This window comes from Pseudomonadota bacterium (genome assembly GCA_023229365.1).
In the GTDB taxonomy this organism is placed as follows: Bacteria; Myxococcota_A; Polyangia; order JAAYKL01; family JAAYKL01; genus JALNZK01.
Genome location: JALNZK010000009.1, coordinates 1 through 54,173, shown reverse-complemented (window position 1 = coordinate 54,173; position 54,173 = coordinate 1). Strand labels below are relative to the sequence as shown.

Sequence of the window (54,173 nt, the reverse complement as noted above, 5' to 3'; positions counted from 1 at the left end):
TCGGCGATGCCTATGACGAGTCGTTCGTGCAGCGCCGCGACGAGGCTCTCGGCCGCCTCGCGCGACTCGGGGGACATCTCGGTGCCCGTGAGCGCATCGGCCGCGTCCTTGTACTTGCCGACGTGCAGCATGTCGGCCGTGATGCCGAGCGACGTGAGCAGATCCTTGACGAAGATCGCCTCGAGCGACAACCCCACGAGATCGACTCCGCCGCCGGGCGCCACGGTGACGCGCGGGCAGGAGCGCGCGGCGATCCAGTACGTCATGTTGTCCGCGGCCTCGAGATGGCACGTGACCGGCTTGCCGGATGCGACGAGCCGCTTCACCGCGGCGGCGATCTCCGAGGCGCGGGCCCATCCGATCTGCGGCGTGCCGAAGCGCACGACGACCTCCTGCACCATGATGTCCGCGGCCGCGCGATCGAGGAGCTCCTCGAGCCGGTGCTGGCTCGTGGCGAACGGCGTGAGCAGCCCGGGCTGGCTCGGGAAGCTCGGCAGCGGGCCGTCCACGTCGAGCAGCACAGCTGTCGGGCCCTTGGCCTCGGCCTCGGGCTCGTCGGACGTGAGCGACAGATCGCAGCCGGACGGCGCGGACGCCGCGAGACCGAGCAGGAGTGCGAGGAACGGTCGGGCGAACCGCACGTCAACCTCCCGGAGCGGGAGCCGGCGGGCTCGGCTCGGGAGTCGGCGCCGGATCGCCTCCGCCCGCGGGGGCTGGATCGGTGCCGCTCGAGGGGCCGGTGCTCTCCGCCCCGTCCGTGCCCGGGCTGCCAGAGGCGCCGCCTGTCCCGCCCGCCTCCGCGAGCGCGCGTTCGATCTCCGCGGCGTTGCGCTCGGCGAGCGTCGAGTACTTGCTCGAGGGGTGCTTCGCCAAGTAGTCCTTGTACCACTTGAGCGCCTGCTCCTTCTGCCCCTGCGCCTTGTACGTCTCGGCCAGGCCGATCATCGCCGGGCCGTACGACGGGTTGACGGCCAGCGCGCGGCGGAACGTGGCGATCGCCTGCCCCTTGGCGCCCTGGTCGAGGTAGCAGTACGCGAGGCCGGACAGGGCGTCGATGTCGTTCGGCCGCACCTCGAGCACGCTCTCGTAGAGGCTGCGCGCCCCGGCAGAGTTCCCGCTCTCCTGCAGCTTGGCCGCGCGCGCCAGCATCGAGTCGAGGTCGTCCATCCCGGCGCCTCCCCCGAAGCCCCCGCCGCCTCCGGCCGCCGCACCGCCGCCGGCGACCGAAGGCGCGGCCGGCACCTGGACGACGGGGGGCGTGGGCGGGGTGACGACCTCGGGCACCGCCGCGTCGGCGAGCCGCAGCTCTTCGGCCGCAGCGTCGGCCTCCAGGAGGGCGACGAATTGGCCGCCGTCGACCCGCGCCGAGAGGTCGCGGGCCATCTCGTGGTCCGAGTTCATCTCGAGGAGCTTCGCGAGCACCTCCTTGGCCTCGGCGGTCTTGCCCGTCGCCGCGAGGAGCCGCGCCTCCCGGTACTGGGCGCGGAGCATCGGCTCGGCGTCGGCGTGGCCGATCCGCCGCATCGATTCGGCCACCTCGGCGGGCGGGGCTCCCTTGGCGAGCGCCACCATCGCGGCGACGTACACCGCGGCGTTCTCGGTCTCCTTCGAGCGCGCCTTGGCGAGGTGATCCTCGGCCGCGCCCAGGTTCCCCTTGAGGCGGGAGACGTCGGCCAGGGCGAGGTGCGCCGCCGGCATCTCCGGGTGCACCGAGATCGCCTGCGTGCCCCACCTGTCCGCGTCGGCGATCTTGTGGTCGAGCTCGCTCTTGAGCCGCGCGATCTCCCGGAGGTGAGGCGACGCCCCTTTCGCGGCCGCCGCGTCGACGCGGACGTCGTACACCTGATCGAGCAGGTACTGCGCCCAGACGGCGTACATCTCGGCCAGGGCGGCGAGGGTCTCGGCGTGCCGCTCGTCGAGCGCGAGCACCTTGTGGTACTCGCGGTCCGCCTGCACGAAGGCGTTCTCGGTGTCGAGCAGGAAGCTCTCGCGGCCCTTGATGAAGAACGCCTGGCAGCGCTCGTCGTCCGGCGACTCGACGAAGCGACCGAGCGCCCGGCGCACGAGCCCGGGCTGGTACATGAAGACGTAGAACCCCGCTCCGACCAGGAGAAGCACGACTGCGAGGGCGATCCACCTCCCGACCTTCCGTTTGGGCGGCGGCACGTCCTCGGAGTCGTAGTCGCTCGGCGGCACGGCCGGAAAGTGCATGGGCTTCTCGGCCCACGCAGGCCCTTCGACGTGCGGTGCGCGGCCGGTCTGCCACCGCTCCTCGGTCGCGGACGGGACCTGTGACATCGAGAGATCCGGCTCGCGGCTCTGAGGGGCTCTCGCGGCGGCCGGCGCGGTCGGGACCGCGGGCAACCCGGGAGACGTCGGGATGACGGGCGCCGCGGGCGCCGGTCGGGTCGACGGCATCGCGTGCATGTCCACCGCGGTCTGGGCGAACGGCAGCGACGGCGAGTGCGCCCGGATCGTGGGGGCCTCCGCCACGGGCCTCGCAACCGGTGCGGCCGCGGGCGCCGCCGCGGGGGCCGGGGTCGTCGTCGTCACGCGCGCCATCGGCACGGAGGCCGCCGGGCGCGGCTCCTCGGCCTCCCCCCGGTACGCCTGGACCTTGAGCGTCTGCAGGTGGGACTCGGTCGTACGGCCCGGCGGGAACCCGGCGCCGACCGGCTGTACGCCGGGGCCGGACGCGGCCGCGAGGTCGGCGGCGTCGAAGAACGGCTTCATCTCGGTGATGTCGCCCAGCCGCTTCCACTCGCCGCCGCCGCGGCTCAGGAGATCGTCGCGCGTCACGCTGCCCTTCGCGATCCATTCCTGGAGCACCGCCATGCGGTCGAACGGGACGACGGCGCCGCTCACCTGGCGCAGAGTCCACGTCGACTGCGGGGCCGCTCCCGCGGGCGGCGCGGCGAAGACGCGGAACACGTGGCTGCAGCTCGTGCACCGGACCGCGGTGCCGGTCGGGCTGACCAGCGTCTCGTCGAGCGTGTACTCGGCCTGGCATTTCTCGCATCTGACGTCCATGGGGCGGGATTATACACGCGGCGGCGTGAAAACAACACGGCGCGCGTGGCTCCGGGTGGCACGACGCAGGTGACACATTCTTGCTCCCATGGCGATGGCGATTTCGCTGTATCTCGATCGGTAGTCGCATGGGATGATGCGCGAGGTGGGGTGTCGTGTTGAAATTCGTCTGGGATTCGCGAAAAGCTGCGGCAAACGATCGCAAGCACGGGGTGAGCTTCTCTGAAGCATCGACGGTCCTTGCCGATCCGTTGTCGATCACCATCGAAGATTCGGCCCATTCGGTCGAAGAGCGCAGATGCGTGACGATTGGCACCTCGGTCTCGGGTACAATAGTCGTCGTAGTGCACACCGACCGCGAGGACGAGATCCGGATCATCAGCGCGAGGCGTGCTATGCCGAAAGAGAAGAGGCAGTACATGGCGGCGGCCAAGAGCGACCGGGTTCGAGAGAAGGAAGCCGAGTACGATTTCTCCGGCGGCGAGCGCGGCCGCTACGCCGCTCGCTACGCCAAGGGCACGAACGTCGTCGTGCTCGATCCCGACGTCGCGGAGGTGTTCCGCAGCTCCGCCGAGGTGAACGACGCGCTTCGCGCCCTCGCCCGAATCGCCAAGCGGGAGCGCACAGCTGTTCCGACTACTACGAAATAGAACCGCAGGCCGCGCGGGCGCCGACGAGGAGCGAGGCGATCCGGGCCGGTGGCCACCGCATGGCGGCCCGCCGATCTACGCCTTGCCGGACCGCGTGAGGAGGCGGGCGATCAGCTGCTCGCTGTACGCCGTGAGCTTCGTGAACACGACGCCCATGCCCGGCGGATCCGCCTCGACACGCACGACCTCGCCGGCCCCCTCGATCGTCTCGAGGTCGTCCATGATCACCGTGAACTTGAGGTTCACCGGTGTGCCCACGGCCAGCGGGTTCTTCGACCGGATGAAGACGCCGCTTTTCGAAATATTCGTCACGTACTCGTGGATGAACGCGTCGAAGCTCTCGAACTCCTTGTTGATCGTGACGCGCTCCTCTTCCCTGTGCGACTCGATCATGATCCCTCCTTGCCGCCGCCGCCGCGGCGGGCGCGGACGTGGTACTCCTCGAGGTGTCCCCCGCCCTCGGGTTTGAGGCCGATCCGCTTGCCGGTCCGCTTCTCGAGCTCCTTGAGCAGCCGCGCGCCCTCGCCCTTGAACACCTCGGCGACGTGCGGGTGCAGCCGTATCTCGAGCTCCGGGCCGGCGATCTCGTCGTGGTGACGCTGGACCTCGCGCAGCACCTCGTGCGCCACCGTGACCCGCGAGAGGGTGTGGCCGGTGCCGTCGCAGTGGGCGCACTTCTCGTGCAGCTGCCGCCCGAGGCTCTCGCGGGTCCGCTCCCGCGTCATCTCGAGCAGGCCGAACCTCGAGATCGCGCTGACCGAGGTCTTCGCGTGGTCGTCCTTGAGCGCCTTCTGGAGCCGGTTCAGCACCTCGCGGCGGTTCGCCGGCCGGTCCATGTCGATCAGGTCGAGCACGATGAGCCCGCCGATGTTCCGGAACCGGACCTGGTACGCGATCTCGTCGACCGCCTCGAGGTTCGTGCGGAAGATCGTCTCCTCCTGATCCCGCGAGCCCTTGCCGACGAACTTGCCGGTGTTCACGTCGATCGCGGTGAGCGCCTCGCCCTGATCGATGACGAGCGAGCCGCCGGACGGCAGCTCGACGACCCGCTCGAGCGCGCGCTTGATCTCGGACTCGATGCCGAACGCGTCGAAGATCGGCTCCTCGCCCTCGTACCGCCGGATCGCGTCGAGCCGGTTCGGCATGAGGCGATCGACGAACGCGCGCAGGCTCTCCGCGGTCGCCGCGTCGTCCACGACCATCTCGGCCACGGAGTCGTTCAGGCTGTCGCGCGCCGCGCGCAGGGGCAGGCTGAGCTCCTCGTACAGGAGGCACGGCTTCTTGGCCGCCTTGTTGCGGGTCCGGATCTCGTTCCAGGTGTCGACGAGGTAGCACGCGTCGGCCTCGAGGGAGTCGGCGCTCGCGCCCTCGGCCACGGTGCGCGCGATGAGCGCCCCCTTCGGCGGGGCGATCCGCTTGAGCACCTTCGAGAGCCGCTTGCGCTCGGCCTCGTCCGTGATCCGCCGGCTGACGCCGCCGCGCTCGCTGTAGGGCATGTACACGAGGTGGCGCCCGGCGAGCGACACGTCGGCGGTGACGCGGCACCCCTTCGTGCCGATCGGGTCCTTCGCGATCTGGACGGCGATCGCCTCGCCCTCCTTGATGACGTCGCGGATCGGAGTGCGGCGCGTGATGCGGCGCGCCTTGTCCGGCTCCTCCCCCTCCGCGTCGGGTTCGGCGTCCGCGTCCGGGCCGGCCTCCTCGCCGCCGCCCGGATCGTCGGGCGACACGATGTCGGAGACGTGGAGGAACGCGTGGCGCTCGAGCCCGACGTCGAGGAACGCCGCCTGCATGCCGGGCAGCACGCGCACGACGCGGCCCCGGTAGACGTTGCCGACGAGGGAGCGATCGGCGTCGCGCTCGACGAGCAGCTCGACGATGATGCCGTTCTCGACGAGGGCGACGCGGGTCTCGCCCAGATCGACGTTGACGATGATGAGGTTGTCTCGGGCCATGCGCTCCGTTTCTCTTCGGATGATCGAGCTAGGCTACACCGTGGGAGCGGGGCGGATCAAGAACGAGCGCTCCGGCAAAGGAAGATAGCGGGAACCCGCCGCCGCCCGTCGGCGTCTCCGCCGGGCGTTCGAGTCGCCTGATCTCTAATGGCGGCGCCATTCCTGATTTTCCGCCATCGGCACGCAGAGTGTTTTCCGCCGCCGCGTGCGGAGCGCCCGCCCATTGTCAGCTTGCCGGGTGAGAAGCGCGTTTGTGCCGGGGGAAAAGCGCGTTTGTGCCTATGTGCTTCTCAAGCGTAGCTGTCCGAGGATCGGTCGGCTAGACCCCGTACCGCGCGGCCGCGCCGAGCTCTTCCTCGATCCGGATCAGCCGGTTGTACTTCTCGACGCGCTCGGATCGCGAGAGGGAGCCCGTCTTGATCTGGCCCGCGCCGGTCGCCACGACGAGATCGGCGATGAAGTCGTCCGAGGTCTCGCCCGAACGGTGCGAGACCACCGCGCCCCAGCCCGAGTGCAGCGACAGCTTGATCGCGTCGAGCGTCTCGCTGAGCGTGCCGATCTGGTTGAGCTTGATGAGCGACGCGTTCGCGGCCTTGAGCTCGAGCCCCTTCTTGATCCTTTTGACCTGGGTGACGAAGAGGTCGTCGCCCACGAGCTCGATCTTGCCGCCGAGCGCCTTGTTGAGCGCGACCCAGCCGTCCCAGTCGTCCTCCGCGAGCCCGTCCTCGATCAGGCGGATCGGGTACGCCTCGCACCACTTCTCATAGCGCGCGATCACGGCGCCGGAGTCGAGCGGCTTGCCGTCCTTCCGGTCGAGGAAGTACCCCTTGCCCTCCTCGTAGAAGGCGGACGCGGCGCAGTCGAGCGCGATCCCGATCTTCTCGCCGGGCTTGTACCCCGCGCCCTCGATCGCCTGGATGATGAGCTCGATCACCGCCTCGTTGCTCGGCAGGTTCGGCGCGTAGCCGCCCTCGTCGCCCTTGTTGGTCGAGAGCCCCCGCTTCTTGAGCAGCGCGCCGAGCTCGTGGAACACCTCGGCGCCCATCCGCACGGCCTCGGCGAACGTGGGCGCGCCGAACGGCATCACCATGAACTCCTGGATCTGGACGTCGGTGTCGGCGTGGGTCCCGCCGTTCAGGATGTTCATCATCGGCACCGGGAGCACGTGCGCGTCGGCGCCCCCCAGGTACCTGTAGAGCTCGAGCCCGAGCTCCGTCGCCTGGGCGCGCGCCGCGGCCATCGACACGCCGAGGATCGCGTTCGCGCCGAGCTTGCCCTTGTTCTCGGTGCCGTCGAGCTCGATCATCGCGAGGTCGAGCTCGCGCTGGTTCATCGCGTCGATCCCGAGCACGCGCGGCGCGATCTTCTCGTTCACGTTCGCGACGGCCTTCTGGACGCCCTTCCCGCGGAATCGCTTCTTGTCGCCGTCCCGGAGCTCGAGCGCCTCGTGGATCCCGGTCGAGGCGCCGGACGGCACCTTGGCGCTCGCCAGGAAGCCGGACTCCAGCTCGACGTCGACCTGACGGTCGGGTTGCCCCGCGAGTCCAGGATCTCTCTACCTTTTACGGCTACGATGCACGACATTGACGTCCCTCCTCACCCGTCGCTGCACTATTGCGCTCAGGGTCGACAGCGGTGGAGTATAGCATCGGATCTCGGCAAAGAGGAGGACAGGATGATGACAGGCCGGTGGTGGGTTGTTCTCGTGGCGGCGGTCGTCGGTCTCGCACCGGCGGCGTGCGGCGGCGGCTCGAACGGATCGGGCGACGCGGACACGGACGCGGACACGGACACGGACACGGATGCGGACACGGACGCGGATTCGGACACGGACACGGATTCGGATTCCGACACGGACACGGACACGGACGACACGCCGAACATCACGGCGGAGAGCTTCACGCGGCACGTCGTGGACGACGCGCTCGACGGCGCCGCGTGGGCGTCGGTGGGCGACGTCACGGGCGACGGCAAGGCGGATCTCGTGATCTCCTCGTTCGGCTCGCTGATCAGCTCGATGACCGGCGGCTCGCTGTCCGTCTACGAGGTCGGGGCCGACCTCGACACGTGGACCAAGATCGAGATCGCCTCCTCGGACGGCCAGCTCAAGTTCCCCAACCAGACGGAGCTCGCGGATCTGGACGGCGACGACGATCTCGACATCGTGGCGCCGGCCGGGTTCCTCGCGTGCGAGATGGGCGGCCTCTCGGACTGCGGCGCGCTCGCCTGGTTCGAGAACGGCGGCGACGGCACGGAGTGGACGCGGCACGACATCGTCGCCTACGGCGCGCAGGCGTACTACTTCCACGGCGTGCAGCTCGTCGACCTCGACGGCGACGGGATCGACGATCTCGTGACCGTCGGCGAGACGATGTTCTCGTCGACCGCGGTGGCGATGTGGTTCAAGGGCACGGCGGACGACGCCCGGTTCGAGCCCACCTCCCGCGAGATGGGGACGGGGCTCGGCATCCACCCGGATGCGCGCGACATCGACGGTGACGGCGATGTCGACTTCGCGTCGGCCGAGTTCTACCTCGAGGACGCCTCCTTCGCCTGGATGGAGCAGGCCGAGGCGCCGTCCGTCGCCGAGCCGAACGGCGTCTGGGATCGCCACGTCATCGACAACACGGTCGGGCCGTCGATCCAGTTCCGGTTCGTGGACGACCTCTTCGGCGACGGCGAGACCCGGGCGATCGGCGCGAACCACACCAACGTCGCCGACGGCGATCCGGAATCGGGCGTTTTCGCGTTCGACATTCCCGACGATCCGACCACGTCGCCGTGGCCCAAGACGATGATCTCCACCGGCGTCGTCTCGGTGCCGGGGACGATGATGGCGCCGATGGCCGCGCCCGGCGTGTTCGGCGTCGGCGACATCGACGGGGACGGTGATCTCGACGTCGCGCTGTCGGGCGACGGCGACAAGAGGGTCTTCGTCCTCGAGCAGGTCTCGTCCGGGAGCTTCGTCACGACCGTCATCGAGGATCCGTGCGGCCAGGCCGGCGGCATGAAGATCCGGGATCTGAACGGCGACGGGAACATGGAGATCGTCGTCACCGCGTACGAGCAGAACGCCGTCTACGTCTACGAGTGGATCCCCTGAACACCCGCCAGCGCCTCCTCGACGCGGCGCAGGAGCTCCTCGACGTCGAACGGCTTGGCGAGGAGACGGCCCGAGCCCGGACCGCCCGCGGCGAACAGCCGATCGTCCTCGGCGTAGCCCGACATGAGCAGCACCGCGAGCCCGGGCCGCAAGCCGCGTAGCTTTTCCGCGAGCTCGCGGCCGTTCATCCGCGGCATCACGATGTCCGTGAGCAATAGATCGATCCGGCCCTCGTGCGCGGCCGCCGCGGCGAGCGCGAGATCGGGATCCGCCGCCGCGAGCACCGCGTAGCCCTGCTCCGTGAGCGCGTCGACGACCATCTCGCGCAGCGCGTCCTGATCCTCGACCACGAGCACCGTCCACCCCCGGCCGGACGCCGCCCCCTCGACGGGCGCGATCGCGGGGCGAGACACCGCGTCGTCCGTGGCGGGCAGGAGGATGCGGAACGTCGTCCCCGCGCCGGGGTCCGACGCGACGTCGATGCGGCCGCCGCAGTGATCGACGATCCGCTTCGCGGTCGACAGCCCGAGGCCGGTGCCGAGCCCGGGCTGCTTGGTGGTGAAGAACGGATCGAAGGCCCGCGCGAGCGTGGCGGGGTCCATTCCGACGCCCGTATCCTCGACCTCGAGCCGAACCCAGTCGCCGGCCTCTCCGGTCGGCTCTGCCGCGCGCGCGGTGGAGAACGTGAGCCTGCCGCCCTCGGGCATCGCGTCCCGCCCGTTGACCGCGAGGTTCATGATCACCTGCCGAAGCTGGCCCGGATCGGCGCGCACGGTCAGCGGGCCGCGCGCGTCCTGCGCCTCGAGGCGGAGGGCGACGTCCACGCGCTCGCCGAGCAGCGTCCTGAGCGTGCCGACCGTCTCTCGCACGAGCGCGTTCAGATCCACGGGCCGAACGCTCAGCACCTGGGCCCGGCTGAAGGCGAGCAGCTGCTGCGTGAGCTGGGCGGCCTCCTCCGCGGTGCGGCGGATCTCGGCGACGTGGCGCCTGGCGGCGTCGCCCTCCGGGAGCCTGCGCTCCAAGAGCGACGCGCGGCCGATCACGACGCCCATCAGGTTGTTGAAGTCGTGCGCGATGCCCCCGGCCAGCCGCCCGATCGTCTCGAGGCGCGCCGTCTGCAGGAGCTCGCGCTCCGCCTGCTCGCGGGCCGCCATCTCGAGGCGCAAGAGCTCGTTCGTGCGCTCGAGCTCGGCCGTCCGCTCGAGGACGCGCACCTCGAGCTCGTCGCGCGCGCGGCGCAGCTCGTCCTCGACGCGCTTTCGGGAGAAGAGATCCGGGATCTGGTAGTCCCGCGGCCGCCCGAGCCGGGGATCGTCCTGCCCGCAGCGCTTGAGGTAGCCCTCGATGCGATCCGGGTGCCCCATGACGAAGCGGCACGCGTCGTCGCCGCGGGCGCGGCAGAGCACCTCGCACGCCACGAGCCGCACGCCGTAGCTCTGCTCGCACCACCCGCTCGAGTAGCCCGCGTTCATCGTGCAGACCGGGAACTCCGAGACCGCGCCCGCCGCGAGCCAGGCGTCCGCCTCGAACGAGTACGGGTGGTCGTAGAAGAGGAAGAACTCGTCGTCCGGCCGCGGCCGCGAGCCTGGCAGGATGTCGACGAGCGCCCAGCCCGTGTGCGCGAAGTGTACCGGTCCGGCCGCGAGCCGCTCATGGAGATCGACGAGGTGCATGCGCTCGTGGAAGGTGCGGGCGTCCGAACGGCCGATGGCATGCGCGAGATCGAACAGGAGGTTGCGCGCGAACAGGTCCGCCTCGGCGACGCGCTCGGGCCCGTAGATGTCCCGCACGAGCCCGAAGAACTCGACGGACAGGGAGGCCGCGCGGACGAGGACGTAGCGATCGTCGAGCACCTCTATCGTGCCGTGCGCCGGGTCATGGCGCCGCGTCCCGAAGTAGGAGGAGACCGCCGCCTCGGCCTTCTCGAACGCCGCGGCAAGGTGTGCCGGCACCTTCGTCGTCTGGATCGTTGAGGTCACGCCCCGATCATGCACCGCAGCCCGATTTCCGCAAGCCGCGGGGTCACCCGATCAGCTTGCGCGCGAGCTCGTCCATGCCGGGCTTCAGGCGCGCCGGGATCGCCTTCAGCGCCTGCACCGCGCGCTTCGCGTCGGCGCGGCGGCCGAGCTGCAGGAGCGCCGTTGCGGCGAGGATCGTCGCCTCGGGCTCGCCCGGCTTGAGCTCCAGCGCGGACTCCGCGACCTCGAGCGCGGCCTGGGCGTCGCAGCGCATCTTGAGCACGACCTCCGCCTTGCGAAGCTGCAGCTCGAAGAAGTAGTCGAGCTGGTCCGCGGAGTAGACGCTCCTGCGGTACTCGCGCCGGCGCTCGGGGTCCTTCAGCCGCTCGTACGCCCGGTCGACGCGCGCCCGAAGCGCCCGGAGCGCCGCGAGGTGCTCGGCGGCGGCGCTCGGGAACCGCGCGTCGTCGAACTCGGCGCGCCGGGACTCGTGGCGGGCGGCGATCTCGCCCGCGGTCGACGAGGGGTGCGCCGCGAGCACGTCGAAGTCGTTCTCCCGCTCGAGCCGCTCCGCGTACGGGATCAGCTCCTCGACCGGGATCGCGGACACGCCGAGCGGGTTGGTGTCGTGCAGCGAGAACGCCCCGCTCTCGACGAGGCCGACGATGAGCTTGCGCGTCGGCGAGCGGTAGAGCGTCGAGATGGAGAGCGCCTCGCGGACCTGCAGCGGCTTGCCGGCGAGGTGGCGGACGAAGCGCGCCTCTTTCTCGCCGAGGCCCATGGTGGCGAGCTGCCGGCCGGCAGACGGGTTGACGACGAGGTAGCGCGACGCGTTCCTCTCGATGAACTCCTCCTCGGCCGCGGTGAGCGGACCCTCGCGCCAGTCGGCCTTGACCTGGGCGGCTGGCGCCCCGGCGCCGATCCGGACCTTCGCGACGCGAGGTGGCACCGGGGCGCCCGGGGCGATCCCGTACGTCCCGTCCGGCCACGCCGACACCTCCTCGAGGAGCGCGCCGCCGTGCCAGGCGAGGAGAGCGGCGAGCGCCGTCTTGTCGGCGACCCCGGCCTGCCGCAGCGCAGACACCGGGTGCTCGGCCCCGCGCTCCATGGCCGCGCGGTACGCCGCGTGCGCCGCCTCGCCGATCTTGCCGGCGGCGCGCAGCATGTCGCCGAGATCGTGCCGCGGGCACTCGGAGCGGACCCCGACAGGGCGGCCCGAGGCGAAGTAGAAGGTGACGCGATCACCGCCGCGCTCGAAGCGGATCGCGCCGTCGAGCCCCGAGCTCGAGACCTCTGAGAGGAGCGCGGGCGCCGGGCGCTCGGCGAGCGCGCCGGACTCGGAGACCTCGAGCACGGCGGCTTCGGGGACGGGCTCGCTCGCGACCGCCGGCTCCGCGGCGGGGGCGGCCTCAGCGATCGTGACGAGCCCGGCGCGGCTCAGCATCTCGAGCCGAGCGCTCACCGCGGCCAAATCCGCTCCCATCGCCGCCGCGATCGCGACGACGTCCCGCTCGCCGTCGACGAGCTCGAGGAGGCGGAGCGTGCCCGCGTCGAGACGGTACCGCGTCGGATCCGCACCGGCCGGTTTGGCCGGGACGAGACGCCCCTTCCGCCCGTGATCATCCGCCATCATGTGCCGGAGTATAGCTCAATCCCAGGGGAAGGCGTGCGCCTCGAGGCCGAGCTCCGCGCGCATCGCGTCCATCTCGGCCTGCAGGCTCGGCTCGATGGGAACGCCTCGGGCCGCGCGCTCGACGGATCGCTCGTGCTCCTTCTCCCACGCCGTGTAGATCCGCTCCGCCCCCGGCGCCTTTTCGGAGCCCCGCAGCGCGCGCGTGATGCTCCCGGCGATGCCGCGAAACAGCTCGAGCGGCACGAAGTGCGCGATGTCGATCGCGAGGAAGAAGTGGCCGAGCCGGTACGGGATCGGGCGGCCGTCCTCGGTCCCGTTGAGCTGCTTCAGGCAGCGGCCGTCCTGGAGCGCCGCGCTCAGGATCTCGACGAACGTCGCGAACCCGTACCCCTTGTAGCCCGCCGTCGTCTCGCCGAGCCCGCCGAGCGGCACGAGCGCGGCCGTGCCCGCGACGAGATCCTTCAGCGTCCTGATCGAGTCCGTCGGGCTCCTGCCGTCGTGGTCGACCACCCAGCCCGAGGGCATCTCCCGCCCGGCGCGGGCGAGCAGCTCGATCTTGCCGCGCTGCGTGACCGAGGTCGCGCAGTCGAGGAGGAACGGGAACGGATCGTCCGTCGGGCAGCCGATCGTCAGCGGGTTGGTGCCGAGCATGTTCTCCACGCCGAAGGTCGGCGCGATCGACGGCCGGGCGTTGGTGCCTGTCATGCCGATCATGCCGTTCTCGATCGCCATGAGCGCGTAGTACCCGGCGATGCCGTAGTGGCTCGAGTTCCGCACCGCGGTCATGCCGAGGCCGTACGCCCGCGCCTTGTCGATCGCCATCTGCATGGCGCGCTTCGCGATCGCGTGCCCCATGCCGTTGTGGCCGTCGATCACCGCGGTCGTCTCTGTCTCCTTCACGATCTCGAGCTCGGTGACCGGGGACAGGATGCCGAGCTTGATGCGATCGTAGTAGATGGGCTTGCATCGTGAGATTCCGTGCGAGTCGATGCCGTACCGGTCGGCGGTGATGAGCACCTCGGCGCAAACCGCCGCGTCCGCCTCCGGCACGCCCAGCCCTACGAACACGTCGTGCATGAACCGCTCGAGCGGCTCGAGCCTCAAGAAGTGGGTCTTTCCCTGCACCGCTGCCATTTTCCCTCCGGGGGCTCCATTTTTTTTCACACGAGCGTCGTTTTTTTGATAGGTTGTGTTCGAACGTACAACGTTTTGTTGCCTTCACCAACCCATGAAAGGGGGCAGAAGATGCCGAGGATTCTTTGGATTGTTATGGGGATCGCGCTCGCGGGGATGATCGTGTCTTGCGGTGACGACGATGACAGCGGCGGGCCGGACGGGAGCACGGACACCGACACGGACACGGACACCGATACGGACACCGATTCGGACACGGACACGGACACCGACACGGATACCGACGCCGATTGCCAGGCCGAAGTGTCCGGCGTCCCGGCGTGGGGCGGCCCGTGCCACACGAACACGGATTGCCCGGACAACACGGAGTGCATCCAGTTCGGCTCGGTGACCGGCGCCGACGGCGGCTACTGCGCCCCCGGGTGCTGCGACTGGGAGCAGCCGGACGCGACCTACTGCACGGATCAGGGCACCGGCACCGAGTCGTGCATCGTCGGCCAGTCCACGGACGGCATCGTCTTCGAGGAGCCGTTCTACTGCGCGATCGCCTGCGATACGGTCGAGGATTGCCCGGAAGGGGCCGAGTGCTTCGAGGTCGTGACCGGCGTGAGCCTCTGCTACGGTTACGCCGAGGTGATCGACGGCGGCACGGACACGGACACCGACACGGACACCGACACGGACGCCGATGCCGGGACGGACGCCGGGTTGGACGCCGGCAACTAGCTTCCCGTCGCCAGCTCCCCCCTGCAATCTTTCCAGGCGCTAGGATATCCCGTACTGCTTGATCTTGTAGAGCAGCGCGCGGTGGCTGATCTCCAGCACCTCCGCGGCCTTCGTGCGGTTCCCTTGGGTCTTGACGAGCGCCCGCCGGATCAGCTCCTCCTCTATGATGCGCACGGTCTTCTTCACCGACAGCTCGCCGGACGCGAGCGTCGCGTGGATGACGTCGCGCGTCTCCTGGATCCGGTCCGGCAGATCCGCGGGGGTGATGCACGAGCCCTCGGTGAGCACCACGGCCCGTTCGACGACGTTCTCGAGCTCGCGGACGTTGCCGGGCCACTCGTAGGCGAGCAGCATCTTCTCGGCCTCGGGGGTCGCGCCCTCGATCGCGGTCCCGAGCCGGGCGTTCACCCGCTCGACGAAGTGGGTGACGAGCAACGGGATGTCCTCGCGCCGCTCGCGGAGCGGCGGGATGCGGATCGGCAGCACGTTGAGCCGGTAGTACAGATCCTCGCGGAAGCGGCCCGTGCGCGCGTCCTCCTCGAGGTCGCGCAGCGTGGCGGCGATGACGCGCACGTCGATCTTCTCGTCCTTGGTGTCGCCGAGGCGCCGGATCGTCCCCTCCTGCAGCGTGCGCAGCAGCTTGACCTGGAGCGACATCGGCAGCTCGCCGATCTCGTCGAGGAGCAGCGTCCCGCCGTCCGCTTCGGAGAACAGCCCGCGCTTGTCCGCGTGGGCGTCGGTGAACGCGCCGCGCCTGAACCCGTAGAGCTCGGACTCGAGCAGCGTCTCCGGGATCGCGCCGCAGTTGACGGCGACGAACGGGCCCCCGGCGCGCGCCGAGGCGTTGTGGATCGCCCGCGCGACGAGCTCCTTGCCGGTCCCGGACTCGCCCATGACGAGCACCGTGGAGCGCACCTCGGCGACCTTGGAGATCATCTTGAACACGCGCGCCATCGCCTCGGACGACGCCACCATGCCGCCCACCTTGCTGCGCACGACCGCCTCCGCCTTGAGCCGCGCGTTCTCCCGGCGCAGCCCCTCGCGCTCCTCCGCCTTGGCGAGCGTGAGGATCACCTCGTCGGTCTTGAACGGCTTGGTGACGTAGTCGTACGCGCCGGCCTTCAGCGCCTCGATGGCGTTGTTCACCGAGCCGTAGGCGGACATCACGATGATGGTCGTCCGGATGCCGCGCGCGATGATCTCCCGCGTCAGATCGATGCCGTCCATCTCCGGCATGCGGACGTCGACGAAGGCCACGTCGATATCGTCGGACGCGAGCAGCTCGAGCGCCTCCCGCGCGCCCCTGGCCGCGGCCGTGTGGTACCCGTGCCGGGCGAGCAGGGCACACAGGGAGACGCGGATGGACTCTTCGTCGTCGACGACCAGGAGGCGCTTCATGCGGGCATCTTGGCACAGGCCGGACCGCGCCACAACGACCCTGCGGCGCCCGCGCCAGGAGACGGGTCTGCGGTCAGAGCAAGGTGAAAGACAGCGTGAACGTCGTGCCGGAGACGTAGCTGACGACGACGTAGAAGAGCTGTGACGAGAACCCCGCGTTCGTGAAGGTGAGCGTCTCCGGCGGCGACTCGTCATGCGCGATGCACGACGTGGCCGAGCAGCCGCTCACGTGCCGCAGGCTGACCCCGCCCGTCGTCGTCTCCTGTACCTGCACGGTCGCGCCGCCGGGCACGAGCACGGTCGCCCAGGCGTCGTTCCCGCCCGAGCCGCACGAGTAGTCGGACGGCGTGAACGAGTTGCCGTAGTCCGACCACGTGCCGGTCCAGGTCACCGGGAAGGTCGTGGCCTCGAAGGCGTTGGCGCACGTGTCGCCGACCGTCGGCGCGGAGACGCAGTACATGTAGGTGCCGGTGAAGCCGCAGATCTCCGGGCACGGCACGGAGTGGAAGGTCGAGCTGCTCGTCCCGTCGCACCAGAGGGTCGTCGTGAGATCCTGCGTGCAGCAGCCGTAGAACTTGGGGTTCGTCGCAATCGGCGAGAACGCCCACGCGTCGTCGCTGCAATCCGTCGGCGCCGGATCCGGGCAGCACACGAAGCTCGGATCCTCTTCGGCCGCGATCTCGCAAGGGGATAGGTCCACGTCGGTGTCGGTATCGGTGTCGGTGTCGGTATCGGTATCGGTGTCCGTATCGGTATCGGTATCGGTGTCCGTATCGGTATCGGTATCGGTGTCCGTATCGGTATCGGCATCGGCATCGGTGTCGGTGTCGGTGTCGGTGTCGGTGTCGGCGTCGGTATCCGTGTCCGCTCCTGTCTCGCAGCAGACCGCTCCGTCGGTGGCGCAGGCGTACTCGTCGTGTACCGTGCCTCCCACGAGGTCGCACATGGAGCTCGTGAAGCAGTCGAACGGGCACTCTTCGGTATCGGTATCGGTATCGGTATCGGCATCGGTATCGGCATCGGTGTCGGAATCGGTGTCCGAGTCCGAATCGGAATCGACATCCGAATCCGTATCCGAATCCGTGTCCGTTCCGGCGTCGAAGCCGGTGAATGCGGCCGGACCCGTGCCGCAGGCGGCCACGCCGAGCGTGCAGAGAACGGCCAAGAGAGTCTGGTGCGTCGTTGTCATGATCGTTCCTCCGTGCGTCAGTCTAGCACGGAATTATTCAGCCCGGTTGGACTTCGGCGGTGTCGGCCGGTCGAGGAGCCAGTGCTTGCGGCAGAGCGACGTGTACGTCTCGTTCCCGCCGATGAGCAGCTGAGGCCCTTCGCGAAGAACGTGGCCGTCGCGGATCCGGGCGTTCATGATCGCCTTCTTGCCGCACCAGCAGATCGTCTTGAGCTCCTCGATGTCGTCCGCGAGCGCGAGGAGCGCGGCCGAGCCCTCGAACAGCTCGCCTCGAAAGTCGCCGCGCAGGCCGTAGCACATCACCGGGACGTCGAGGAGATCGGCCACCTCGCACAGCTGCCGGACCTGCTCCGCCGAGAGGAACTGCGCCTCGTCCGTGAGCACGCAGTCGACGCGCCGCCCCTCCCGCAGCTCCTCCTCGACGAGCGCCCGCACGTCGGTGTCCCGCCGCACGACCGCGTCGACCGGCGCCTCGAGGCCGCCGATGCGCGGACGGATCACGTCCTCGCCGTCCCGGTTGTCGAGGTGCGGCTTGAGCAGCAACGTGCGCTGGTGCCGCTCGTGGTAGTTGTGCCGGACCTGCAAGAGCTGCGTGCTCTTGCCCGCGTTCATCGCCGCGTAGCGAAAGTAGACCTTGGCCATGGCCGCACCATAACGCATAATCGGTTGGAGGAGGGGAGCCATGAAGAGATTGATCGTTGTTTGCGCGCTCCTAGGCGCGACGGCGTTCGCGGGGGCCTGCGGCGACGACGGCCTGCGGAGCGGAGATCCGGACGCGGGCGACGACTCCGGCGTGGACGGCGGCGACACGGACTCGGACACGGACTCGGACACGGATACGGACACGGACTCCGATACCGACTCCGACACGGACACGGATTCCGACACGGACTCCGATACCGACTCCGACACGGACACGGACACGGATTCCGACACGGACACCGATACCGACGCCGACACGACGTGCGTGCCGACGGAGCCGGACGAGAACGCGTGCGATCCCGCGCACGAGTGCTGCGGGTTCCCGGATCCGACGGGCGAAGTCGGGATGGGTGTCGGCATGAACTCGTGCTCCGGCCAATGGTTCAACGGGGACACGACCTACAACATCGAGTGCGAGAACCTCGGCTCCTCCGGCGCGACCTGTATCTGCTCGTCGTGGTGGTAGACGCTACGTGTCCTTGTCGGCCAGCACGCCCACGGTCATGTCGCCCGTGACGTTCAGGAACGTCGCGCAGAGGTCCGGGATCGCGTCGACCGCGATCAGGAGGCCGATCCCCTCGAGCGGCAACCCGGCGGACATCATCACGGGTGCGGTCACCACGAACAGGCCGCCGCTCGGGATGCCGGGGTTCGAGAAGCTCATCGCGACCGCGACGAGCGCCATCGCCGCGACCTGGGCCGTGGAGAGATCCGCGCCGATGAGCGCGGCGAGGAAGAGCGGGCCCACGAGATCGGAGATCGGCGTGTTCAGCTTGAAGGTGGAGACGCACAGCGGCAGCACGAAGCCGGTCACGCCGGGGCGCTCCCCGTAGCCCTTCCGGTACCCCTCGATCAGCGCCGGGAGCGAGGCGAGCGAGGAGCGCGTGCCGAGCGCGACCGTCTGCGCCGGGAGCACCGCGCGGGCGAAGCGGCCGACGGATCGGCCGGCCAGACGGACGATGGGGTAGAGCGCCAGCGCCACCGCGAGCTGCAGCCCGCAGATCACGAGCAGGTAACGCCCCACGGAGCCGGCGAGCTCGAGCCCGGGGCCGGCGCCGAGGCCGACCGACAGGCCGAACACGCCGAGCGGGGTGAGCAGGAGCACCCCGCGCATCAGGACGAGCATCGCGTCGCGCACGGCGCAGAAGAAGCCGAAGAGCGGCGCCTGCGCCTCTTTTGTGAGCCGCGTCGCGGCCCAGGCGAACAGCAGCGTGAAGACGATCAGGGGCAGCATCGCCCCGTCGACCGCCGCGCGCAAAGGCGACGTCGGGACGAGCCCGAGGAGGAAGCTCTCGGCCGTGGGCAGCTCCGCCGACGGGATCTCCTCGAGCGCGTGCGCGCCGAGGAGCTCCTTGCCGGCGTCGATCTCGATGCCCGAGAGGAACGGCGGCGCGACGATCACGGCGACGACGGCGGTCCCGACGAGCAGCGCGAGGAAGAGGCCGAGGGTGCGCGCGCCGAGCCGCCCGAGGGCCCGCAGATCGTCCATTCCGGCGACGCTCGTCATGAGCAGCGCGACGACGAGCGGCACGAGCACCATGCGCAGCGCGTTCACCCACAGCTGCCCGACGACGCCGGACCAGTCGACGAATCTGGTCGCCGCGGTCGAGGTGTTCCCGGAGAGCGCGAGCCCGACGCCGAAGCCTATCACGAGCGCGCCGAGCCCAGCCGCGATCGGGGAGCGGATCAGGTGCGAGAGTTTCGTCGTGCGCGTCATCGCATCCGCCAAGGAAGGTTTCGGTCGGTTCGACGCATCGTAGCTCCCGCCGCGCGGGCCCAGCAAGGGTTTGCCGAAGGTCGCTGCCGCTTGACAGAGGGGCGAAGTTGTCTAATAAAGGCCCTCGCCTTGCGGGAGTAACTCAGTGGTAGAGTGCAACCTTGCCAAGGTTGACGTCGCGGGTTCAAGTCCCGTCTCCCGCTCCGAGAGCCCTCGGTGAAAGCCGGGGGCTTTCGCGTATCTAGGCCATCGCGGCCTCGATGCCCTCCTCGTTATCCCGTCCATGTTCCGCTGTTGTTCCGCGCGCCGACAGCATCTTGACGATCCGGCGGTCGGGATCGGCCTCGCTCCGGTACGCCTCGGCGACGGCCTCGGGCCACGGTCTCCTGTGGTCGTTGGCGAAGTGGACGTACCGCATGGTCTCGTCGATCCGCTTGTGCCCCATCCAGTTCTGGAGCGACCACGGGTTGACGCCGAAGAGCGCCGCGTGCGTGCCGAACGTGTGGCGTAGCGCGTGCCACCCTCGCTCGGGCAGCGTGGCCCTCCGGCAGATCCGGTAGATGGCGTGCGTGGTCTGCCCGTCGCGGATCGAGAGCACCGCCAGGATGTTGTTGACGCTCTTGAGGCTGAGCTTCCCCGCGTCCACGCTCGCCATCAGCTTCGCCTTGAACTGCGCGACGTGGCTGCCCCCGGCGATCTCGTCGAGCCGCAGATCGCCGAAGTGCTGCTTGAGGTGGCACTTGAAGACGCTGCGCTTCGACTCCTGCTCGGCGGGCTTGTTGCGCTGCGCGACCACCCACTCGGTCCAGAACCTGTCGTTGAACCACTCCTCGAAAGTCGGCACCTCCTCTCTGACCGCATCGAACGTCCCGTCGGCGATGGCCTGGCGGATCTCGCGCTCCTCGCGCTCGGCTCCTTTGCGGGTCTGAATCTCTGCCCGCCTACGCACCCGCTTGGCCACGCCGTCGAGTCGGCGACGGTTGATGTTGATTTCCCAGTAGCTAAGCATCTTGCCCGTCTTTGGGGACCTCCAGCGACAGCGCGCCACCTCGGGCAGTGGGCGCATTACGATTGTTGCATCCCGACTGCTCTTGGAATCTACTATACCCGTGTGTCAACCACCCACGAGGAGATTTAGGATGAACAGACTTCACCTTGTCCTCGCCCTCACGGCACTACTCATGGCCTCTATCCCGGTGATCTCCTGCGGCGACGACTCCCCGGCAGTCGTCGATGCCGACAGCGACACCGACTCCGACAGCGATGCCGATTCCGACAGCGATGCCGATTCCGACACCGATTCCGACAGCGACACCGACGCCGACACCGATTCCGATACCGATGCCGACACCGACAGCGACACGGATGCGGACAGCGACGCCGATTCCGATACGGGAACGCCGTGCTCCGCAGAGGTCATCCAGGCGGCCTACGTGTTCTCCGGGACGTGCAAGGCGGAAGGCGAGGACTGTCCGGGGGGAACCAAAGCCTCCGAGGACTGCACGGGGGAAGGCGAGGTTTGCTGCTTCTTCACCGATCAGTGCGAGACCATGACGGATGGCGCCGCGTCGTGCAGCGACACGGAGTGCACCAGCTCGCCCAAGCCCCAGATCGGCTGTCCGGACTACGGGTGGTGCTGCCTGAACGACTAGGCACCTGCCGACGGAGGAGCTGGAAGTTGTCGCAGTTCAAGATCACCGGCTGACTGACCTGAGGCGAGGAGCGTCCGGCAGTTAGCCGGCAGATGCTGCAGTTCGCCGACGGTACCCGGGTCGCCATCAAGGGTCTGGGCGAGACGCTGGCCGAGCTGTACGCCGAAGACCGGCCGACGAATCAGGAGACCGCCGAGGAGATCCTCGCCAGGCTGGAGGCGAGAGCGAACTTCATTCCCCCTGGCGCTGCCGTCCGCAGGGAATACCGCTATCACCTGTTGAAGAAATACGAAGAGTACGTCGAGTACCGGCACTGCAAGGACCACCAGGACTGATCTCCCGCGCGTGCGCCGCGTTTCCCGCACCTTGACAACATTCGTTTACCCGGTTATACGAATGCCAACAGGGAGGTGCGCATGCGAGACGTCGCCCAGTTCTTCAAGGTCCTCTCCGACGAGGCCAGGCTGAAGATCCTCTGGCTCCTTTTCAACCACCGGGAGCTCTGCGTGTGCGACATCATGGGGGCGCTCGGGATCACCCAGTCCAAGGCGTCGCGGCACCTGATCACCATGAAGCACGCCGGGTTGGTCAACGACCGCAGGGAGGGGACCTGGTCGTACTACTCGCTCTCCGCGGACGTGGCGGGCTTCGAGCGCACCATGCTGGCCACCCTGCGCAAGAGTCTCGGCGCGCACGACGGCGCCACGGGTGCCCTCCGGAATCTCCAGACGTGGTTGCAGAAGAAGGAGTGCGCGGGAGCGTGCGCTCCCAGGGGCGGAAAGGGAGGCAAACGATGAGCGACGATCAAAACAACGGGGTCATGAAGCGGCTGTCGTTCCTCGACCGCTTCCTCACGCTCTGGATCTTCCTGGCCATGGGGATCGGCGTCGGGCTCGGCTACTTCGTGCCGGACGTCGTCCCGTTCCTCAACAGGTTCAACGTCGGCACGACATCCGTGCCCATCGCCATCGGGCTCATCCTGATGATGTACCCGCCGCTCGCCAAGGTCCGGTACGAGGAGATGGGGCCGGTCTTCCGCAACTTCAAGGTGCTCGGCCTGTCGCTCGTGCAGAACTGGATCGTCGGGCCGATCCTGATGTTCGCGCTCGCGGTGCTGTTCCTCCACGACTACCCCGAGTACATGGTCGGGCTCATCATGATCGGCCTCGCGCGCTGCATCGCGATGGTGATCGTGTGGAACGACCTCGCCAAGGGCGACGCCGAATACTGCGCGGGGCTCGTGGCGTTCAACTCGATCTTCCAGGTGCTCTTCTTCTCGATCTACGCCTACGTCTTCATCACCATCGTGCCGACCTGGTTCGGCCTCAAGGGCGTCGAGGTGGACATCACCATCGGGCAGATCGCCAAGAGCGTCTTCATCTACCTCGGCATCCCGTTCCTGGCGGGGGTGATCACGCGGTTCTCGCTCATCAAGCTCAAGAGCAAGGAGTGGTACCACACGAAGTTCGTCCCCAAGATCAGCCCGATCACGCTCGTCGCGCTCTTGTTCACCATCATCGTGATGTTCTCGCTCAAGGGGGAGACCATCGTGCAGCTGCCGCTCGACGTCGTGCGCATCGCGATCCCGCTGCTCATCTACTTCGCGGTGATGTTCTTCGTCTCGTTCTTCATGTCGTGGAAGGTCGGCGCGACGTACGGCCAGACGACGACGCTGTCGTTCACCGCGGCGTCGAACAACTTCGAGCTCGCCATCGCGGTGGCGGTGGCCACGTTCGGCATCGAGCACGGCGCGGCGTTCGCGGCGGTCATCGGCCCGCTCGTCGAGGTGCCGGTGCTCATCGCGCTCGTCAACGTGGCGCTCTGGTTCAGACGAAAACTCTTCCACATACAAGAGGTGAAGCCGTGAAAGCTCCGAATGATGTCCGTAAGACGGTCTCCCAAACGTACGCCCGCGCCGTCGAGCAGACCAAGACGACCGGCGGTTCGTGCTGCGGTGGCCCGGCCCCGCAAGGGGTCCTCGCCACCCTCGCCGGCTACGGCCGCGAGGAGCTCGCCGCGCTCCCGGCCGACGCGGTGGCGAGCTCGTTCGGCTGCGGCAACCCGGTGGCGCTCGCCGAGATCCGGGAAGGGGACACGGTGCTCGACCTCGGCTCGGGTGCGGGCATCGACCTCCTCATCGCCGCCAAGCTCACCGGGCCGAAGGGCAAGGTGATCGGGGTCGACATGACCTCCGAGATGATCGAGCGCGCACGGGCGAACGCGGCGGCGGCGGGGCTCGCGAACGTCGAGGTGCGCGAGGGGATCATCGAGGACATGCCGGTGGAGTCGGGGTCGGTCGACTTCGTGGTCTCCAACTGCGTCATCAACCTCTCGCCCGAGAAGAAGCGGGTGTTCGCGGAGCTCTACCGGGTGCTCCGGACCGACGGCCGGTTCTCCATCTCGGACATCGTCGCCGAGCCGATGCCGGGCTGGATGAAGGAAGAGAACCTGCTCTACTCGGCGTGCATCTCCGGGGCGATCCCGGAGGCTTCGTATCTGGCCGGGCTCCGGGAGGCGGGGCTCGTCGACGTCGCCGTGCGCGACCGCCTGGTGTACGACGCCGCGCAGCTCACCGGGCTGCTCGATTCCACGACCGGCGGGGGCTGCTGCTGCGGCGAAGGGGCGCTGCCGAAGGAGAAGCTCGCGAAGGTCACCGCGGCGCTCGCCGGCAAGGTGGCGAGCATCCGCGTCACGGGCCGCAAGGCCGAGGAGATAATCCCGTGAAGGGCCTCCTGTTCCTGTGCGTCGCCAACTCGGCGCGTAGCCAGATGGCCGAGGGGATCGCCCGCGCGATGGTCCCGGCCGGGACGAAGGTCTGGTCCGCGGGCTCGCGGCCGACCTCGGTGCGGCCCGAGGCCGTCGCGGTGCTCGCGGAGATCGGCATCGACATCTCCGCCCACCGCTCCAAGCTGGTCGACGAGATCCCGGCGGCCGAGGTCGACATGGTGATCACGTTGTGCGGGGAGGAGGAGTGCCCCGTGTTCCTCGGCAACGTGATGCGCCTGCATTGGGGTCTACCCGATCCCGCCGCTGTCCACGGCTTCGAGCAGGACCGGTTGAACGCATTCCGCAATACACGCGACGAGCTGCGCCGGCGCATCGAGGCGTTGCTGGCCGGCAAAGACGAAGGAGATCACGAATGAAAATCCAAGTGTTCGATCCGCCGATGTGCTGCTCCACGGGAGTCTGCGGGCCGTCGGTCGATCCCGAGCTCGTGCGCTTTGCCGCCGACCTCGATTGGCTGAAGCGCCAGGGCGTCGACGTCGAGCGGTACAACCTCTCCCAGCAGCCCGCCGCCTTCGCCGGAAATCCGGTGGTGAAGGACGCGCTCGCGAAGGAGGGCAACGACTGCCTGCCGTTGACCCTGGTCGACGGCGCGGTCGCCTGCAAGGGCAAGTACCCGACGCGCGAGGCGCTGGCCGGCTACGGCGGGCTCGAATTGCCACAGAGCATCTTCACCGACGCGGTCCGGGAGCTCGTCGCCATCGGCGCGTCCATCGGCTCGAACTGCGAGATGTGCTTCAAGTACCACTACGGCGCGGCGCGCAAGCTCGGCGTGTCGAAGGAGGACATGCGCCTGGCGGTCGAGATGGCCGAGGCGGTGAAAGCCAGCCCGGCGAAGTCGATCTCGGAGCTCGCCGAGAAGTACCTGCGCGAGCAGCCGACCAACATCACCCAGTCCTGCTGCGGTGGAGATGCTCCCGCAACCGCGGGCGGCAAGTGCTGCGGCTGAAGCGAGGCGAAAGATGAATCATTACCCACTCCTATCATCCAGGAACCTCCCCGCGTACGCGGTCGTCATGCTGCTGTGGGTGGGCTTCACCGTGGTGCTCGCGCTCATCTTGCGGGCGGTGACGACCGGCGCAGTGGGGTGGGCCGCGGCGCTCGTCTTCTGCGCGGTGGCGGTGATGCTGGGCATGTCGATTATGTTCGGCGCCAGCGCGGTCAACCTGCGCAAGCTGCGCCCCGGCTTCGAGCGCCTGGCGGAAGGGTTGAGCGAACCGGCGATCCCCCGAGTGTGGTGCCCCGTGCTGACGATGGCGACGCGCGCGGCCGTCGAGCTTCACGAGAAGGTCCGCGAGGGGAAGCTTCCGGCGGGAAACGTCTGAGACGTGATGCAACCAGGCACCAGCACCGATCTCCCCGCAACCGCAAACGACAGACCGAGCCGAAAATGGCTGCTCGTTGTGGTGATTGCACTGGCAGCCGCGGGTGCCTGGTACTCGATGCACGGACGACCTGCGGCGGTGAGCGAGCCCGTCACCGTGGGCGGCGGCCGCCCGCAGCTGTTCGACTTCGGCATGGGCGTCTGCTCGCAGTGCAAGCGCATGAAGCCGGTGATGGAACGCGCGGCCCGCGAGCTGGGCAGCTGCGTGGAGGTCCACGTCCTCGACATCCGCGTCGAGGTGAACGAGCAGCTCGCCGAGCGGTACGGGATGCATGCCATCCCGTTCATCCTCCTCGTCGACGGGGCCGGCAAGGAGCTCTGGCGGCACGAGGGGTTCGTCGACTACCCGGAGCTGTCCCTGGCGGTGTCCCGGTATCTCGGCCTTACGCCGGACCGGCAGTGCGGGGGGGACGATTGATGCGCGGTTGTGAATCAACCGACCTCTCCTCCGGGTCTTCGCGCCGGCAGGGGATCGTTGCGCCGCTCATCCTGGTCGTCTTATGCGCGCTGGGTGCGTTCGTAAGCGGGCTGTCGACACGTGACCATGTGCGGTTCCGGGTCTCCGACGGAACCCAGGCAGGAGTCTGCGCGGAGCTGGTCGAGTCGGGGTGCAAGGCAGCGCATTCGAACGAGTCCGCCGAGATCCTCGGCGTGCCGATATCCCACTTCGGGAGCGCCTTCTACATCCCTGGTGCCGGCCTGGCGATCCTCGCTCTGATCCTCCGCAAGCGGCACACCAGCCCGCAGACGGCAGCCGCAGGCGTCGCACCGGTCGTGGCGCTGATGGGCCTGGGAGCGGTCGCCTACTCGGTCTTTCTGGCGACGCTGCTGATCCGCGCCGGCGAAGTGTGCCCGTTCTGCTTCGTCCTGTACGGTGTGAACGCGGCGATGCTCGTGCTGGGCGCGATCTGGTGGTTGAGGGGTCAGAGGCGGTTCGGTTTCCGCTCTCTGCTCGCGCCCTTCGTCACGACGGTCGCGGTCGGCGGTGGGTTTTTCGCTGTCTCGACTCCGTTCCTCTTGAACGCGCTGGCCGAGATCGCGCCCTGGACCGTGACCGGCGCCGCCAATCCGGGTGGGAAGATGCTGCCGTCGTTCGCGTTGCCCGAGCGAGTTCCGTCGAAGGGGGAACCTGCCGCCGAGGACGATCTGATCGAGTTCTCGGACCTCGAGTGCCCGCACTGCGGGGCCCTGCACCGCACGGTTGCGAACCTCTTCGAAGAGCGCGGGCCGGACGGGTTGCGGGTGCGGTTCGTGAACTTCCCGCTGGACCGGGAGTGCAATCCGCATGTCGGCCGCTCGGTGCATCCGACGGCCTGTCTCTCGGCCCGCGGCGGGATCTGCGCACAGGAGCAAGGCCGCTTCTGGCCGTTCGCCGAGGCGACCCTCGGCCTGAAGGAGCTCCGCACCCGCGCAGTCGTGCTCGATACGGCCCGGAGTATCGGCCTGAACATGGAGCGGTTCGCGGCGTGCTTGGACTCCGAGCCAACAAACGAGATCTTGGCCGAGGACATCGCCCTCGCCCACGCCGCGGGAGTCCACGTCACGCCGACGGTCCTTGTAAACGGCTGGACGTTCGAGGGTGCCATCTCGCGGACGAGGCTGCTGAGCGTCCTGGATGACACGACACCATGCGGTTGTGATAGCCGCCCGACCGCCGGCACATGCGGGGGAGAAGAAGGGATGGAACCATGAACCTCACGAGCATCGAGACGCGCTATCTGTTCTTCACCGGCAAGGGCGGCGTCGGCAAGACGTCTATCTCCTGCGCCACGGCCATCGCGCTCGCGGACAAGGGACGCCGCGTCCTGCTCGTCAGCACCGATCCCGCGTCGAACCTCGATGAGGTGCTCGGCGTGAAGCTCGGCTCCGCGCCGACCGCCGTGCCGGGGGTCGGCGGGCTTTTTGCGCTGAACCTCGACCCCGAGCTCGCGGCGAGCGAGTACCGCGAGAAGATGGTCGGGCCGTATCGCGGCGTCCTCCCGGAGGCGACCGTGCGCAGCATGGAGGAGCAGCTCTCGGGATCGTGCACGATGGAGATCGCCGCGTTCGACGAGTTCTCCCGGCTGCTCGGCGATCCGGCACGGACGGCCGGCTTCGACCACGTCATCTTCGATACGGCGCCCACGGGCCACACCTTGCGGCTGCTTTCCCTGCCGCATGCCTGGTCCTCGTTCATCGAGACGAGCACGACCGGCACATCCTGCCTCGGCCCGCTCGCGGGACTGAAGGATCAGCAGAATCTGTACCTCGCGTCGGTCGAGGCGCTCGCGAATTCGGAGCGGACGACCCTCATCCTCGTCAGCCGGCCCGAGGTATCGGCGCTGCGCGAAGCGGCGCGGTCGAGCGCGGAGCTGCGCGAGCTCGGTGTTTCGAACCAGTGCCTCGTGCTGAACGGTGTTTTCCGCGCGATGCGGCAGGACGATCCCGTGGCCGTCGCGTTCGAGCGGCGCGGTCGCGATGCGCTCGCCGCCATGCCGGCTGGAATCCGCGAGCTTCCGCGCCAAGAGATCCGCTTGAGCCCGCGCGCGCTGCTCGGCGCGGATGCCCTGCGGACGATGTTCGACGACGCCCCTCATCCCGCGGCGCCGCCCCCGTCGAGCTCCCGGCCGCAGGAGCTGCCGTCGCCGCTCGTCCGGCTCGTCGACGAGATGGAGGCAGCCGGAAGGGGTGTCATCATGACCATGGGCAAGGGTGGGGTGGGCAAGACCACGGTGGCCGCCGCCATCGCGCTAGAGCTCGCCCGGCGCGGTCATCCCGTGCGCCTCAGCACGACCGATCCGGCGGCGCACGTCTCCTGGCTCATCGACGATCCGCCGGCCGGCCTCGAAGTTGGGCGCATCGACGCCGAGCGCGAGACGCAGGCGTACCGCGACGAGGTCATGGGCGCCGTCGGCGGGAATCTGGACGCGCAGGGAAAGGCCCTCCTGACCGAGGATCTGCGCTCGCCCTGCACCGAGGAGGTCGCGGTGTTCCGTACGTTCGCGCGCACGGTCGCCGAGGGAAAGGACGGGTTCGTGGTCCTCGACACGGCGCCGACCGGGCACACCATCCTCCTGCTCGACGCGGCCGAGGCGTACCACCGCGAGGTGCTGCGCCAATCGAGCGACATGCCCGAGACGGTGCGGGAGCTCCTGCCCCGCCTGCGCGACCCGGGGTTCACGCGCATCCTGCTCGTCACCCTGCCCGAGGCGACCCCGGTCCACGAGGCGGCGCGGCTGCAGAGCGACCTCGGCCGCGCGGAGATCCACCCGTTCGCCTGGGTGATCAACCAGGCGCTCACGCCGGTCGAGACCACCGACCCGATCCTCGTGAGCCGCCAGTCGAACGAGCAGGGCTACATCGCCGAGGTCGTCGACAAGCTCGCGAAGCGCGCCGCGCTGGTGCCGTGGATGAGCGAGCCGCCGACCGGAGGGGCCAGCCTCCGCGCATTTGTCGAGGGACGGGAAAGCACGAGCGCGAAGTCGGCAGATCGGCTCGGCGGCTGAATCAGAGGAGGTGGGCGTTAGGATGCTACAGCTCAACGGATATCTTCATCGAGCGCGGCTGTCCAAGATCCTCGGCCGAAGCCTGAGCTCCTCGTTCGAAGGTCCCGACGCTATTCGCGAGGACTCGCGCGCGCTGAAGCAGATCGTCAATTTCAACGCCTACTGTGGCTGCCTCATTCTGGACGCGTTCGGCCGGTCGCTGCTCACGAGCCTTCACGGCGAGCCCGTGCGGTCATCCGTCGTGCAGAGCAAGGGCGCGCTCAAGGACATCATCGTCAGCGGCGTCCGCGACCGCTCTCCTCGCCTTCAAGACCTGATCGTCCGCTACCAGCAACACCCCGAGGACTACTACCGCGAGACACCGGTCAACGGGCGGATCTACCACCAGCAGGACCGCTTCCTCGGCACAGCGCGCGTCAAGCGCTTTCGCCGGATCGCAGAGAAGGCGAGCCGCTACCTCATCGACTTCCTGTTTCGCGAGGTCAAGTCGAGGGCGGACGAGCTGGCCCAAGAGCGGGCCCGGCGTCTGGGCGTCGCTAAGAGCATGCTCTATACTCCCATCGAGGAGCAGATCGCCGAGTTCGCGCACGCGGAGCGGCGGGGACTGAAGCTGATCAGGGGCGGGCAGCTCCTTGAAACACTTCCGGCGCTGCCGCTGAACGACATCCTCGGGTTCAAGGTGCTCTGTGAAGGCCGGGAGGTTGCGGAGGTAACCGATCGCCTTGCCGACCTGAAGGAGTGCTCGATCGAGGAGCAGGAGGCTCACGCGGGCAGCTACAACGCTACACACCTTGTTGTCCGGTATCGTTGGCCCCGCGACACCGTCCTGTCTCATTCCCCGGCCGGGCGCGCGATGGAGATCCTGCTCGAGCGCGGCTGCTCGTGTGACATCCCGGAGGCGTTCACCTCGTTCGTCAACGCGGCCGAGGATGACGTGGTGATCGAGGTCATCGTGTGTTCCTGGGACGAGTTGCTCGAGTCGGAGATCGGCCGCTCGATGCACGAGGATCGCGTCCTGGCCCAGAGGAGCGATCAGCAGTACCAGGGCGGCGTGGCAAAGAACATCGAGTGGTTGATGGAGTACCTTTTCCGCTTCTGCCTCTCTCCGCTGAGCAGCCTCGACGAAATCCCCATCCACCTGTGGGCCCGGTACATGCCGGACTACATCGACCTGCTTCACGGCCAACTGGCGGGCACCTCGGCCGAGGCCGATTTCACCAAGGCGTGCCGCTGCGGCAACGTGGCATCGGATCGTGGCGTTTCGAATTTTAAATACGAACGGACAAATGAAAGTGCTTGACGACTTGGCCATATAGCCACATACCCGTCCGGGTCTTTCGGAGGCGTGCATGGTCGGCAAGGATGAAAACGTTTTTCGGCGGCAGGCGCGGGTGCGCGACACAGGTTCTGAAGGAGCGCGCATGACAAGGGCCCCCTTTTTTGAGCGCAGGATGCATATTTGGCCAAGTCGCCACTATATGAGAACGAGGAGGAAGTCATGAGTGATCAGAAACCCGCTATGTTGACCCACGAGAACGTGCTGTTTCCGTGCGGCGGCGGCTTCGCCAACACCGGGCTGGCGGTCTATCAGGCCTGCTACGAAACGGTCCGTGAGCTCGGACTGCGGAAGGTCTCGATGGGCTGCGTCGGCTCGCTGCCGCTGAAGAACGAGGGTGTGATCAAGAAGTCGATGGCCGCCAGGCGCATCATCACAGTGGACGGGTGTGCCAACCACTGCGCGCAGAAGCTCGCGGAGGCAGCCGGGCTGCCGATCGCCAAGTCGCTGGAGCTGGTGCGGGACACCGGAGCCAAGAAGGTGCCGTTGAGCCACGATCTGGAGGCCGGTCCGAAGGGTGTGGACGAGTACGTGCTGCGGTCGGACGTCGACGCGATGAAGCAGCTCATCCGTGCGGCCGTAGACCAAGTCTAGAGGGTCCCAAACCAAAGGAGAATACATGTCAATGCAAGGTAAGGCAGTGGTTGTTTGGAGCGGATCTTTGGCGAGTGGCAGTGGGCACGCCGACTTCGAAAGCGGAGCGGGCGGCAGGATCCCCGTGACCTGTGCCCTGGAAGACAAGGCGCCGGCAGGCAAGGCCAGTCCCGAGGAGTTGCTGGCCGCCGCGCACGCAAGCTGCTTCTCGATGGCTCTCGCCCAGGTGGTGACCATGGGCCACCATAAGCCCGAGCGACTCCGCGTGGCGGTCGCGACCACGCTCGATCAGGTCAATCCCAACGCTCCCTACCTGATCACGCGCGAAGAGCTGGAGGTGAGCGGCAAAGTGCCGGGGTTGGACGAGGCCGGTTTCTTGCAGGCGGTCGAAGGTGCCAAGATGATGTGCGCGGTTGGTCTGGCGATTAAGAGCAACGTCGAGATCGTGTATGCAATCCGTTTTGAGGCGTAGGAGACCCGGGGTCTATCTATCCACAGCAGCCGCTACCACCACCGCGACGGCGGGGCGTCGGGATGCCGCCGCAGCACGGGGCAGGCTCTGCCTTCTTTTCCTTCGCCGTCTCCTTCTCCTCGACCTCGACATCGGTCTCCTCTGGCACGTCCTCGGGGATCTCCTCGATGTTGATTGAGCAGCAGCCCGAGGCCTTCTTCTTCGACCCCTTGAGCCTGGCCCAGAATCCCTTCTTCTCTTCAGTCATTGCTTCTCTCCTGTTCAGATCACGTTGAAAACGAAGCCTGTGGCGACAGCGGTTATGAACACCACGGCGATGAAGACGGCAACCAGCCGAACCTTGAAGATCGCCGCGAGCATGCTCATCTCCGGGATGCTCATCCCGGCGCCGCCGATGATGAGCGCGAGGACCGCGCCCATGCTCATCCCCTTCTGGGTCAGCGCGACGGCGATCGGGATCACGGTTTCGGCGCGCACATACAAGGGAACGCCGACCACCGCTGCAACTGGAATGGCGAAGGGGTTGTCCGGTCCCGCGATGCGTACGACGAAGTCGCTCGGGAGGTATCCGTAGATGCCGGCGCCGATCGCCACGCCGATCACGAGGTAGACCAGGACACCTCGAAAGTCCCCCCAGGCGCCGGTGAAGGCGTAGCGTAGCTTCTTCCGGAACGTGGGCATGGTCTCGCGCTCCTGGCCGCCGGAGACCCGGACTCGCTTGACGTGCTTCTCGAAGCCAAGCGATTGCAGCAAGGCGCCTGCCAGCATGGAGGCCGCGAAGGTAAACGCCCCGTACACGACACAGGCCTTCCACCCGAGCAGCACCCAGAACATCGTGAGGATGATGGGGTTGAGCAGCGGCGATGCGAGGACGAAGGACATGGTGGCGCCAAAGGGGACGCCGGCCCGCAACAGCCCCACCGTCATCGGGATCGTCGAGCAGGAGCAGAACGGAGTCAGCGCACCCAGTGTGGCGCCGAGGAAGTTGCCCAGGAGCCCCTCCTTCGAGAGCCAGCGGCGAAGCGTCTTGTCGGAGACGTATTGCAGCACCAGACCTACGAGCGTGCTGATCCCGAGGAAGAGGGCGGTCAACTCGGCGAAGATCACCACGAAGAACTGAAGAGACGTCCAGAGGGAGTTCATCGCCCTTCTGCCTTTCCCGCATTCTGGCCCGCGCGTCCCGAAGCCTTGAGGGTGCGCTCCCGTCGCGCCTGCGCCTTGGCGCAAGGCGTGGGTTGCCCGGGAAAGGAGCGGTTGTGCATGAGCCACACGCTGAGTCGCTCGAGCACGGCAAGGGCATCCGGGCAGGCGGCGAGGGTCGTGCGCAACAACTCGAGGTGCGGCCGGGTCAGCTCCGACTCGAGCGCGCGCAGCGAGTAGTAGGACCACAGGCCTTCCTTGCGGTCGTTGACGACTCCTCCGTGAAGGAGGGAGCGCAGATGTCTGGAGGCCTTCGACTGTGTGATCTCGAGGGCGGCCACGAAATCACAGACACACAGCTCCTCATGGTTGAAAAGGAGCCACAGCATCTTGAGCCGCACGTCGTCGGCAAGGACTTTAAAAAACTGAGCTTGGGTCTGCATGTCGCCTCCAGTTCTTATAACCGTATACCCGGTTGTTCGGGTATTGTCAAGCCGAGGTGCTGAGGATCGACCAGAGCGCGTTCGGCGACCGAGAAACTGGGGCATTTGAGAGCCTCGGCCCCGTTCTGCGGGAGCGTGTGCCTTTGCCAGTTCCGGGTCGTCTCCAAGCTCCGTCGCAGCGCCGGGGACAAGCTGCTCTCGGCCATGCTCACCTCCCGCGTCAGCGAGATCGAGGGCGTGGATGATCCGAAGCGTCCCATCGACGAAGTCGAGGACGATCTCGGGTTCGTAGCGTGAGCGCCCGGCGATTCCGATTGACAATACCCGGTTAACCGGATATTCGAATCACCGAATTGGAGGCCGTAATGCGGACACTTGCGCAGTTCTTCAAGACTTTGGCGGACGAGAGCCGGCTGCAGATCCTCTGGCTGCTCTTCAAGCACGAGGAGCTGTGCGTCTGCGACGTCGTCGAGGCGCTGCGCATCACGCAGTCCAAGGCGTCGCGACACCTGACCACCTTGAAGCACGCCGGTCTCGTGACCGACCGCAGGGAGGGCGCGTGGTCCTACTACTCCCTCGAGCCGGTGGCGAACGCGTTGGAGCGAGCCCAGCTCGAGTCGCTCCTGACCGGGATGGAGTGCCATCCCGGCGCTGCCGATGTCCTTCGCGATCTGAACGCCTGGCTGGCCACGAGCAGCCGGGGAAAAACCTGTGCCGACAAGAGCGGGTGCAAGCCCGCCAACAAGAGAGGGCCGAAGAGGCCATAGAGAGGTGACGTGATGAGGTTGTCTTCGATGATGATCGTCGTGCTCGCGGTCGGGCTCTGGTCCGTGTCCGGGTGCTCCTCGCAGGAGCCCTCGTCCGAGGCGGCGAAGTCGGACACGGCGGGCGCGAAGGCCGCCGACGCCAAGGCCACGACGCCCGACGCGAAGGCGACCCCCGAGGCGAAGCCGGTCCCGATGATCGCGCTGGGCGACACGCGGTGCACCGACCCGAGCTGCAACACGAAGCGGCCCCTCAACTCCCTGAAGGTGATGATCCCCGGCCTCGTGATCACCGAGCTGGACTGGAGCTCCCCCGAGGGCAAGGCGGCGTACGCGGAGCACGGGCTCCAGTTTTTGCCGGCGTTCATCTTCGACCCGGCGCTGCAGGGCGAGGAGAAGGCGCTGAAGCGGCTCGCCCGGTCGCTCAAGCCCAGCGCCAAGGAGGGTTTCCAGGTCCTCCAGATGCGGGCGACCCACGATCCGACCAAGGAGATCTGCGACAACGGTACGGACGACACGGGCAACGGCAAGGCGGACTGCGACGACGACGACTGCAAGGCGGCGTTGGGGTGCCGCCCGGAGATCAAAGGCGACCTGCAGGTCTTCGTGATGTCCCAGTGCCCCTACGGCACGAAGGCGCTCGACGCGATGCAGGAGGTGCTCAAGGCGTTCGGCAAGGAGATCACGTTCGACGTCCATTTTATCGCGAGCGAGAGCGGTGACGGGTTCCAGTCGCTCCACGGCCAGCCCGAGGTGGACGAGAACATCCGCGAGCTGTGCGCCAAGAAGCTGGCGCCGAAAAACTACAAGTGGATGGAGTACGTCTGGTGCAGGGACAAGGACATCCAGTCCACGGCGTTCGAGAGCTGCGTCAAAGCCGCGGGGCTGAAGGCGGCGGCGTTCAACGCCTGCGCTACCGGCGACGAGGGGAAGCAGCTCCTGCGTGACGATCTGAAGCTCGCCCAGTCGCTCGGCATCGGCGCGAGCCCCTCGTGGATCGCGAACAACAAGATCAAGTTCGCCGGCATCGCACCCAAGGCGATTCAGGGCGGCATCTGCGGGGCGAACCCGGAGCTGGCCGGCTGCAAGGTGGCGCTCACCGGCCCCGAGCCCGGAAAGGGCGGTGGCGGTGGCTGCGGTGGCGGCGGCGGTTGCGGCGGTGGCGGGTCCTGCGGCGGCGGTGGGTCCTGCGGCGGCGGCGGCTCGTGCGGCGGTCAGTGACAGGCCTAGGCGCGGCGATGGAACCTATCGACACCAAGAAGGAGCTGGAGAAGCAGTGCGGTCCGGACTGCGATTGTGCCGCCGAAGGCGTGCCCGCGGCTCCGGCGAGCGCCGTACCCGAGGGTGATGCGGCGCAGGCGTGCTGCGGCCCCACGTGTGAATGCAACGCCCCGGCACCCCGAAGCAAGGCCAAGATCGTCGTCGCGATCCTGGTGCTCGCGGCGGCCGTGGTCGTCCTCGTGGTGAAGCTCGCCGGAAACGCGGGTAATCCCGCGCTCGACGAGGGACAATCCGAGATCAAGTCGAACGCTGCGACGGTTGTCCCGCTGGCCGCGAAGCCGCTGGGCTCGCTCTTCGAGCTCAACACGTCGGCGGCGGCGCTGGACGCCGTGCTCGTCGTCGTTCCGGCCAAGGAGGGCGGCGCGGCCGAGCAGGAGATCGCCCGGGAGGTCGACGCGGCCCGGCAGAAGCTCGTGGCCAAGGCGATGACCGTCGGCGTGTACTCCCTGCGCACCGACACTCCCGAATACGGCGCGCTTGCCGGGCGGCACAAGCTGCCCGGGGTCGTCGTCTTCGCCGGGGGAGGCGAGAAGGCGCTGGTCTCCGCGGCCAACATCGACGCTGGGATGCTCACCGGAACGATCACGGAGTCGAAGCTGCTGCAGGCGTACGTCGCCGCGTCGATGGGAGCCAGCGGCGGCGGCTGCAACTGCGCCAAGGGCGCGTCCTGCGGCGGCAACTGATCCATGGTCAACCACTTCGTCAACATCCTGCAGGACGCGGCGAACCAGCCGGTCGCGCTGCTGATCGCCCTGCTCCTCGGCGCCGTGAGCGCGGCCGGGAGCGCGTGCTGCACGCTCCCCACCCTGGGCATCCTGCTCGGCTACTCGGGCACGCGCGCCCAGAGCGACCGCCGCGCCGCCCTGCGCTTCTCGTTGACGTTCACGCTGGGCATCATCCTCTCCTTGATCATCATCGGGGTGATCGCGGGCTTCGTCGGGCAGGTCGCCCAGCAGTCCATGGGGCTGTACTGGAAGGTGTTCGCCGGGCTCATCGCCGTCGTCCTCGGGCTCGCGACCCTCAAGCTGATCCCGTTCCGCCTGCCGGCCGCGGTGCAGAACATGGTGGACCGGCCGCCCACCGTAGCCGGAACGACGGCTCTCGGCGTCGTGATGGGCGGCGGCGTGGCGGTCAGCTCGCTGCCGTGCAACCCGGGGATCTTCATCGTCCTCGGCGCCGCGATACTTCAGGGCGACGTCCTGTGGTCGCTCCTGTTGCTCGCGGCGTTCGCCATCGGGTTCAGCCTGCCCTTGGGGGCGATCCTGCTCGGCGTGTCGCTTGGCAAGACGATCCCGCTGGCGCAGAAGGCGGGCAACGGCATCAGGAAGGTCTCCGGCGTCATCCTCATCGCGGCGGGCTTCTACCTGCTCCTCTCCCTGTGAGGCGAAAGAGCGGAGCGGAGAGAGCAGGTCGGACGGAGGGGCCCTTGGAAAACAGGTTTTTCGGACACGGGTTGCTCATCAACGGGATCGTCTTCCTTTCGCCGAAGGACGCGCTCCCCTTCCTCGAAGCGGGCGCGATCCTCGTCGACCTCCGCGAGGGGCTCGAGAGGAACGGCCGCGAGTTCCAGGTGAACAACGTCATCCTGTTGCCGCACCGGCGCTTCAGGGACGAGCTCGGTTCGCTCCCTAAGGATCGCGCGCTGATCCTCGCGTGCTGCGTCGGCCTGGAGAGCAGGGACGCCGTCCGGCTCCTCATGGCCAATGGGTACACGTCGGTCGCCGCGCTCAACGGTGGGATGATCGCCTGGGAGCAGGACGGGATGCCGACCGTGATTGATCGTCGCGAGGAGCTCGCGGGAGGCTGCGCTTGCCAGCTCAAGCCGCGCAAGTACTACGGCTCGCGGGCAGGCTGTTAGCCACTTGACAATGTGGCCATTCGGCCACATACAATCCCCTGAGATCGGGAGGTGGCACATGGCGCGACGGGAAACGGACATCTTCAAGCGGCAGGCGCGGGTGCTCAAGGCGCTCGCCAACGAGTCCCGGCTCAAGATCGTCGATCGGCTGTCGCGAGGCGAGTGCTCCGTCGGCGAGCTGACCGACCTGGTGGGCACGGACCGCACCACTGTGTCCAAGCACCTCGCGGTGCTGCGCGCCCACGGCATCGTCGCAGACAGGCGGGAGGGGAACGTCGTGTACTACGAGCTGCTCACGCCGTGCGTCATGAGCTTCTTCTCGTGCGCCTCGCAGGTCCTGAAGGAGCGGGTGTGACATGAAGGAGCGCTGGAAGCTCGTCCTGATCCTGGCCGCGTTCGCGGCGTGCTGGTTCCTGCCCGCGGACAGCCCGCGGGTCGCCTCCGCCCTGCACGAGAGCCTGTCGCTCGTGAAGTGGTACGCGCGGGAGCACGTGCTCCTCTGCCTCGTCCCCGCCTTCTTCATCGCCGGCGCCATCAGCGTCTTCGTGAGCCAGGGCGCGGTGATGAAGTACCTGGGGCCGAAGGCGAACAAGCTCGTCTCCTACCCGGTCGCGGCGGTGTCGGGCACGATCCTCGCGGTGTGCTCGTGCACCGTGCTGCCGCTTTTCTCCAGCATCCACAAGCGCGGCGCCGGCCTCGGGCCCGCGATCGCGTTCCTCTACTCGGGCCCCGCGATCAACGTCCTCGCCATCATCCTCACCGCGCGCATCCTGGGGTTCGAGCTCGGCGTCGCCCGCGCGGTGGGGGCCGTCTCGTTCGCGATCATCATCGGGCTCGCCATGCACTTCATCTTCCGCAAGGAGGAGGCGGCCCGGCAGGAGGCCGGCGGCGTGGTCATCCCGGACGAGGTCAAGGGGCGCGCCCTGTGGCAGGACGGGCTCTACTTCCTCGCGATGATCGGCATCCTCGTGTTCGCCAACTGGGGCAAGCCCGCGGAGGGCGACACCGGCGCCTGGGCGGCGATCCACTCGGCCAAGTGGATCGTCACCGGCGTCTTCGGGGTGATGCTGATAGGCAGCCTCGTCGCGTGGTTCAAGAAGGACGAGCTGTCGATGTGGGTGGATTCGAGCTGGACGTTCGCCAAGCAGATCCTGCCCCTGCTCCTCGGCGGCGTGTTCGTGGCCGGCCTCCTGCTCGGCGGTCCCGGCGGCTCTGAGAAGGGGCTCATCCCGAACTCGTGGATCGCGGCCGCGGTCGGCGGGAACTCGCTGCTCGCCAACCTGTTCGCGTCGGTGGTCGGCGCGTTCATGTACTTCGCGACGCTCACCGAGGTGCCGATCCTGGAGGGGCTGCTCAAGGCGGGCATGGGCAAGGGCCCGGCGCTCGCGCTGCTCCTGGCGGGCCCGGCGCTGTCGCTGCCGAACATGCTCGTCATCCGCAGCGTGATGGGGACGAAGAAGACGGTGGTGTTCGTGGGGCTCGTGATCGTCCTCTCGACCATCGCGGGTCTCATCTACGGGGCGATCTTCTAGGAGCCATGGAGGGTGTCATGTCGGTCATCACGTCGTCAGTCGCCGCGAGCAGGATGACGGAGATCCTCGGGCTCGAGACCGAACCGGTCGCGGTCTTCTTGCTGCCGGCCGGCGCCGACAACCCCGCGTTCGAGGACTTCGCCGAGGTAACGGGCTACCGCTACTGCCAGCTCTTGATGCGAGCGCGGCACGGTGAATCGCAGCGATTGGCCCCTGAGGGCATCGCCTGCCCGGCGGCGGCGTCCGCGTTCGGCTTCAAGCCCCTGCCCGAGGGTCTCGCCACAGGCAAGGGGCTGGTCGGGTTCGGCATCGTGAGCGAGCCGGCGACCGGGAAGGCGATGTTCGAGGGGATGACGCGGCTGCCGCCAGGCAGTCTCGGTGGCATCGCCGTTTGCCCCCTCGCGGCGTCACCCGCCACGCCCGATGTCGTCGTAGTCGAGGGGCCGCCCGAGCAGCTCATGTGGCTTGCGCTCGCGGATCTCAATCGGGCGGGAGGACAGCGACGGCGCGGCGACACGGCCGTGCTCCAGGCGACCTGCGTGGACGCGACCGTCATCCCGCACGTCGAGCAGCGACTGAACTTCTCGCTCGGCTGCTACGGCTGCCGCGAGGCGACCGACATGGGCGTGAACGAGACGATCCTCGGCTTTCCCGGAGCCTCGCTCTCGGGGATCGTCGCGGCGCTGGAACAATTGAACGCGAAGGCCGTCGGCCGCTCTCGGGCCAAGGCCGTGTTTAATCACCTCAAAGAGAAACAGGAGAAACCATGAGCTGCACGACCGTTGGAACTCCGATGGACATTCTTCGCGCCGTCTCGCCCGAGGGTGCGAAGACCTACATGGACCACAGGGCGGCGACCATGGACAACCCCGCGCTCCAGGCGGTACCGGTCAAGTACAAGCTGTTGATCGGCATCGGTGTGGCGGCGTCGTTGCAGTCCTCGACCTGCACGACCATGTGGGTCAAGCAGGCGAAGCAGGCCGGCGCGACCGACGCCGAGATCGTCGAGGCCGTTCTGGTCGCGAGGCTGATGAAGATGGCCACGGTCAACGACACCGCGGCCGAGGCGCTCGCGTGGCTCGGCTCGGAGAAGAAGTAGTCGATGGAAGGAGCGAGCGAACAGCAGGCGCCCCCACCCTGCCAGTGCGATCAGCAGCTCGGCGGGGCGCTGCCGTGGCTGGTCGCCATCGGGATCGGTCTGCTAGTATTCGAGCGTTGGAGATCGCGGCGCGGGAAGAAGCGGGAAGAGCGAGAACGCGGGGCCGAAGATGGCCCCGAGCAAAGAGAGAAGCCATGAAGGTGAAGATCCTGGGTACGGGCTGCGCGAAGTGCAAGAAGCTGTACGCCGAGGCCGAGAAGGCGGCCGCCGCTTCGGGGGTGCCGGTGGAGCTCGAAAAGGTCGAGAACATCGACGACATCATGAACTACGGCGTGATGATGACGCCGGCGCTCGTGATCGACGAGAAGGTCGTGACGAGCGGCCGCGTGCTGTCCAGCGGCGACATCGCCAAGATGCTCACGGCCGCGGCGGAGAAGAAGAACGCCTGAGAGCCGCGCGCTCTCAACGGAGGGAGATCATGATCATGACGGGATTACCGAGGACGAAGACCATCATCATGCTGGCGCTGGTCGCGGCGGTCGCGGCGACGGGCTGCAACAGGCCGGCCGCCGCCGCTGGCGACGCGCAGAAGGCGACCGGCGACGTGCAGAAGGCCGCCTCCGACACGCCGAAGGCGGCGGCGAATCCGAACGCGGCGCCTGACAAGATCATCGTCTACTACTTCCACGCCACCCGCCGCTGCCCGACCTGCCTGGGGATCCAGGACAACATCGAGCAGACCATCAACGAGAAGTTCGCCGAGGAGACGACGGCCGGGAAGCTCTCCTTCGAGGAGGTCAACTTCGAGGAGGACGCGAACAAGCACTTCGTCGACGAGTACCAGCTGTCCTTCAGCACGATGATCGTGGCCGCGCAGGCCAGCGGCAAGACCGTCAAGTGGGAGAACGCCGAGAAGGTCTGGGAGCACGCGCACAACGCCCCGGCGCTGAAGGAGTACGTGGAGAAGATGATCCGCACGTACCTGGCGAAGCTGTGAGGCGGTGATGGAGTCCATCTGGTTGGGGATCGGCAGCGCCCTGTGGCTCGGGATCCTGACGTCCGTCAGCCCGTGCCCGCTGGCGACGAACATCGCCGCCATCTCCTACGTCGGCAAGCGCGTGGATCGCCCCGTCATGGTCCTCCTCTCGGGCCTCCTGTACACGCTCGGTCGGACGCTGAGCTACTTCGCCGTGGCGTTCATCGCGGTGAAGAGCCTCGTGTCCGTCCCCGCCGTCTCCATGTTCCTCCAGAGCAGGATGAACCAGGTCCTCGGCCCGGTGCTGGTCGTGGTGGGGGTGCTGCTGCTGGACGTGATCCCCTGGCCCTGGACCGGCGGCGGGCGCGGGTTCTCGGGCAAGCTGCAGGGCCGCGTGGACAAGCTCGGCCTCTGGGGCGCGGGCCTCCTCGGGCTCGTGTTCGCGCTGACCTTCTGCCCGCTCTCGGCGGCGCTGTTCTTCGGGAGCCTGGTGCCGCTCGCCGTGGCGCACGAGTCGAGCGTGCTGCTCCCCTGCCTCTACGGGATCGGCACGGCGCTGCCGGTGGTGGTCTTCTCGGTGATCATCGCCTTCGTCACCAACCGGGTGTCGCGGGTGTTCAACGCCCTGACCAAGATCGAGCCCTGGATGCGCCGCATCACGGCGGCGGTGTTCATCCTCGTGGGCGGGTACTACTGCCTGGTCTACCTGTTCAAAGTCCTCTAGCCGCGGTGTGAGAGGGGAGCCGCATGCTCGACAGCTTCCTAGCCAACGTCGGCGACTACGTCCACACGAACCCGTGGCTCGCGCTCGTCGCCGTGTTCGTGGGCGGCGTCCTCACCGCCTCGAACCCCTGCGTGCTCGCGATGATCCCGCTCATGATGGGCTTCGTCGCGGGCCGCAAGGAGGACAAGCCCGGGGGGCTGCGAGCCTTCCTGTTCTCGCTCGTCTTCATACTCGGGCTGCCAGTGCGATCAGCAGCTCGGCGGGGCGCTGCCGTGGCTGGTCGCCATCGGGATCGGTCTGCTAGTATTCGAGCGTTGGAGATCGCGGCGCGGGAAGAAGCGGGAAGAGCGAGAACGCGGGGCCGAAGATGGCCCCGAGCAAAGAGAGAAGCCATGAAGGTGAAGATCCTGGGTACGGGCTGCGCGAAGTGCAAGAAGCTGTACGCCGAGGCCGAGAAGGCGGTGGCCTCCTCGGGCGTGGCCGCTGAGATCGAGAAGGTTGAGAAGATAGACGATATCATGAAGTATGGCGTCATGATGACGCCCGCGCTCGTCATCGACGAGGAGGTCAAGGCGAGCGGCCGCATCGCGCCGGCCTCGGAGATCGTCACCTGGATCACGACCGCCGCCGCGAAGGCCAAGCCATGAGCGACGGCCAAGACTGCTGCTGCGCAACTGGGGTCCCGACGCTCATCTTCGCCTGCTCGGGCTCGTCGAACGTCGGCCAGCTCACGAACAGCCTGGCGCTGCGCCTCGCCCGGGAGAGCATCGGGACGATGTCCTGCCTCGCGGGGGTGGGCGCGCACCTGAGCGGCTTTGTCGTGCCGGCCAAGGACTGCGAGCGCCTGGTGGTCCTCGACGGCTGTGAGCACCGCTGCGCCCTCAAGACCCTCGAGCACGTGCAGGCGAAGCCGCACGTCTACTTGAACCTCACGGAGCACGGCTTCGTGAAGAAGCACGGGGTACTCGCGGACGAAGCGGAGCTCGAACGAGCGCACGCCCTCGCGACCGACCGGTTGAGGGGAGCCGCATGCTCGACAGCTTCCTAGCCAACGTCGGCGACTACGTCCACACGAACCCGTGGCTCGCGCTGGCCGCCGTGTTCGTGGGCGGCGTCCTCACCGCCTCGAACCCCTGCGTGCTCGCGATGATCCCGCTCATGATGGGCTTCGTCGCGGGCCGCAAGGACGAGAGGGCCGGCGTGCTGCGCGCGCTCGCGTTCTCGTTCGTCTTCGTGCTCGGGCTCGCTGTCTCCTTCACCGCGCTCGGGATGATCGCCGCGCTCGCCGGCAGGATGTACGGCGACCTCTCGGGCGTCTGGAACTGGATCGTCGCCGCGGTGTGCGTCGCCATGGGGCTGCACCTCATGGGCGTGGTCACGGTGCCGATACCGAGCCTCGGCGGGCGGTTGCAGCCCAAGACCCGGGGCTTCCTCGGCGCGTTCCTGCTCGGGCTGTTGTTCGGCATCGTCTCCGCGCCGTGCGCCGGGCCGATCCTGGTCGTGCTGCTCACGTACCTCGCCGGGTCGGGCGCATCGGTCGCCTGGGGCGGGACGCTGCTGCTGGTCTACGCGCTCGGCCACAGCGTGCTCATCCTGGTCGCCGGCACGTCGATGGGTGCGGCGAAGAAGCTCATCGAGAACAAGCGGGCGAACCGCGCGCTCGACGTCCTGCGCCGTATCGCCGGTGTCGTCATCATCCTGGTCGGCGTGTACTTCGCGTACAGGGGGTTGCAATGACGGAGGTTCACCAGTCCTTGATACGGCTCGATATGGATGGCGGACACGGGATCCCGGGCGGCGTCGCTGCCTCGGTGCTTCTCGAACACGATCAGATGAAGGTCCGGCGTATCGAGCTCGCCGCCGGTGCCCGAATCCCGCCGTGTCGGATGCAAGAGGACGTGGTGTTCGTCGTGGTCGCTGGGCGAGTCACGTTCGTCGCCGAGGGAGACGAGGCGCTCGTGGCCGCGCCGGGCGCGGTGTTCATTCCGGGAGGCGCGACGACGCGGAGCATGGAGGCCCACGAGGACTCGATGGTCCTCGGCGTGCTCTGCCGGCGCGGTGACGCCCCCGAGGGCGTGGGAGGACCAGGCCAGCCGTGATCGCGCTGTGGATCACCGCCGGTGCGGCGCTGCTCGCCTCGTTGGTCGCCGACCGACGGAAGACGCGTGCATCCTTGATCAGAGGGCTCAAGACGTTCTGGGCCATCGTCCCGCTCCTGCTCGGCGTGCTCGCGGTCGTGAGCCTCCTCATGGCGGCCGTGACCCCGGAGATGCTCCAGCGTGCGCTGTCGGGCTCGGGCCCGCTGCCGTTCTGCGCCGCACTCGGGGTCGGCAGCGTCGCGCTCGTGCCGGGCTTCATCGCCTACCCGCTCGCCGGGGTCCTGCGCGAGAACGGGGCGTCGACGCCGGTGCTCGCGGCGTTCATCACGTCGCTCATGATGGTCGGCGTCCTGACGCTGCCGATTGAGGCGAAGTTCTTCGGCTGGAGGGTCTCCTTGCTGCGCAACGGCCTCGCGTTCGTCGGGGCGGTCCTCGTGGCCGTCGGCATGGCGTGGGTGCTGCCGTGAGGGAACGCGGGAAGATCTCTTCCGTCGTCGCGATGTTCTGGCCCTTTGCGCTGGTCGCCGCGGTCGCGGGCCTCTGGGCCTACGGCCGCCTCGGCGGCGAGCTCGCGTACGGGGTTCGGGCCGGAGAGAGCCTCCTCGACTTCCTGATCGAGATGGCGCTCGTGCTCCCGCCGATGTTCCTCCTGGTCGGGCTGTTCGAGGTCTGGGTGCCCCGCGCGGTTGTCGAACGGCACGCGGGGAAGCGCGCCGGTTTCGCCGCGATCCCCTGGATGGTCCTGCTCGCCACGGTGCAGGCCGGGCCGCTCTACGGGGCATTTCCCGTGGCCGTCGGCCTCTGGCGCAAGGGCTGCGCGCCGCGGAACGTCTTCATCTACCTCGGCGCCTTCTCGGCGATGAAGATCCCGATGCTGACGTTCGAGGTGGCGTTCCTCGGCTGGAGCTTCTCGCTCGCGCGGACACTCATCACCCTGCCGGTGTTCATCGTCATCGGGGTCGTGATGGAGCGGCTGCTGCCGGCCGACTATCGACTGCCCGAGCCGGGCGATCCCCGGGCGGTTGTCAATGAGGAGGGAAGACCATGAGAAGGAGTGCCGTCGTTCAGAGTGCCGCGGCGATCCTGCCTGTCCTGTTCGTCCTGGGTTGCGGAGAGGCCGTCATGACCGGGGTTCCGGTCGTAGCGAAGGACGCTCCCCGTCGCGCCATGGGTGTCTGCCCGCCGTTCCAGCTCCGCGACGAGGCGGGCAACGTGATCGATCCCGTGAAGGGCGTAAACGACGCGGCGCCGTACTCGCCCAGGAAGACCTGCGGCGCGGAAGGCTGCCACGACTACGACAAGATCACCCAGGGCTTCCACTTCACGCAGGGCAAGGGGGAGAAGGTGCCGGCCGCCATGGCCGGGCGCTACGCCTGGGTGACCTCGCCCGGCAACTACGGCGGCAACTGGTGCTCGCCGGCGCCGCTCTACCGCCAGCTCGCGCCGAAGAAGAACGCGAGCGCGCGCGAAATCGACATGACCTCGTTCGACTTCGTGACCGCAACCTGCGGCGCCTGCCACCCGGGCGGCGGCCCGCTCGAGAAGGACCGCGACGGCAAGCGCTACGACGCGTGGATGGCCAACCCCGCCTCGGGGCTCGCCTCCGGCGGCGACAACCGCCTCGACGGCGACTACTTCAAGGCGCGCTGGTCCGAAACCGGGGTCATCGAGGCGGACTGCCTGCTCTGCCACATGCCCGAGTACGACTACAAGAAGCGCAACGGCACGCTCGCGGATCTCAACTTCCGCTGGGCCGCGACCGCCGGCGCGGGCTTCGGCGCGGTCGCGGGGAAGGTGAGCGCGGGCGAGCAGCCGACCGTCGCCTACGACAAGAGCAAGTTCGACCCCGACGGAAACGTCGTCGCCCACATCGTACCGGAACCGCGCAACGAGACGTGCCTGAACTGCCACGCCAAGCCCGACTGGAAGAAGCGCGGCGCATCGTACTCCCCGCGCACGGACGTCCACATGGTCGCCGGGATGCGCTGCGTCGACTGCCACGAGGCCGGCAGCCGCGCGGCCGACCCGCGCATCCGGGGCCGCGAGGTGCACCAGTTCGGCAAGGGCGACGACCCGTCCGGCTGGGTGCGCAACGACCTCGACGACACGGTCCGCTCCTGCGAGAGCTGCCACCTCGACGGCTGGCGCAACGCCCCGCGGGCGGATCACTCTTGGCTGCCGCCGCTGCACATGGAGGAGATCGCCTGCCAGACGTGCCACATCCCGGATCGGGCGGCGAAGAGCGCCCTCGTCCAGGCGAGCGACGTCTACAACCCCGCACCGCGGATCTCGCCGCCGCCCAAGCATATCTGGACCTTCTACGACCAGGAGATGGCGTTCTGGAACCACTACGGCGAGCTGGATCTGTTCACCCACAAGGACAAGCCGACTGACGTCACGCGGCCGACGCTCGTCCGCTACAAGGGCAAGATCTATCCGGTGAACCGGGTCCACGGCGCCTTCGTGGGCTTCGAAGAGCCGGGGAAGCCGGGCCTGAACCAGCTCTTCATGAAGGACTTCTTCCAAATGTGGACCCAGCACCGGGCCGATCCGAAGAACAAGTACCCGGAGCTCGCGGAGATCACCGACGACAACGGGGACGGAGTCGTCGAGGTGAACCGGCCTGCGGAGATCAACGCGCTGCTCGCAGCGAGCCGGGGGCACCTCGCCGCCACCGGCTTCCCGCTCGAAGGGCGGCGGCTGGTGTGGGTCGCGAACAGCAAGGCGTACTACTCGGCCACCGAGTCGCGGGAGCTGCCGCGCGAGGAGTGGGAGGCGACGGCGTACGCCTCGGTGTACAAGTTCTCGCACGACGTCGCGCCCGCGAAGGCCGCGCTCGGCTCCGGGGGTTGCGGGGACTGCCACTCGGCGGGAAGCCCGTTCTTCTTCGGCGCGGTGCTCGACACGCCGTTCGGGCCGGACGGGAAGCCCGTCTGGATCCCGCAGGCGCGCATCCTGGGGTACGACGGATCGCCCCCGCGGTACACGGGGCTCGCCGGCTCGGTCGCGGCCTTCTTCAAGTGGCTCACCATCGTCGTGATGGCGCTGCTCGTCGGGCACATCCTCCTGGACGCCGCGGCGCGGTTCCGCACCCGGAGGTCGGGGGCGAAGCGCGCCCCGACGGTGTGGGTCGAGCGCTTCAACAACCACTTCCGCGCCCAGCACCTGCTGCTCCTCCTCTCGGTCGCGGCGCTCTTCCTGTCCGGCCTGTTCCTGTTCGGGACGCGGTACCCGGGCGCGCATTGGGCGGCGGTCCTCACCGGCGCGCTCGGCGGGCTGGACTTCTGGCGGGTCTTGCACCGGCTGGCCGGCGCGCTGCTGATCGCCGCCGCGGGATACCACATCCTGTACTCGCTCATCCACGCCGAGGGACGCCGGGACTTCCGGCTGATGCTGCCGGTCGCCGAGGACTTCAGGCACCTGGGCCAGAACCTCCGGTACTTCTTTGGTCGCTCCGATGCGCCGCCGAGGTTCGGCCGCTTCACCTACTTCGAGAAGTTCGACTACTGGGCGGTGTTCTGGGGGTGCCTGATCATGATCGGGACGGGCCTCGTCATGTGGTTCAACGGGATCGTCCGCGCGGTCTTTCCGGGCATCACGCCGGAGATGCTCGACGCGTTCAAGGAGGCGCACGCCCACGAGGCGCTGCTCGCCTTCGCGGCGATTGTGATCTGGCACATGTACAACAGCCACCTGCGCTCCGGGCGGTTCCCGGGGAACCTCCTGTGGATGCACGGCCGGATGAGCCGTGAGGAGATGGAGTGCGAGCACCCTGCGGAGCTGACCGCGCAGGGCGAACAGGAATGAAGCGCCGCACGAACCGCCGGCTTCCGGCTCGGTACAGAGAGCGCGCGTGATCGCAGCCGCACCCCATCGGCCTGGAATGGCGAGCCTCCTTGCGGCGCTCGCGATCCTGGCGCTCGCCGGGGTGGCCGAGGCGCAGTCGTCCACGACCGTCCACGGCACCGAGACGCTCGTCATCGACTACGTGGGCGACAACGGGCCGGCGAACGAGGCGGTTTACGGGGACGACGACGAGTTCTGGGCGTTCCGCGACGTGTTCGACCTCGGGCTCGTCGCTCCGGGCGTCGAGACCGGGCTCCGATTCGACGCGGCGCTGTTCGCACGCCCGCCGGCGCCGGTCGATCCGGAAAGGTTCGTGTGGGGCGAGGGCGCGAGCGGCTACACGCTGCTGAACTACGAGGACGACTTCCGCCTGGAGCGCATCTACGGCACGGCGAAGCTCGGCGAACTCAGGCTCACGGCGGGCGACTTCTACGTGAGCTTCGGCCGCGGCATGATCCTGTCGCTCGTGAAGCTCGACGACCTCGGCGTGGACAACGCGCTGCGCGGCGGGCGGGTGGAGTACGCGCCCGGCGACCGGCTGAAGCTCACGCTCGTGGGCGGCGTCGTCAACTCGGTCAATGTGGACGTGATCACGCACGCCGTGCGCCCCGACGACCCGCTGGACCGCATCGCAGGTGCGCGTGTCGAGCTGCGCGCGGCCGAGCCGCTGATGGTCGGCCTGCACGGCGTCGTGATGCGCCCGAGGTTCACCGACGAGGCCGACATCGCACCGGAGCGCCTGTACGTCGACCAGGCGCCGGGGGTCGCGGTGGAGAGCGGCGGCGGGTTCGCGGAGCTCAGCTCGGGCGCGTTCTACGCTTACGTCGAGATCGACGCGCAGCGGCACGAGAGGACGCGGCAGCGATACGAGGCCCCGGACTGGGAGTCGGACCGCGTCTCGGAGCCCGGGCAGGCGCTCTTCGGCGAGCTCTCGTACGCCTTCAAGGCCGTCGGGCTCAAGGGGGAAGGGTTCTACTACCGCAGGTGGGTCATGGAGGGGCCGCCGCTCGGACCGGTGAACGAGTACACGCTGGCCAGGCCCATGGCGTACTCCCAGCTCGTGACGTTCGAGCCGCGCTGGCTGCCGAACCGCTCCCTCGGCAACGAGGCGGGCGGGCGGCTCACGGCCGACACGTTGATCGCGCGCAGCGACACGCAGATCACGGCGAGCGCCGCGGCGCTCGGCTACCTGGGCGCGTGGACGCGGCAGGGGGACTGGAGCGACCACGCCGACGTGTTCGTCGCGCACCCGAGGATCGAGCTCCGCCAGGGTTTCCCGGGCACGAAGCTCTGGATCTCCGCGAACGGTGGCTACCGGGAGGAGTTGGACACCGGGCGGCGCGACGACACGGGGAGCCTCTGGCATGTCGGAGTCGAGACGCTCGTGCCCCTGTCCGGCCCGCACGGCATAGACGCGGCCGGCGAGCTGCGGCGGCACGAGCTCTACGTCACCGAGGGCCCGCGCCCGTACTGGGTGGCGACCGCGAGCCTGCGCTACGACTGGGCGAGCCGCTTCTCGGTCGGGGCGATGTACGAGTACAGCGATCAGTCGCCCGGGGAGCGGGCGTCGATCAGCGGGTGGGAGTTGCCGTTGCCGCGGCAGCACTACCTCATGGGCGTCGTCAGCGGGCAGGCGAAGATCCCCGGGGGCACCCTGGTGCTCCGTCTCTACGGGGGCTCGCAGCGCGGCGGCGTCAAGTGCACGGGCGGCGTGTGCCGCGAGTATCCGGATTCGGTTGGGGTGCGGTTGGAGGCGACGTACCGCTTCTAGCGGGCGAGGAGCGCGTGATGAAGAGAAGCTCGGCGACGATGGCGGGACTGGTGGTCGGCGTGCTCGCGGCCGCGTGCGGTCAGGGAGATCCGGTGTTCCCGGACGACGGCGCCGCGGCGGAGTGCGGCGACTGGTACCCCGGGGCGTCGGCGGACGCGGGGGCGGCGTACGACATCGAGGTCGGCGCGACGTTCCCGTGCCTGGTGTGGGAGTCGGCGCGCGTGAACCACGAGGACACGTACTTCAACGCGGGTGAGCTGTACCTGGAGGCCAAGCACGGCGTCACCTCCGCCGCGGCGATGGTGATCGCGCTCGTCGGCGCCAACTGCGCCGGATGCCAGGAGCTCGTCGGTGCCTTGGCCGAGCACGAGGCGGAGCTCTCCGGCGCCGCGTTCATGGTCGGCGCGGTGCGCGACGACTTCGTGTCCGAGACGTCCCTCGATCACGCCGAGGAGGTGCTCGTGGATCAGGACGGGTGGCCGCTCGCGTGGATGGTCACCAACGACGCCGAGGAGCACCTGTCCGCCGACGAGTTCGAGGGCGTGCCGTGGGTGTTCGTCGTCCGCCTCTCGGACATGGAGGTCGTGGCGGGCGGGGCGGGCGTCTACACGCAGAACAACGTCGATGAGCTCGTCGCCTTCGTGCAATCCTTGGGAGACGGCAGCGCCGATCAGGAGGAGTACAGATGATGCGTCTTTCGACCTGCGCGTTCGTCGCGGCGTTGATCATCGGAGGGTGCGGCGCCCCTACGTCGTCCGCGGGCAGCGGCGCGGCTCGTCCGGCGGCGTCGGTCGGCGACTTCACGCTGGACGGGATCGACGGCAAGCCGTACTCGCTGTCCGACTACGTCGGCCGTGACGTCGTGCTCGTCGCGTTCTGGGCTACGTGGTGCGAGCCATGCAAGCGCAAGACCGTGCAACACCAGGAGCTGTACGACAAATACGGCGCACAGGGATTCGTCGTGCTCGCCGTCTCGATGGACGAGCCCGAGACGCAAGGACAGGTCCGCCTGTTCGCGCGGCAGCGGGAGCTCACGTTCCCGGTGCTGCTCGACACCGAGTCGCAGGCGGTCCAGCTGCTCAACCCGAGGCGGACCGCGCCGTTCACCGTGCTCTTCGGGCGCGACGGCCGGATCGCGTGGGAGCACGAGGGGTGGGTGTCAGGGGACGAGAAGACGCTCGAAGACGAAGTGGTCAAGGCGCTAGCGGCGAAGTGAAAGGGAGGACGGAATGACACGGAAATGCAGGCGCACAGGCGGCTCGACTCGTATCCTCGCCGTGGCCGCCGTTCTTTTGGTGTCGTTCTTTGCGGCATCGTGCGGCGAGGAATCGTCGCCTGGGGAGGTGGCGTTGAACGCGCTGATCCCGAGGGCGCCCGCCGACACGGCCGTGGCGAAGATCGTGTTCGTCGACCAGCTGTTCGCGTGTGCGTGCACGATGACGCGCATCGAAAACTCGTGGAAGGCGCTCCAGAGCATCATCGGGGGCTCGCAGATCCCGGTAGAGCGCGTCCATCTCGACAAGGATGCGGACGAGAAGACCGCGGACCGCTACGACGACATGGCCTCTCTCGTCGTCCCGCCGGGGATCTACTTCCTCGACTCGGGCGGCGCGCTCATCAAGATGTTGCAGGGTGAGGTCACCGTGAAGCAGATCAGCGACGTCCTGCAGACGCGGAAGAAGAAGGAGGCCCGATGAGGAAGGCCGTGTTCATGACGCCGGGCACGAGGGAGTTCATCGCCGGGAAGGGCGAGAACCTCGTCATCGCCCGGAACGCGTTCATGATGGGGTGATGACGCGCCGTGTACGGCCCGGTCGGGTCGCTCGGCACGCCGGAAAGCGAGGAAGGTCACGAGGTGTTCGACGCCGACGGCATCCGCGTCTTCGTCAACGCCGACGTGATGGCCGAGGTGAAGGCCGGCGTCCTGCGGTTCAACTTCGGACAGATGGGGTGGGCGCAGATCGCTCTCGATGCCCAGCCTGGTGAGCCCGCCGAGTCCTCGCCCGAATAGCCGGGACGGCGTGGTGATCTACGAGGTTGACGGGGAGCTCAGATCATCGCACATCGCCACGAGCGCGACCTCGGACGGTGCCACGACGTTGCGGATCGAATCGTCGTCCAGGCAGGGGTTCGGATCGACGTTGAACACCGGCACGTCCCGAGCGAGCGCGCCCTCGAGCACGAGCGCCGTGACGCCCACCGAGAACGACGTCCCGACGAAGATCACGAGCCGGGCCTCGCACCGGGCCGCGCGCACGACCTCCTCGAACCTGTAGTCCGCGTGCTGCGTGTAGTACTCGTCGAACCACAGGACGTGCAGGCGCAACGGGCCGCCGCAGGCCGGGCAGCGCGGAACGTTCTCGAGAGTCGGCGCCGCGCGGAACGGCTCGAGATCGACTTCGGCCGCAGGGACGCTGCCCGTCGGCGGGCCGCACGCGCACCCCTCGCGATCACAGCGGTACCTGTCGCTCGTGCCGTGGACCTTGATGAGCCGCTCGGAGCCGGCCCGCTCGTGCAGCGTGTCGATGTTCTGGGTCACGAGCAGGAAGCCGCCGCCCTGCGCGACCTGCCACCGCTCGAGCGCCGCGAGCGCGAGGTGGCCCGGGTTCGGCCGCGCGTCGCGCAGCCGGTCGAACCGCGAGAGGTACCAGGCCCACGATCCGGCCGGGTCCTCGACCCAGAACCGGTGCGTCCCGAGCTCGGTCACGTCGCGTTTCCAGACGGCGCCAGGATCGTTCCCGCGGAAGGTGGGGACGCCGCTCGCGAGGCTCACCCCGGCGCCGGTGACCACGAGGATCGGGTCGCGTGCGGCCGCGCGCACGGCGGCGGCGAGCTCGGGCAATCCCGGGACGTTCGCCGACATCGCGGCTGGTCAGGGCTTCGCCGCGTCCGGGGCTTCGGGCATGAGGGAGCGGCCTCGGAAGACGGCGCCGCGCTCGATGTGGAACGCGGGCGTGACGACGTCACCGACGAGCTGGCCCGGCGGCGCCAGCTCGACCGCGTGGTGCGCCACGACCTGGGCCTCGACCAGGCCGCCGGTGACGATGAGGGTGCCAACCTCGATGCGCCCGCGCACGCAGCCGCCGGCCGCGACGACGAGCGTCCCCTCGGCGAGCACCTCGCCGTCGAAACGCCCCTCGATCCGCACGGTGCCGAGGAAGGTGAGCTTCCCGTTGAACTCGCTGTCCTTCCCGAGGAGGGACCCGGTCTCCACATGGGCTTCGGTCATGCGGCGACTCTAACCGATCCGCAGCTCGGTCGCCACCACGCGGTTCCGGCCCGCCGCCTTGGCCGCGTACAGGTTCACGTCCGCCTGCCGGACGAGATCGGCCGCGGCCACGTCGCACCCGCCCGGCGCGGTGCAGACCCCGACGCTGATCGTCACCGGGATCCGCGCGTCCCCCTGGGCGCGGATCACAAGGCCCTCGACCTCCGCCCGCAGCCGCTCGCCGAGCGCGAGGCCGCCCACCGCCGTGATGCCGCGCGCGAAGACCGTGAACTCCTCGCCGCCGTACCGCGCGAAGACGTCCTCGTGGCGCAGCATCTCCATGATCGTCCGCGCGACGGACTGCAGCACCTGGTCGCCGGCCTGGTGGCCCCACGAGTCGTTCACCTTCTTGAAGTGGTCGAGATCGATGACGGCGAGCGTCACGGACACGCCGTGGCGCTTGGCGAACGACAGCTCCGCCGCGAGCCGCTCGTCGAAGTGCCTCCTGTTGAACGCGCCGGTGAGCGCGTCGCGCACCGCGGACTCGTACATCTTGAGCTGGAACACGAGGTCGAGCTTGTCCTGCATCACGAACTTGAGGATCGTGCGCTTGCCGAGCAGCACCTTGTCGCCCTCGGCGAGCCTGTGCCGATCGACCCGCGCCCCGTCGACGAACACGCCGTTCGTGCTTCCGAGGTCCTCGATGACGAACGCGCCGGACGGCTCCCTGCCGACGCGCGCGTGGCGCCGCGAGATGCCGTCGTCGCGGATGACGCCGTCGCACTCGGTGTCCCTGCCGATCACGGTCGCCCGGTTGTCGGCGAGGAGGATCGTGTCGCCGACGTCCAGCCCGCCGATGACGACGAACGCCGCCCGGCGCTCGGAGCAGGGGCGCGCGATCTCGGCCGCCGATTCGCGATCGAGCTGCAACGTCATCTCGGCCGTGGGGCGCGGCTTGCGCTTTTCACTCGACTCCATCTTCGCCTCCGGGCCACGGGACGTGATATGGTCCGCACATGAGCGCAAAGGATACACCGATCGCGTCGAAAAAGATCACCGCTGCGCACGCCGAGGCCGTCGCCGCGCTCGCCGGGCTGGGCGCGCCGAGGTCGTCGCCCGGACGGCCCGCGGAACCTTCATCCATGGCGGGACGCATCGAGCACACGCTCCTCGCGAGCTCCGCGACGGAGGAGGACGTCCGCCGCGTGTGCCGGGAGGCGGAGCGGCACGAGCTCCGCGCCGTGTGCTGCCTGCCGCGGGACGTCGCCGCGTGCCGACGGCGCCTCGACGGCACCGCGGTGCTCGTCGTGACGGTCCTCGACTTCCCGCTCGCGGGCGGCGGCGCGGCCGAGGACGAGTGCCGGCGCGCGGTGGAGGCGGGCGCGGACGAGGTCGACATGGTCGTCGATCTCCGCGCGCTGCGATCCGGCCGCCTCGTCGTGGCGGCGCGCGGGGTGCGGCGCGTGGTCAAGGCGGCGCGCGGGCGACCGGTCAAGGTGATCCTGGAGACCGGGCTGCTCACGCCGGAGCAGATCGCGGCCGGCGCGGCGGTCGTCGAGATCGGCGGCGCGGCGTTCGCGAAGACCTCGACCGGGTACGGGCCGCGCGGCGCGAACGTCGAGGACATCCGCATCCTGCGCGCCGTGCTCGGCGACAGGCTCGGCATCAAGGCGTCCGGCGGCATTCGGGATAGCAAAGCGGCCGAGGCGATGGTTGCCGCGGGCGCGGATCTCATCGGCACGTCGAACGGCCCGGCCTGCGCCGGGTAGCACCCGTCCAGCGCGGACCGCGAAGATCTCAACGCCCCCGCCTGTAGGAGTAGTAGCCGAGCACCGCCTCGACGGCCTTCCTGATGGCGACGTTGATGGGATGGTAGGCCATGAGGCTCGGGTCCACGGCGTTCAACACCATGCGGTAGTCGGGCCCCACGGGGATAGAGATCAGACCTTCCCCCACGGCGTCCTCGACGGCGAGAAAGCGATCCTTGTCGTGCTCCTTGATGACGCGGCAGGCGGCGTAATGGGTCCTTCCGTTGCGATCCACGATCCCGGAGAACCCGAAGAGCCGGCAGATGAGGCCGCGGTCGGCGTAGACCGTGCATCTTCCGGGAGCGGCGGCGTCCTCGGCCGGATCGAGGAAGACACAGGTTTTCCCCGCATCCCGCGAGGACAGGGACTCGAGGAGCTCCACCGCGCAGTTCTGCCGGTGCAGGTGGTACGCGAGCGGGAGGAGCTCGAGCGTCGACGCCTCGATCCGGTCTGGCGTGCAGCAGGCGCCGCAGCCGCGGATGCACGAGACCCCGGCGGCCTTCTGGAACGCCGCCACGTCGCGACTGAGCGCCCGAAACACCCTCTCGACCGCTTGGACTTTGCGATAGAGCTGCATTCGGCCGTGAGCGGCGTTCCTAGGAGCCTGTTGCGCATAAGCCCGCCGCGCTGACTTGCCGACTGGTTCGACTCCGCGGAGTTCGGATTCGCTTTCGCGGAAATCGAGTGTTCGGAGACGCCGTTCGGCGGCGAGGGTGGCTTCC

The 54,173-nt window shown here is 68.4% G+C and carries 62 protein-coding genes, 1 tRNA gene and 4 pseudogenes (1 of these 67 running past the window's edge); 47 read left to right on the top strand and 20 right to left on the bottom strand.

Going from position 1 to position 54,173, the window contains the following annotated elements; all coding sequences use genetic code 11:
- Together sppA and M0R80_07240 are read right to left on the bottom strand one after the other, a co-directional pair.
- A protein-coding gene (gene sppA / locus M0R80_07245) for a signal peptide peptidase SppA (GenBank protein MCK9459415.1) crosses the window boundary here: on the bottom strand, window positions 1-641 show its start. Its footprint begins 1,117 nt before the window's first position; only the first 641 of its 1,758 coding nucleotides appear in the window; it begins with the start codon at window positions 639-641; its stop codon lies beyond the left edge, outside the window.
- Window position 642: 1 nt separating this feature from the next.
- Window positions 643-3,030, bottom strand: coding sequence for a zinc-ribbon domain-containing protein (locus M0R80_07240; protein MCK9459414.1), 2,388 nt, complete (start codon window positions 3,028-3,030; stop codon window positions 643-645).
- Between the two features lie 158 nt (window positions 3,031-3,188).
- On the opposite strand from M0R80_07240, the pseudogene M0R80_07235 reads away from it, so the two are divergent.
- Window positions 3,189-3,449 (top strand): annotated as a pseudogene (locus tag M0R80_07235) (BrnT family toxin).
- 306 nt (window positions 3,450-3,755) lie between these two features.
- Here the strand turns inward: M0R80_07235 and M0R80_07230 are convergent.
- From M0R80_07230 to eno, 3 genes and pseudogenes are all read right to left on the bottom strand, one after another.
- Entirely contained in the window at window positions 3,756-4,073 is a 318-nt protein-coding gene (locus tag M0R80_07230) for a PilZ domain-containing protein (protein ID MCK9459413.1), read from the bottom strand.
- Window positions 4,070-5,635: an Rne/Rng family ribonuclease gene (locus M0R80_07225; GenBank protein MCK9459412.1), complete on the bottom strand. Its 1,566-nt coding sequence runs from the start codon at window positions 5,633-5,635 to the stop codon at window positions 4,070-4,072. Before M0R80_07225 ends, M0R80_07230 begins: the two co-directional genes overlap by 4 nt.
- 319 nt (window positions 5,636-5,954) lie before the next feature.
- Window positions 5,955-7,219, bottom strand: a pseudogene (eno, locus tag M0R80_07220) (phosphopyruvate hydratase).
- 91 nt (window positions 7,220-7,310) lie between these two features.
- Between eno and M0R80_07215 the strand changes: the two are divergent.
- A complete protein-coding gene (locus M0R80_07215; protein MCK9459411.1) occupies window positions 7,311-8,738 on the top strand; it encodes an FG-GAP-like repeat-containing protein in 1,428 nt (475 codons plus the stop codon).
- On the opposite strand, the gene M0R80_07210 is transcribed toward M0R80_07215, so the two are convergent.
- The 3 genes from M0R80_07210 to M0R80_07200 are packed head-to-tail and all read right to left on the bottom strand — an operon-like array spanning window position 8,720 to window position 13,463.
- Window positions 8,720-10,717, bottom strand: coding sequence for an ATP-binding protein (locus tag M0R80_07210; protein ID MCK9459410.1), 1,998 nt, complete (start codon window positions 10,715-10,717; stop codon window positions 8,720-8,722). The genes M0R80_07215 and M0R80_07210 overlap by 19 nt on opposite strands.
- A gap of 43 nt (window positions 10,718-10,760) precedes the next feature.
- Complete coding sequence (locus tag M0R80_07205) at window positions 10,761-12,329, bottom strand: tetratricopeptide repeat protein (protein ID MCK9459409.1); 1,569 nt, start codon at window positions 12,327-12,329, stop codon at window positions 10,761-10,763.
- 15 nt (window positions 12,330-12,344) lie between these two features.
- Window positions 12,345-13,463 (bottom strand): Ldh family oxidoreductase, encoded by a 1,119-nt coding sequence (locus M0R80_07200; protein ID MCK9459408.1) that lies wholly within the window; start codon window positions 13,461-13,463, stop codon window positions 12,345-12,347.
- 111 nt (window positions 13,464-13,574) lie between these two features.
- On the opposite strand from M0R80_07200, the gene M0R80_07195 reads away from it, so the two are divergent.
- Entirely contained in the window at window positions 13,575-14,189 is a 615-nt protein-coding gene (locus tag M0R80_07195) for a hypothetical protein (GenBank protein MCK9459407.1), read from the top strand.
- A gap of 39 nt (window positions 14,190-14,228) precedes the next feature.
- Here the strand turns inward: M0R80_07195 and M0R80_07190 are convergent, their stop codons facing one another.
- The 3 genes from M0R80_07190 to M0R80_07180 all read right to left on the bottom strand — a co-directional run bounded on the left by M0R80_07190 (window position 14,229) and on the right by M0R80_07180 (window position 17,418).
- A complete protein-coding gene (locus tag M0R80_07190) occupies window positions 14,229-15,587 on the bottom strand; it encodes a sigma-54 dependent transcriptional regulator (GenBank protein ID MCK9459406.1) in 1,359 nt (452 codons plus the stop codon).
- Between the two features lie 73 nt (window positions 15,588-15,660).
- Window positions 15,661-16,776 (bottom strand): hypothetical protein, encoded by a 1,116-nt coding sequence (locus M0R80_07185; GenBank protein ID MCK9459405.1) that lies wholly within the window; start codon window positions 16,774-16,776, stop codon window positions 15,661-15,663.
- A 33-nt stretch (window positions 16,777-16,809) separates the two neighbouring features.
- A complete protein-coding gene (locus tag M0R80_07180; GenBank protein MCK9459404.1) occupies window positions 16,810-17,418 on the bottom strand; it encodes a thymidine kinase in 609 nt (202 codons plus the stop codon).
- A gap of 40 nt (window positions 17,419-17,458) precedes the next feature.
- Here M0R80_07180 and M0R80_07175 point away from each other — a divergent pair, with 40 nt between their 5' ends.
- Window positions 17,459-17,944, top strand: a complete 486-nt coding sequence (locus M0R80_07175; GenBank protein MCK9459403.1) for a hypothetical protein — start codon at window positions 17,459-17,461, stop codon at window positions 17,942-17,944.
- A gap of 3 nt (window positions 17,945-17,947) precedes the next feature.
- Here M0R80_07175 and M0R80_07170 read toward each other — a convergent pair whose 3' ends face one another.
- Complete coding sequence (locus M0R80_07170) at window positions 17,948-19,195, bottom strand: dicarboxylate/amino acid:cation symporter (protein MCK9459402.1); 1,248 nt, start codon at window positions 19,193-19,195, stop codon at window positions 17,948-17,950.
- 131 nt (window positions 19,196-19,326) lie between these two features.
- On the opposite strand from M0R80_07170, the gene M0R80_07165 reads away from it, so the two are divergent.
- Window positions 19,327-19,398, top strand: a tRNA-Gly gene (locus M0R80_07165).
- Window positions 19,399-19,436: 38 nt separating this feature from the next.
- On the opposite strand, the gene M0R80_07160 is transcribed toward M0R80_07165, so the two are convergent.
- Entirely contained in the window at window positions 19,437-20,204 is a 768-nt protein-coding gene (locus tag M0R80_07160) for a tyrosine-type recombinase/integrase (protein ID MCK9459401.1), read from the bottom strand.
- Window positions 20,205-20,334: 130 nt separating this feature from the next.
- Between M0R80_07160 and M0R80_07155 the strand changes: the two genes are divergently transcribed.
- From M0R80_07155 to M0R80_07085, 15 genes and pseudogenes are all read left to right on the top strand, one after another.
- On the top strand, window positions 20,335-20,847 hold the full coding sequence (locus tag M0R80_07155) for a hypothetical protein (protein MCK9459400.1): 513 nt from the start codon (window positions 20,335-20,337) through the stop codon (window positions 20,845-20,847).
- A 92-nt stretch (window positions 20,848-20,939) separates the two neighbouring features.
- The gene (locus M0R80_07150) at window positions 20,940-21,182 is read left to right on the top strand and encodes a hypothetical protein (protein MCK9459399.1); all 243 of its coding nucleotides are present in this window, start codon (window positions 20,940-20,942) and stop codon (window positions 21,180-21,182) included.
- An 81-nt stretch (window positions 21,183-21,263) separates the two neighbouring features.
- The gene (locus M0R80_07145) at window positions 21,264-21,644 is read left to right on the top strand and encodes a metalloregulator ArsR/SmtB family transcription factor (protein MCK9459398.1); all 381 of its coding nucleotides are present in this window, start codon (window positions 21,264-21,266) and stop codon (window positions 21,642-21,644) included.
- A 23-nt stretch (window positions 21,645-21,667) separates the two neighbouring features.
- On the top strand, window positions 21,668-22,714 hold the full coding sequence (gene arsB / locus M0R80_07140; GenBank protein MCK9459397.1) for an ACR3 family arsenite efflux transporter: 1,047 nt from the start codon (window positions 21,668-21,670) through the stop codon (window positions 22,712-22,714).
- Window positions 22,711-23,571, top strand: coding sequence for an arsenite methyltransferase (arsM, locus tag M0R80_07135; GenBank protein ID MCK9459396.1), 861 nt, complete (start codon window positions 22,711-22,713; stop codon window positions 23,569-23,571). Before arsB ends, arsM begins: the two co-directional genes overlap by 4 nt.
- Window positions 23,568-23,990, top strand: coding sequence for an arsenate reductase ArsC (locus tag M0R80_07130; GenBank protein ID MCK9459395.1), 423 nt, complete (start codon window positions 23,568-23,570; stop codon window positions 23,988-23,990). The genes arsM and M0R80_07130 overlap by 4 nt, the downstream gene beginning before the upstream one ends.
- Window positions 23,987-24,298, top strand: a pseudogene (arsD, locus tag M0R80_07125) (arsenite efflux transporter metallochaperone ArsD). Before M0R80_07130 ends, arsD begins: the two are co-directional and overlap by 4 nt.
- Complete coding sequence (locus M0R80_07120; GenBank protein MCK9459394.1) at window positions 24,287-24,580, top strand: carboxymuconolactone decarboxylase family protein; 294 nt, start codon at window positions 24,287-24,289, stop codon at window positions 24,578-24,580. Before arsD ends, M0R80_07120 begins: the two are co-directional and overlap by 12 nt.
- 13 nt (window positions 24,581-24,593) lie before the next feature.
- A complete protein-coding gene (locus M0R80_07115) occupies window positions 24,594-24,956 on the top strand; it encodes a hypothetical protein (GenBank protein MCK9459393.1) in 363 nt (120 codons plus the stop codon).
- A gap of 117 nt (window positions 24,957-25,073) precedes the next feature.
- Window positions 25,074-25,433, top strand: coding sequence for a thioredoxin family protein (locus M0R80_07110; GenBank protein ID MCK9459392.1), 360 nt, complete (start codon window positions 25,074-25,076; stop codon window positions 25,431-25,433).
- Entirely contained in the window at window positions 25,433-26,707 is a 1,275-nt protein-coding gene (locus tag M0R80_07105) for a thioredoxin domain-containing protein (protein ID MCK9459391.1), read from the top strand. The genes M0R80_07110 and M0R80_07105 overlap by 1 nt, the downstream gene beginning before the upstream one ends.
- A complete protein-coding gene (gene arsA, locus M0R80_07100; protein ID MCK9459390.1) occupies window positions 26,704-28,500 on the top strand; it encodes an arsenical pump-driving ATPase in 1,797 nt (598 codons plus the stop codon). The genes M0R80_07105 and arsA overlap by 4 nt, the downstream gene beginning before the upstream one ends.
- A 22-nt stretch (window positions 28,501-28,522) precedes the next feature.
- The gene (locus M0R80_07095) at window positions 28,523-29,800 is read left to right on the top strand and encodes a hypothetical protein (GenBank protein MCK9459389.1); all 1,278 of its coding nucleotides are present in this window, start codon (window positions 28,523-28,525) and stop codon (window positions 29,798-29,800) included.
- A 198-nt stretch (window positions 29,801-29,998) separates the two neighbouring features.
- Entirely contained in the window at window positions 29,999-30,430 is a 432-nt protein-coding gene (locus M0R80_07090) for a putative zinc-binding protein (GenBank protein MCK9459388.1), read from the top strand.
- A gap of 31 nt (window positions 30,431-30,461) precedes the next feature.
- On the top strand, window positions 30,462-30,902 hold the full coding sequence (locus M0R80_07085) for an OsmC family peroxiredoxin (GenBank protein ID MCK9459387.1): 441 nt from the start codon (window positions 30,462-30,464) through the stop codon (window positions 30,900-30,902).
- 16 nt (window positions 30,903-30,918) lie between these two features.
- Here the strand turns inward: M0R80_07085 and M0R80_07080 are convergent, their stop codons facing one another.
- The 3 genes from M0R80_07080 to M0R80_07070 are packed head-to-tail and all read right to left on the bottom strand — an operon-like array spanning window position 30,919 to window position 32,485.
- Window positions 30,919-31,149: a hypothetical protein gene (locus M0R80_07080; GenBank protein ID MCK9459386.1), complete on the bottom strand. Its 231-nt coding sequence runs from the start codon at window positions 31,147-31,149 to the stop codon at window positions 30,919-30,921.
- Window positions 31,150-31,163: 14 nt separating this feature from the next.
- Window positions 31,164-32,045 carry a permease gene (locus M0R80_07075; GenBank protein ID MCK9459385.1) on the bottom strand — a complete coding sequence of 294 codons (882 nt, stop codon included), beginning with the start codon at window positions 32,043-32,045 and terminating at the stop codon, window positions 31,164-31,166.
- Window positions 32,042-32,485, bottom strand: coding sequence for a metalloregulator ArsR/SmtB family transcription factor (locus M0R80_07070; GenBank protein MCK9459384.1), 444 nt, complete (start codon window positions 32,483-32,485; stop codon window positions 32,042-32,044). The genes M0R80_07075 and M0R80_07070 overlap by 4 nt, the downstream gene beginning before the upstream one ends.
- 105 nt (window positions 32,486-32,590) lie before the next feature.
- On the opposite strand from M0R80_07070, the gene M0R80_07065 reads away from it, so the two are divergent.
- The 26 genes and pseudogenes from M0R80_07065 (at window position 32,591) to M0R80_06940 (ending at window position 50,446) form a co-directional block, all read left to right on the top strand.
- Entirely contained in the window at window positions 32,591-32,782 is a 192-nt protein-coding gene (locus M0R80_07065) for a hypothetical protein (protein MCK9459383.1), read from the top strand.
- Window positions 32,783-32,850: 68 nt separating this feature from the next.
- Complete coding sequence (locus M0R80_07060) at window positions 32,851-33,252, top strand: metalloregulator ArsR/SmtB family transcription factor (GenBank protein MCK9459382.1); 402 nt, start codon at window positions 32,851-32,853, stop codon at window positions 33,250-33,252.
- A 12-nt stretch (window positions 33,253-33,264) separates the two neighbouring features.
- Window positions 33,265-34,470: a hypothetical protein gene (locus M0R80_07055; GenBank protein ID MCK9459381.1), complete on the top strand. Its 1,206-nt coding sequence runs from the start codon at window positions 33,265-33,267 to the stop codon at window positions 34,468-34,470.
- 17 nt (window positions 34,471-34,487) lie between these two features.
- Window positions 34,488-35,213, top strand: a complete 726-nt coding sequence (locus M0R80_07050) for a hypothetical protein (GenBank protein MCK9459380.1) — start codon at window positions 34,488-34,490, stop codon at window positions 35,211-35,213.
- 3 nt (window positions 35,214-35,216) lie between these two features.
- On the top strand, window positions 35,217-35,912 hold the full coding sequence (locus tag M0R80_07045; GenBank protein ID MCK9459379.1) for a hypothetical protein: 696 nt from the start codon (window positions 35,217-35,219) through the stop codon (window positions 35,910-35,912).
- Window positions 35,913-35,956: 44 nt separating this feature from the next.
- Complete coding sequence (locus tag M0R80_07040; GenBank protein ID MCK9459378.1) at window positions 35,957-36,388, top strand: rhodanese-like domain-containing protein; 432 nt, start codon at window positions 35,957-35,959, stop codon at window positions 36,386-36,388.
- A gap of 58 nt (window positions 36,389-36,446) precedes the next feature.
- Window positions 36,447-36,743, top strand: a complete 297-nt coding sequence (locus M0R80_07035; protein MCK9459377.1) for a metalloregulator ArsR/SmtB family transcription factor — start codon at window positions 36,447-36,449, stop codon at window positions 36,741-36,743.
- A gap of 1 nt (window position 36,744) precedes the next feature.
- Window positions 36,745-37,920 (top strand): permease, encoded by a 1,176-nt coding sequence (locus M0R80_07030; protein MCK9459376.1) that lies wholly within the window; start codon window positions 36,745-36,747, stop codon window positions 37,918-37,920.
- Window positions 37,921-37,937: 17 nt separating this feature from the next.
- Window positions 37,938-38,690 (top strand): DUF169 domain-containing protein, encoded by a 753-nt coding sequence (locus M0R80_07025; protein ID MCK9459375.1) that lies wholly within the window; start codon window positions 37,938-37,940, stop codon window positions 38,688-38,690.
- Complete coding sequence (locus M0R80_07020; GenBank protein MCK9459374.1) at window positions 38,687-39,019, top strand: carboxymuconolactone decarboxylase family protein; 333 nt, start codon at window positions 38,687-38,689, stop codon at window positions 39,017-39,019. Before M0R80_07025 ends, M0R80_07020 begins: the two co-directional genes overlap by 4 nt.
- Window positions 39,020-39,213: 194 nt before the next feature.
- Window positions 39,214-39,468, top strand: a complete 255-nt coding sequence (locus M0R80_07015; protein ID MCK9459373.1) for a thioredoxin family protein — start codon at window positions 39,214-39,216, stop codon at window positions 39,466-39,468.
- Between the two features lie 35 nt (window positions 39,469-39,503).
- A complete protein-coding gene (locus M0R80_07010) occupies window positions 39,504-40,016 on the top strand; it encodes a nitrophenyl compound nitroreductase subunit ArsF family protein (GenBank protein ID MCK9459372.1) in 513 nt (170 codons plus the stop codon).
- 7 nt (window positions 40,017-40,023) lie between these two features.
- Window positions 40,024-40,719, top strand: coding sequence for an aromatic aminobenezylarsenical efflux permease ArsG family transporter (locus M0R80_07005; protein MCK9459371.1), 696 nt, complete (start codon window positions 40,024-40,026; stop codon window positions 40,717-40,719).
- Window positions 40,720-40,871: 152 nt separating this feature from the next.
- Window positions 40,872-40,904, top strand: a pseudogene (locus M0R80_07000) (hypothetical protein).
- Between the two features lie 207 nt (window positions 40,905-41,111).
- A complete protein-coding gene (locus M0R80_06995) occupies window positions 41,112-41,366 on the top strand; it encodes a thioredoxin family protein (protein ID MCK9459370.1) in 255 nt (84 codons plus the stop codon).
- Entirely contained in the window at window positions 41,363-41,767 is a 405-nt protein-coding gene (locus M0R80_06990; GenBank protein MCK9459369.1) for a putative zinc-binding protein, read from the top strand. Before M0R80_06995 ends, M0R80_06990 begins: the two co-directional genes overlap by 4 nt.
- Window positions 41,749-42,456 (top strand): cytochrome c biogenesis protein CcdA, encoded by a 708-nt coding sequence (locus M0R80_06985; GenBank protein ID MCK9459368.1) that lies wholly within the window; start codon window positions 41,749-41,751, stop codon window positions 42,454-42,456. Before M0R80_06990 ends, M0R80_06985 begins: the two co-directional genes overlap by 19 nt.
- Window positions 42,457-42,488: 32 nt before the next feature.
- Entirely contained in the window at window positions 42,489-42,818 is a 330-nt protein-coding gene (locus tag M0R80_06980; GenBank protein ID MCK9459367.1) for a hypothetical protein, read from the top strand.
- The gene (locus M0R80_06975) at window positions 42,815-43,285 is read left to right on the top strand and encodes a permease (protein MCK9459366.1); all 471 of its coding nucleotides are present in this window, start codon (window positions 42,815-42,817) and stop codon (window positions 43,283-43,285) included. Before M0R80_06980 ends, M0R80_06975 begins: the two co-directional genes overlap by 4 nt.
- Entirely contained in the window at window positions 43,282-43,866 is a 585-nt protein-coding gene (locus M0R80_06970; GenBank protein MCK9459365.1) for a permease, read from the top strand. Before M0R80_06975 ends, M0R80_06970 begins: the two co-directional genes overlap by 4 nt.
- Window positions 43,863-46,625 carry a DUF4405 domain-containing protein gene (locus M0R80_06965; protein ID MCK9459364.1) on the top strand — a complete coding sequence of 921 codons (2,763 nt, stop codon included), beginning with the start codon at window positions 43,863-43,865 and terminating at the stop codon, window positions 46,623-46,625. The genes M0R80_06970 and M0R80_06965 overlap by 4 nt, the downstream gene beginning before the upstream one ends.
- Before the next feature lie 76 nt (window positions 46,626-46,701).
- Window positions 46,702-48,435: a DUF6029 family protein gene (locus M0R80_06960; protein ID MCK9459363.1), complete on the top strand. Its 1,734-nt coding sequence runs from the start codon at window positions 46,702-46,704 to the stop codon at window positions 48,433-48,435.
- A gap of 17 nt (window positions 48,436-48,452) precedes the next feature.
- Window positions 48,453-49,124 (top strand): hypothetical protein, encoded by a 672-nt coding sequence (locus M0R80_06955; GenBank protein ID MCK9459362.1) that lies wholly within the window; start codon window positions 48,453-48,455, stop codon window positions 49,122-49,124.
- Window positions 49,121-49,651, top strand: a complete 531-nt coding sequence (locus M0R80_06950) for a TlpA family protein disulfide reductase (protein MCK9459361.1) — start codon at window positions 49,121-49,123, stop codon at window positions 49,649-49,651. The genes M0R80_06955 and M0R80_06950 overlap by 4 nt, the downstream gene beginning before the upstream one ends.
- Window positions 49,652-49,664: 13 nt before the next feature.
- Window positions 49,665-50,132: a hypothetical protein gene (locus tag M0R80_06945; GenBank protein MCK9459360.1), complete on the top strand. Its 468-nt coding sequence runs from the start codon at window positions 49,665-49,667 to the stop codon at window positions 50,130-50,132.
- Between the two features lie 104 nt (window positions 50,133-50,236).
- Window positions 50,237-50,446 carry a hypothetical protein gene (locus tag M0R80_06940; protein MCK9459359.1) on the top strand — a complete coding sequence of 70 codons (210 nt, stop codon included), beginning with the start codon at window positions 50,237-50,239 and terminating at the stop codon, window positions 50,444-50,446.
- An 18-nt stretch (window positions 50,447-50,464) separates the two neighbouring features.
- Here the strand turns inward: M0R80_06940 and M0R80_06935 are convergent, their stop codons facing one another.
- Genes M0R80_06935 through M0R80_06925 form a run of 3 tightly spaced genes read right to left on the bottom strand, consistent with a single transcriptional unit; the run spans window position 50,465 to window position 52,621 of the window.
- Window positions 50,465-51,298: an RNA polymerase subunit sigma gene (locus tag M0R80_06935; GenBank protein ID MCK9459358.1), complete on the bottom strand. Its 834-nt coding sequence runs from the start codon at window positions 51,296-51,298 to the stop codon at window positions 50,465-50,467.
- Between the two features lie 9 nt (window positions 51,299-51,307).
- Window positions 51,308-51,664 carry a polymer-forming cytoskeletal protein gene (locus tag M0R80_06930; protein MCK9459357.1) on the bottom strand — a complete coding sequence of 119 codons (357 nt, stop codon included), beginning with the start codon at window positions 51,662-51,664 and terminating at the stop codon, window positions 51,308-51,310.
- 9 nt (window positions 51,665-51,673) lie between these two features.
- Window positions 51,674-52,621: a GGDEF domain-containing protein gene (locus M0R80_06925; protein ID MCK9459356.1), complete on the bottom strand. Its 948-nt coding sequence runs from the start codon at window positions 52,619-52,621 to the stop codon at window positions 51,674-51,676.
- A gap of 38 nt (window positions 52,622-52,659) precedes the next feature.
- On the opposite strand from M0R80_06925, the gene deoC reads away from it, so the two are divergent.
- Window positions 52,660-53,412, top strand: coding sequence for a deoxyribose-phosphate aldolase (deoC, locus tag M0R80_06920; GenBank protein ID MCK9459355.1), 753 nt, complete (start codon window positions 52,660-52,662; stop codon window positions 53,410-53,412).
- Between the two features lie 28 nt (window positions 53,413-53,440).
- On the opposite strand, the gene M0R80_06915 is transcribed toward deoC, so the two are convergent.
- Window positions 53,441-54,028, bottom strand: coding sequence for a YkgJ family cysteine cluster protein (locus tag M0R80_06915; protein MCK9459354.1), 588 nt, complete (start codon window positions 54,026-54,028; stop codon window positions 53,441-53,443).
- Window positions 54,029-54,173 lie beyond the last annotated feature (145 nt).

Coding starts and splice junctions, on each gene's coding strand:
- M0R80_06925 (MCK9459356.1), bottom strand. CDS start 52,621: ATGGAGTCGAGTGAAAAGCGCAAGCCGCGCCCCACGGCCGAGATGACG.
- M0R80_07015 (MCK9459373.1), top strand. CDS start 39,214: ATGAAGGTGAAGATCCTGGGTACGGGCTGCGCGAAGTGCAAGAAGCTG.
- M0R80_07045 (MCK9459379.1), top strand. CDS start 35,217: ATGGTCAACCACTTCGTCAACATCCTGCAGGACGCGGCGAACCAGCCG.
- M0R80_07225 (MCK9459412.1), bottom strand. CDS start 5,635: ATGGCCCGAGACAACCTCATCATCGTCAACGTCGATCTGGGCGAGACC.
- M0R80_07175 (MCK9459403.1), top strand. CDS start 17,459: ATGAAGAGATTGATCGTTGTTTGCGCGCTCCTAGGCGCGACGGCGTTC.
- M0R80_06935 (MCK9459358.1), bottom strand. CDS start 51,298: ATGTCGGCGAACGTCCCGGGATTGCCCGAGCTCGCCGCCGCCGTGCGC.
- M0R80_06980 (MCK9459367.1), top strand. CDS start 42,489: ATGGATGGCGGACACGGGATCCCGGGCGGCGTCGCTGCCTCGGTGCTT.
- M0R80_06985 (MCK9459368.1), top strand. CDS start 41,749: ATGCTCGACAGCTTCCTAGCCAACGTCGGCGACTACGTCCACACGAAC.
- M0R80_07085 (MCK9459387.1), top strand. CDS start 30,462: ATGCAAGGTAAGGCAGTGGTTGTTTGGAGCGGATCTTTGGCGAGTGGC.
- arsA (MCK9459390.1), top strand. CDS start 26,704: ATGAACCTCACGAGCATCGAGACGCGCTATCTGTTCTTCACCGGCAAG.
- M0R80_07160 (MCK9459401.1), bottom strand. CDS start 20,204: ATGCTTAGCTACTGGGAAATCAACATCAACCGTCGCCGACTCGACGGC.
- M0R80_07110 (MCK9459392.1), top strand. CDS start 25,074: ATGCACGGACGACCTGCGGCGGTGAGCGAGCCCGTCACCGTGGGCGGC.
- M0R80_07095 (MCK9459389.1), top strand. CDS start 28,523: ATGCTACAGCTCAACGGATATCTTCATCGAGCGCGGCTGTCCAAGATC.
- M0R80_07010 (MCK9459372.1), top strand. CDS start 39,504: ATGACGGGATTACCGAGGACGAAGACCATCATCATGCTGGCGCTGGTC.
- M0R80_07005 (MCK9459371.1), top strand. CDS start 40,024: ATGGAGTCCATCTGGTTGGGGATCGGCAGCGCCCTGTGGCTCGGGATC.
- M0R80_07025 (MCK9459375.1), top strand. CDS start 37,938: ATGTCGGTCATCACGTCGTCAGTCGCCGCGAGCAGGATGACGGAGATC.
- M0R80_07200 (MCK9459408.1), bottom strand. CDS start 13,463: ATGGCAGCGGTGCAGGGAAAGACCCACTTCTTGAGGCTCGAGCCGCTC.
- M0R80_06995 (MCK9459370.1), top strand. CDS start 41,112: ATGAAGGTGAAGATCCTGGGTACGGGCTGCGCGAAGTGCAAGAAGCTG.
- M0R80_07215 (MCK9459411.1), top strand. CDS start 7,311: ATGATGACAGGCCGGTGGTGGGTTGTTCTCGTGGCGGCGGTCGTCGGT.
- M0R80_07030 (MCK9459376.1), top strand. CDS start 36,745: ATGAAGGAGCGCTGGAAGCTCGTCCTGATCCTGGCCGCGTTCGCGGCG.
- M0R80_06915 (MCK9459354.1), bottom strand. CDS start 54,028: ATGCAGCTCTATCGCAAAGTCCAAGCGGTCGAGAGGGTGTTTCGGGCG.
- M0R80_07145 (MCK9459398.1), top strand. CDS start 21,264: ATGCGAGACGTCGCCCAGTTCTTCAAGGTCCTCTCCGACGAGGCCAGG.
- M0R80_07150 (MCK9459399.1), top strand. CDS start 20,940: ATGCTGCAGTTCGCCGACGGTACCCGGGTCGCCATCAAGGGTCTGGGC.
- M0R80_07190 (MCK9459406.1), bottom strand. CDS start 15,587: ATGAAGCGCCTCCTGGTCGTCGACGACGAAGAGTCCATCCGCGTCTCC.
- M0R80_07070 (MCK9459384.1), bottom strand. CDS start 32,485: ATGCAGACCCAAGCTCAGTTTTTTAAAGTCCTTGCCGACGACGTGCGG.
- M0R80_06955 (MCK9459362.1), top strand. CDS start 48,453: ATGAAGAGAAGCTCGGCGACGATGGCGGGACTGGTGGTCGGCGTGCTC.
- M0R80_07105 (MCK9459391.1), top strand. CDS start 25,433: ATGCGCGGTTGTGAATCAACCGACCTCTCCTCCGGGTCTTCGCGCCGG.
- M0R80_07055 (MCK9459381.1), top strand. CDS start 33,265: ATGAGGTTGTCTTCGATGATGATCGTCGTGCTCGCGGTCGGGCTCTGG.
- M0R80_07050 (MCK9459380.1), top strand. CDS start 34,488: ATGGAACCTATCGACACCAAGAAGGAGCTGGAGAAGCAGTGCGGTCCG.
- M0R80_07155 (MCK9459400.1), top strand. CDS start 20,335: ATGAACAGACTTCACCTTGTCCTCGCCCTCACGGCACTACTCATGGCC.
- M0R80_06950 (MCK9459361.1), top strand. CDS start 49,121: ATGATGCGTCTTTCGACCTGCGCGTTCGTCGCGGCGTTGATCATCGGA.
- M0R80_07185 (MCK9459405.1), bottom strand. CDS start 16,776: ATGACAACGACGCACCAGACTCTCTTGGCCGTTCTCTGCACGCTCGGC.
- M0R80_06990 (MCK9459369.1), top strand. CDS start 41,363: ATGAGCGACGGCCAAGACTGCTGCTGCGCAACTGGGGTCCCGACGCTC.
- M0R80_07060 (MCK9459382.1), top strand. CDS start 32,851: ATGCGGACACTTGCGCAGTTCTTCAAGACTTTGGCGGACGAGAGCCGG.
- M0R80_07075 (MCK9459385.1), bottom strand. CDS start 32,045: ATGAACTCCCTCTGGACGTCTCTTCAGTTCTTCGTGGTGATCTTCGCC.
- M0R80_06945 (MCK9459360.1), top strand. CDS start 49,665: ATGACACGGAAATGCAGGCGCACAGGCGGCTCGACTCGTATCCTCGCC.
- M0R80_07020 (MCK9459374.1), top strand. CDS start 38,687: ATGAGCTGCACGACCGTTGGAACTCCGATGGACATTCTTCGCGCCGTC.
- M0R80_07180 (MCK9459404.1), bottom strand. CDS start 17,418: ATGGCCAAGGTCTACTTTCGCTACGCGGCGATGAACGCGGGCAAGAGC.
- M0R80_07240 (MCK9459414.1), bottom strand. CDS start 3,030: ATGGACGTCAGATGCGAGAAATGCCAGGCCGAGTACACGCTCGACGAG.
- M0R80_07195 (MCK9459407.1), top strand. CDS start 13,575: ATGCCGAGGATTCTTTGGATTGTTATGGGGATCGCGCTCGCGGGGATG.
- M0R80_06965 (MCK9459364.1), top strand. CDS start 43,863: ATGAGAAGGAGTGCCGTCGTTCAGAGTGCCGCGGCGATCCTGCCTGTC.
- arsB (MCK9459397.1), top strand. CDS start 21,668: ATGAAGCGGCTGTCGTTCCTCGACCGCTTCCTCACGCTCTGGATCTTC.
- M0R80_07230 (MCK9459413.1), bottom strand. CDS start 4,073: ATGATCGAGTCGCACAGGGAAGAGGAGCGCGTCACGATCAACAAGGAG.
- M0R80_07080 (MCK9459386.1), bottom strand. CDS start 31,149: ATGACTGAAGAGAAGAAGGGATTCTGGGCCAGGCTCAAGGGGTCGAAG.
- M0R80_07115 (MCK9459393.1), top strand. CDS start 24,594: ATGAATCATTACCCACTCCTATCATCCAGGAACCTCCCCGCGTACGCG.
- M0R80_06960 (MCK9459363.1), top strand. CDS start 46,702: ATGGCGAGCCTCCTTGCGGCGCTCGCGATCCTGGCGCTCGCCGGGGTG.
- M0R80_07035 (MCK9459377.1), top strand. CDS start 36,447: ATGGCGCGACGGGAAACGGACATCTTCAAGCGGCAGGCGCGGGTGCTC.
- deoC (MCK9459355.1), top strand. CDS start 52,660: ATGAGCGCAAAGGATACACCGATCGCGTCGAAAAAGATCACCGCTGCG.
- M0R80_07170 (MCK9459402.1), bottom strand. CDS start 19,195: ATGACGCGCACGACGAAACTCTCGCACCTGATCCGCTCCCCGATCGCG.
- M0R80_06930 (MCK9459357.1), bottom strand. CDS start 51,664: ATGACCGAAGCCCATGTGGAGACCGGGTCCCTCCTCGGGAAGGACAGC.
- M0R80_07090 (MCK9459388.1), top strand. CDS start 29,999: ATGAGTGATCAGAAACCCGCTATGTTGACCCACGAGAACGTGCTGTTT.
- M0R80_07205 (MCK9459409.1), bottom strand. CDS start 12,329: ATGATGGCGGATGATCACGGGCGGAAGGGGCGTCTCGTCCCGGCCAAA.